The sequence below is a fragment of the Nocardia altamirensis NBRC 108246 genome (genome assembly GCF_001612685.1).
GTDB classification, from domain to species: domain Bacteria; phylum Actinomycetota; class Actinomycetes; order Mycobacteriales; family Mycobacteriaceae; genus Nocardia; species Nocardia altamirensis.
In genome coordinates this window covers 56,369-113,068 of the sequence record NZ_BDAY01000016.1, presented here as the reverse complement: position 1 = coordinate 113,068, position 56,700 = coordinate 56,369, and the positions used below count along the sequence as shown (strand labels likewise).

At 67.0% G+C, this 56,700-nt stretch carries 58 protein-coding genes (2 of these 58 only partly in view); 14 read left to right on the top strand and 44 right to left on the bottom strand.

Annotation, left to right across the window (positions count from 1 at the left end):
* The 5 genes from NA11_RS11470 to dxr form a co-directional block, all read right to left on the bottom strand.
* Nucleotides 1–1,479: the 5' portion of a penicillin-binding transpeptidase domain-containing protein gene (locus tag NA11_RS11470; RefSeq protein WP_069161816.1), read on the bottom strand. Its footprint begins 363 nt before the window's first position; the window shows 1,479 of its 1,842 coding nt (coding positions 1–1,479); its start codon is at nt 1,477–1,479; its stop codon lies beyond the left edge, outside the window.
* Between the two features lie 86 nt (nt 1,480–1,565).
* The gene (locus NA11_RS11465) at nt 1,566–2,432 is read right to left on the bottom strand and encodes a GNAT family N-acetyltransferase (RefSeq protein WP_084654532.1); all 867 of its coding nucleotides are present in this window, start codon (nt 2,430–2,432) and stop codon (nt 1,566–1,568) included.
* Between the two features lie 118 nt (nt 2,433–2,550).
* Complete coding sequence (gene ispG / locus NA11_RS11460) at nt 2,551–3,708, bottom strand: flavodoxin-dependent (E)-4-hydroxy-3-methylbut-2-enyl-diphosphate synthase (protein WP_069161815.1); 1,158 nt, start codon at nt 3,706–3,708, stop codon at nt 2,551–2,553.
* A gap of 172 nt (nt 3,709–3,880) precedes the next feature.
* A complete protein-coding gene (locus tag NA11_RS11455; RefSeq protein WP_069161814.1) occupies nt 3,881–5,077 on the bottom strand; it encodes a M50 family metallopeptidase in 1,197 nt (398 codons plus the stop codon).
* A gap of 242 nt (nt 5,078–5,319) precedes the next feature.
* Complete coding sequence (gene dxr, locus NA11_RS11450; RefSeq protein ID WP_439957060.1) at nt 5,320–6,477, bottom strand: 1-deoxy-D-xylulose-5-phosphate reductoisomerase; 1,158 nt, start codon at nt 6,475–6,477, stop codon at nt 5,320–5,322.
* Between the two features lie 167 nt (nt 6,478–6,644).
* Here dxr and NA11_RS11445 point away from each other — a divergent pair, with 167 nt between their 5' ends.
* The gene (locus NA11_RS11445; protein ID WP_069161813.1) at nt 6,645–6,914 is read left to right on the top strand and encodes a DUF2631 domain-containing protein; all 270 of its coding nucleotides are present in this window, start codon (nt 6,645–6,647) and stop codon (nt 6,912–6,914) included.
* A gap of 105 nt (nt 6,915–7,019) precedes the next feature.
* On the top strand, nt 7,020–7,331 hold the full coding sequence (locus NA11_RS11440) for a hypothetical protein (protein ID WP_069161812.1): 312 nt from the start codon (nt 7,020–7,022) through the stop codon (nt 7,329–7,331).
* A gap of 43 nt (nt 7,332–7,374) precedes the next feature.
* Here NA11_RS11440 and NA11_RS11435 read toward each other — a convergent pair whose 3' ends face one another.
* Nucleotides 7,375–8,292: a LysR family transcriptional regulator gene (locus NA11_RS11435; RefSeq protein ID WP_069161811.1), complete on the bottom strand. Its 918-nt coding sequence runs from the start codon at nt 8,290–8,292 to the stop codon at nt 7,375–7,377.
* 85 nt (nt 8,293–8,377) lie between these two features.
* Here NA11_RS11435 and NA11_RS11430 point away from each other — a divergent pair, with 85 nt between their 5' ends.
* Nucleotides 8,378–8,791: a DUF5997 family protein gene (locus tag NA11_RS11430; protein WP_069161810.1), complete on the top strand. Its 414-nt coding sequence runs from the start codon at nt 8,378–8,380 to the stop codon at nt 8,789–8,791.
* 43 nt (nt 8,792–8,834) lie between these two features.
* Here the strand turns inward: NA11_RS11430 and NA11_RS11425 are convergent, their stop codons facing one another.
* On the bottom strand, nt 8,835–9,590 hold the full coding sequence (locus tag NA11_RS11425) for an MBL fold metallo-hydrolase (protein ID WP_069161809.1): 756 nt from the start codon (nt 9,588–9,590) through the stop codon (nt 8,835–8,837).
* Nucleotides 9,591–9,835: 245 nt separating this feature from the next.
* Complete coding sequence (locus NA11_RS11420) at nt 9,836–11,092, bottom strand: NADH:flavin oxidoreductase/NADH oxidase family protein (RefSeq protein WP_069161808.1); 1,257 nt, start codon at nt 11,090–11,092, stop codon at nt 9,836–9,838.
* A 207-nt stretch (nt 11,093–11,299) separates the two neighbouring features.
* Between NA11_RS11420 and NA11_RS11415 the strand changes: the two genes are divergently transcribed.
* Complete coding sequence (locus NA11_RS11415) at nt 11,300–11,884, top strand: TetR/AcrR family transcriptional regulator (protein ID WP_069161807.1); 585 nt, start codon at nt 11,300–11,302, stop codon at nt 11,882–11,884.
* Nucleotide 11,885: 1 nt separating this feature from the next.
* On the opposite strand, the gene NA11_RS11410 is transcribed toward NA11_RS11415, so the two are convergent.
* Nucleotides 11,886–12,251 carry a hypothetical protein gene (locus NA11_RS11410; protein WP_069161806.1) on the bottom strand — a complete coding sequence of 122 codons (366 nt, stop codon included), beginning with the start codon at nt 12,249–12,251 and terminating at the stop codon, nt 11,886–11,888.
* 375 nt (nt 12,252–12,626) lie between these two features.
* On the opposite strand from NA11_RS11410, the gene NA11_RS11405 reads away from it, so the two are divergent.
* Nucleotides 12,627–13,628: a poly(ethylene terephthalate) hydrolase family protein gene (locus NA11_RS11405; RefSeq protein ID WP_069161805.1), complete on the top strand. Its 1,002-nt coding sequence runs from the start codon at nt 12,627–12,629 to the stop codon at nt 13,626–13,628.
* A 4-nt stretch (nt 13,629–13,632) separates the two neighbouring features.
* Here the strand turns inward: NA11_RS11405 and NA11_RS11400 are convergent, their stop codons facing one another.
* The 3 genes from NA11_RS11400 to NA11_RS11390 form a co-directional block, all read right to left on the bottom strand.
* Nucleotides 13,633–15,366, bottom strand: coding sequence for an ABC transporter ATP-binding protein (locus NA11_RS11400; RefSeq protein WP_069161804.1), 1,734 nt, complete (start codon nt 15,364–15,366; stop codon nt 13,633–13,635).
* Nucleotides 15,363–17,156 (bottom strand): ABC transporter ATP-binding protein, encoded by a 1,794-nt coding sequence (locus NA11_RS11395; protein WP_245745829.1) that lies wholly within the window; start codon nt 17,154–17,156, stop codon nt 15,363–15,365. Before NA11_RS11395 ends, NA11_RS11400 begins: the two co-directional genes overlap by 4 nt.
* A 203-nt stretch (nt 17,157–17,359) precedes the next feature.
* A complete protein-coding gene (locus NA11_RS11390; RefSeq protein ID WP_069161802.1) occupies nt 17,360–18,064 on the bottom strand; it encodes a TetR/AcrR family transcriptional regulator in 705 nt (234 codons plus the stop codon).
* Nucleotides 18,065–18,105: 41 nt separating this feature from the next.
* Between NA11_RS11390 and NA11_RS11385 the strand changes: the two genes are divergently transcribed.
* Both NA11_RS11385 and NA11_RS11380 read left to right on the top strand, forming a co-directional pair.
* Nucleotides 18,106–18,564 (top strand): type IV toxin-antitoxin system AbiEi family antitoxin, encoded by a 459-nt coding sequence (locus tag NA11_RS11385; protein ID WP_069161801.1) that lies wholly within the window; start codon nt 18,106–18,108, stop codon nt 18,562–18,564.
* A 502-nt stretch (nt 18,565–19,066) separates the two neighbouring features.
* Nucleotides 19,067–20,389 (top strand): reverse transcriptase family protein, encoded by a 1,323-nt coding sequence (locus NA11_RS11380; RefSeq protein ID WP_084654531.1) that lies wholly within the window; start codon nt 19,067–19,069, stop codon nt 20,387–20,389.
* 41 nt (nt 20,390–20,430) lie between these two features.
* On the opposite strand, the gene NA11_RS11375 is transcribed toward NA11_RS11380, so the two are convergent.
* On the bottom strand, nt 20,431–20,817 hold the full coding sequence (locus tag NA11_RS11375) for an Rv3235 family protein (RefSeq protein ID WP_281196853.1): 387 nt from the start codon (nt 20,815–20,817) through the stop codon (nt 20,431–20,433).
* A 387-nt stretch (nt 20,818–21,204) separates the two neighbouring features.
* On the opposite strand from NA11_RS11375, the gene NA11_RS11370 reads away from it, so the two are divergent.
* Nucleotides 21,205–21,663: a hypothetical protein gene (locus tag NA11_RS11370; protein ID WP_141717526.1), complete on the top strand. Its 459-nt coding sequence runs from the start codon at nt 21,205–21,207 to the stop codon at nt 21,661–21,663.
* 123 nt (nt 21,664–21,786) lie between these two features.
* Nucleotides 21,787–21,990: a type II toxin-antitoxin system PemK/MazF family toxin gene (locus NA11_RS11365; protein WP_281196852.1), complete on the top strand. Its 204-nt coding sequence runs from the start codon at nt 21,787–21,789 to the stop codon at nt 21,988–21,990.
* A gap of 93 nt (nt 21,991–22,083) precedes the next feature.
* On the opposite strand, the gene NA11_RS11360 is transcribed toward NA11_RS11365, so the two are convergent.
* Both NA11_RS11360 and rlmN read right to left on the bottom strand, forming a co-directional pair.
* A complete protein-coding gene (locus tag NA11_RS11360) occupies nt 22,084–23,118 on the bottom strand; it encodes an SEC-C domain-containing protein (RefSeq protein ID WP_069161797.1) in 1,035 nt (344 codons plus the stop codon).
* 91 nt (nt 23,119–23,209) lie between these two features.
* Entirely contained in the window at nt 23,210–24,319 is a 1,110-nt protein-coding gene (rlmN, locus tag NA11_RS11355; RefSeq protein ID WP_069161796.1) for a dual-specificity RNA methyltransferase RlmN, read from the bottom strand.
* Nucleotides 24,320–24,444: 125 nt separating this feature from the next.
* On the opposite strand from rlmN, the gene NA11_RS11350 reads away from it, so the two are divergent.
* On the top strand, nt 24,445–24,825 hold the full coding sequence (locus tag NA11_RS11350; protein WP_069161795.1) for a LapA family protein: 381 nt from the start codon (nt 24,445–24,447) through the stop codon (nt 24,823–24,825).
* Between the two features lie 20 nt (nt 24,826–24,845).
* On the opposite strand, the gene NA11_RS11345 is transcribed toward NA11_RS11350, so the two are convergent.
* From NA11_RS11345 to rpsB, 7 genes are all read right to left on the bottom strand, one after another.
* Nucleotides 24,846–25,577 (bottom strand): hypothetical protein, encoded by a 732-nt coding sequence (locus tag NA11_RS11345; protein ID WP_069161794.1) that lies wholly within the window; start codon nt 25,575–25,577, stop codon nt 24,846–24,848.
* Nucleotides 25,574–26,260, bottom strand: a complete 687-nt coding sequence (locus NA11_RS11340) for a MarR family transcriptional regulator (RefSeq protein WP_069161793.1) — start codon at nt 26,258–26,260, stop codon at nt 25,574–25,576. Before NA11_RS11340 ends, NA11_RS11345 begins: the two co-directional genes overlap by 4 nt.
* Before the next feature lie 52 nt (nt 26,261–26,312).
* Nucleotides 26,313–27,188, bottom strand: coding sequence for a phosphatidate cytidylyltransferase (locus NA11_RS11335; protein ID WP_069161863.1), 876 nt, complete (start codon nt 27,186–27,188; stop codon nt 26,313–26,315).
* 341 nt (nt 27,189–27,529) lie between these two features.
* Nucleotides 27,530–28,087 (bottom strand): ribosome recycling factor, encoded by a 558-nt coding sequence (frr, locus tag NA11_RS11330; RefSeq protein WP_069161862.1) that lies wholly within the window; start codon nt 28,085–28,087, stop codon nt 27,530–27,532.
* A 50-nt stretch (nt 28,088–28,137) separates the two neighbouring features.
* Nucleotides 28,138–28,866 (bottom strand): UMP kinase, encoded by a 729-nt coding sequence (gene pyrH, locus NA11_RS11325; protein ID WP_069161792.1) that lies wholly within the window; start codon nt 28,864–28,866, stop codon nt 28,138–28,140.
* 216 nt (nt 28,867–29,082) lie between these two features.
* Nucleotides 29,083–29,907: a translation elongation factor Ts gene (gene tsf, locus NA11_RS11320; RefSeq protein ID WP_069161791.1), complete on the bottom strand. Its 825-nt coding sequence runs from the start codon at nt 29,905–29,907 to the stop codon at nt 29,083–29,085.
* A 101-nt stretch (nt 29,908–30,008) separates the two neighbouring features.
* Nucleotides 30,009–30,863: a 30S ribosomal protein S2 gene (gene rpsB, locus NA11_RS11315; RefSeq protein ID WP_069161790.1), complete on the bottom strand. Its 855-nt coding sequence runs from the start codon at nt 30,861–30,863 to the stop codon at nt 30,009–30,011.
* Between the two features lie 395 nt (nt 30,864–31,258).
* Here rpsB and NA11_RS11310 point away from each other — a divergent pair, with 395 nt between their 5' ends.
* Nucleotides 31,259–31,804, top strand: a complete 546-nt coding sequence (locus NA11_RS11310; RefSeq protein WP_084654518.1) for a M23 family metallopeptidase — start codon at nt 31,259–31,261, stop codon at nt 31,802–31,804.
* 129 nt (nt 31,805–31,933) lie between these two features.
* The gene (locus NA11_RS11305; protein WP_069161788.1) at nt 31,934–32,452 is read left to right on the top strand and encodes a DUF1990 domain-containing protein; all 519 of its coding nucleotides are present in this window, start codon (nt 31,934–31,936) and stop codon (nt 32,450–32,452) included.
* 7 nt (nt 32,453–32,459) lie between these two features.
* Here the strand turns inward: NA11_RS11305 and NA11_RS11300 are convergent, their stop codons facing one another.
* The 6 genes from NA11_RS11300 to NA11_RS11275 all read right to left on the bottom strand — a co-directional run bounded on the left by NA11_RS11300 (nt 32,460) and on the right by NA11_RS11275 (nt 37,475).
* A complete protein-coding gene (locus NA11_RS11300; RefSeq protein ID WP_069161861.1) occupies nt 32,460–32,825 on the bottom strand; it encodes a GatB/YqeY domain-containing protein in 366 nt (121 codons plus the stop codon).
* Between the two features lie 68 nt (nt 32,826–32,893).
* Complete coding sequence (locus tag NA11_RS11295; RefSeq protein WP_069161787.1) at nt 32,894–34,810, bottom strand: alkyl/aryl-sulfatase; 1,917 nt, start codon at nt 34,808–34,810, stop codon at nt 32,894–32,896.
* Nucleotides 34,811–34,934: 124 nt separating this feature from the next.
* The gene (locus NA11_RS11290) at nt 34,935–35,270 is read right to left on the bottom strand and encodes a DUF202 domain-containing protein (RefSeq protein ID WP_069161786.1); all 336 of its coding nucleotides are present in this window, start codon (nt 35,268–35,270) and stop codon (nt 34,935–34,937) included.
* Nucleotides 35,267–35,632: a YidH family protein gene (locus NA11_RS11285; protein WP_069161860.1), complete on the bottom strand. Its 366-nt coding sequence runs from the start codon at nt 35,630–35,632 to the stop codon at nt 35,267–35,269. Before NA11_RS11285 ends, NA11_RS11290 begins: the two co-directional genes overlap by 4 nt.
* Before the next feature lie 276 nt (nt 35,633–35,908).
* Nucleotides 35,909–36,631 carry an acetoacetate decarboxylase family protein gene (locus NA11_RS11280; protein ID WP_069161785.1) on the bottom strand — a complete coding sequence of 241 codons (723 nt, stop codon included), beginning with the start codon at nt 36,629–36,631 and terminating at the stop codon, nt 35,909–35,911.
* Between the two features lie 133 nt (nt 36,632–36,764).
* Nucleotides 36,765–37,475 (bottom strand): TetR/AcrR family transcriptional regulator, encoded by a 711-nt coding sequence (locus NA11_RS11275; protein ID WP_069161784.1) that lies wholly within the window; start codon nt 37,473–37,475, stop codon nt 36,765–36,767.
* 54 nt (nt 37,476–37,529) lie between these two features.
* On the opposite strand from NA11_RS11275, the gene NA11_RS11270 reads away from it, so the two are divergent.
* Complete coding sequence (locus tag NA11_RS11270) at nt 37,530–38,987, top strand: MFS transporter (protein WP_069161783.1); 1,458 nt, start codon at nt 37,530–37,532, stop codon at nt 38,985–38,987.
* A gap of 77 nt (nt 38,988–39,064) precedes the next feature.
* Here NA11_RS11270 and NA11_RS11265 read toward each other — a convergent pair whose 3' ends face one another.
* From NA11_RS11265 to NA11_RS11190, 16 genes are all read right to left on the bottom strand, one after another.
* Complete coding sequence (locus NA11_RS11265; RefSeq protein WP_069161782.1) at nt 39,065–39,988, bottom strand: tyrosine recombinase XerC; 924 nt, start codon at nt 39,986–39,988, stop codon at nt 39,065–39,067.
* A gap of 116 nt (nt 39,989–40,104) precedes the next feature.
* The gene (gene dprA, locus NA11_RS11260) at nt 40,105–41,241 is read right to left on the bottom strand and encodes a DNA-processing protein DprA (protein WP_069161781.1); all 1,137 of its coding nucleotides are present in this window, start codon (nt 41,239–41,241) and stop codon (nt 40,105–40,107) included.
* 53 nt (nt 41,242–41,294) lie between these two features.
* Entirely contained in the window at nt 41,295–42,803 is a 1,509-nt protein-coding gene (locus tag NA11_RS11255) for a YifB family Mg chelatase-like AAA ATPase (RefSeq protein WP_069161780.1), read from the bottom strand.
* Complete coding sequence (locus tag NA11_RS11250) at nt 42,803–43,159, bottom strand: YraN family protein (protein ID WP_069161779.1); 357 nt, start codon at nt 43,157–43,159, stop codon at nt 42,803–42,805. Before NA11_RS11250 ends, NA11_RS11255 begins: the two co-directional genes overlap by 1 nt.
* A 138-nt stretch (nt 43,160–43,297) precedes the next feature.
* Nucleotides 43,298–43,603 carry a DUF2469 domain-containing protein gene (locus NA11_RS11245; protein ID WP_011210678.1) on the bottom strand — a complete coding sequence of 102 codons (306 nt, stop codon included), beginning with the start codon at nt 43,601–43,603 and terminating at the stop codon, nt 43,298–43,300.
* A gap of 46 nt (nt 43,604–43,649) precedes the next feature.
* Nucleotides 43,650–44,405, bottom strand: a complete 756-nt coding sequence (locus tag NA11_RS11240; protein ID WP_069161859.1) for a ribonuclease HII — start codon at nt 44,403–44,405, stop codon at nt 43,650–43,652.
* Between the two features lie 79 nt (nt 44,406–44,484).
* Nucleotides 44,485–45,267 (bottom strand): signal peptidase I, encoded by a 783-nt coding sequence (gene lepB, locus NA11_RS11235; protein WP_439957059.1) that lies wholly within the window; start codon nt 45,265–45,267, stop codon nt 44,485–44,487.
* 88 nt (nt 45,268–45,355) lie between these two features.
* On the bottom strand, nt 45,356–46,105 hold the full coding sequence (gene lepB, locus NA11_RS11230) for a signal peptidase I (RefSeq protein WP_069161778.1): 750 nt from the start codon (nt 46,103–46,105) through the stop codon (nt 45,356–45,358).
* A gap of 74 nt (nt 46,106–46,179) precedes the next feature.
* Nucleotides 46,180–46,521, bottom strand: coding sequence for a 50S ribosomal protein L19 (gene rplS, locus NA11_RS11225; protein WP_029893064.1), 342 nt, complete (start codon nt 46,519–46,521; stop codon nt 46,180–46,182).
* A gap of 163 nt (nt 46,522–46,684) precedes the next feature.
* The gene (locus NA11_RS11220; RefSeq protein ID WP_069161777.1) at nt 46,685–47,845 is read right to left on the bottom strand and encodes a serine hydrolase domain-containing protein; all 1,161 of its coding nucleotides are present in this window, start codon (nt 47,843–47,845) and stop codon (nt 46,685–46,687) included.
* A gap of 21 nt (nt 47,846–47,866) precedes the next feature.
* Nucleotides 47,867–48,286: a DoxX family protein gene (locus NA11_RS11215; protein WP_069161776.1), complete on the bottom strand. Its 420-nt coding sequence runs from the start codon at nt 48,284–48,286 to the stop codon at nt 47,867–47,869.
* A gap of 137 nt (nt 48,287–48,423) precedes the next feature.
* Nucleotides 48,424–49,329 carry a hypothetical protein gene (locus NA11_RS11210; RefSeq protein WP_069161775.1) on the bottom strand — a complete coding sequence of 302 codons (906 nt, stop codon included), beginning with the start codon at nt 49,327–49,329 and terminating at the stop codon, nt 48,424–48,426.
* A gap of 33 nt (nt 49,330–49,362) precedes the next feature.
* Nucleotides 49,363–51,810: a Tex family protein gene (locus tag NA11_RS11205; RefSeq protein WP_069161774.1), complete on the bottom strand. Its 2,448-nt coding sequence runs from the start codon at nt 51,808–51,810 to the stop codon at nt 49,363–49,365.
* A 142-nt stretch (nt 51,811–51,952) separates the two neighbouring features.
* Complete coding sequence (locus tag NA11_RS11200) at nt 51,953–52,387, bottom strand: hypothetical protein (protein WP_069161773.1); 435 nt, start codon at nt 52,385–52,387, stop codon at nt 51,953–51,955.
* A 219-nt stretch (nt 52,388–52,606) separates the two neighbouring features.
* Nucleotides 52,607–54,232, bottom strand: a complete 1,626-nt coding sequence (locus tag NA11_RS11195; RefSeq protein WP_069161772.1) for an AMP-binding protein — start codon at nt 54,230–54,232, stop codon at nt 52,607–52,609.
* A complete protein-coding gene (locus tag NA11_RS11190) occupies nt 54,232–55,869 on the bottom strand; it encodes an AMP-binding protein (protein WP_069161771.1) in 1,638 nt (545 codons plus the stop codon). Before NA11_RS11190 ends, NA11_RS11195 begins: the two co-directional genes overlap by 1 nt.
* An 86-nt stretch (nt 55,870–55,955) precedes the next feature.
* Between NA11_RS11190 and NA11_RS11185 the strand changes: the two genes are divergently transcribed.
* Nucleotides 55,956–56,700 carry the 5' portion of a helix-turn-helix transcriptional regulator gene (locus tag NA11_RS11185; RefSeq protein ID WP_069161770.1) on the top strand. Its footprint extends 107 nt past the window's final position, so the window shows 745 of its 852 coding nt (coding positions 1–745); its start codon is at nt 55,956–55,958; its stop codon lies beyond the right edge, outside the window.

Here is a 56,700-nt window from a genome sequence, read left to right as displayed (position 1 = left end):
GCTGACCACCACCTTGCCCTGACCGATGCCGTCCTCGGTGCGCTGGATCAGCTCGTCAGACGGCGGCACCGACCCGGTGAACGTCGGTAGCCCGGCGACGGTAAAGCTCGGGCCGACACCGAGTTTCGCGGCGGCCGCGGACAGCGCGCCGCCGGACAGCCTGCTGGCCACCGTGGCGAACGCGGTATTGCACGACCGCTCATAGGCGGTGATCATCGGTGCGTCACCGATGGTGAACAGGTTGTAGTTGGGAATCACGCGTTCCCCGATGGTGATTCGGCTCGGGCACGGCAGCACCGTGTCCGGCGTGGCCAGCCCGGTCGACATCGCGGCGGCCGCGGTCACCGTCTTGAACACCGAACCCGGCGGATACTGGCCGATCGTCGCGACCGGACCGTCCTGGTCGGCGGCCCTGTTCTGCGCGATCGCCAGGATCGCGCCGGTGGACGGCCGGATCGCCACCAGCATCGCCTGCTCGGTCCGTGCGTCGACCGCCCGTTGCGCGGCATTCTGCACGTTGCGATCCACGCTGAGCGAGAACGAGGGCGCGGGCTGCGACGGCACCTCGTTCAGCACATCGGTGTCGACGCCGTTGGCGTTCATGGTGACCACGCTCCAGCCCGCCTTGCCGTCCACCTCGGCGATCACCGTCTTGCGCACCTGGGCAAGCAGGTCGGGCGCGAAATTGCGGTCGGTGGGCACCAGGTCCCACTGCGCGGTGATCGTGACGCCGGGCAGACCGATGAGATCGGTGTTCACCTCGTCGGATTCGGCCTCGCTGAGCAACGCGACGGTGTAGGCCCCCTTCGCGGCCACGGCGGCGTCGCGGATCGATTCCGGGGTGAGCCGCTGATCGAACCGGCTCAGCACCGCGGCCAGCGCGGTCGCGACCTGGCCCGGGTCCGCGGCGTCGGCCGCGGTGAAGGCCACCCGGGAAACCCGGCCGGGAACCAGCACATCGCTGCCCGCCTGCTCGTTCACCCGCGCGCGTGGCGCCGGATTGGCGCGCAGCGACAGTGTCTGGGTGTCACCGAGTTTGGGGTGGATGTTCGACGACGTCCAGCGCACGGCCCAGCGACCGTCGCTGCGCCCCATCTGCAATTGCCCGGTGTAGCGCCAGGTTCGGTCCTTGGGCAGCCGCCACTCGTAGGTGTAGTCGACCGTCGCGGTGTCGCCGGTGACCCTGGCCGAACCTGTACGGGCGGTGAGCGTGTCGGCCTGCAGCTTGTCCCACGCGGAACGCAATGCGGCACTGGCCTTTTCCGGCTGATTGGTCAGCTTGGCCGCGGCCGCGAGGTCGCGGCGCCCGAACGCATCGACGAACGCGTCCGCCGCGGGAGTCGGACCTTGCGGCGCCCGCGCGCAGCCGAGAGCCGGTAGCGCGACGAGCGCGACGGCCAGCGCGATGAGCAGCGGTTTTCTCAGCGGATCAATCCTGGGTGCGGCCACCCCGCGAGGTGGGTACGAACTGGTCGGCATCGGCACAAATGGTAGTAGTCACCGTTGGGCAAACGCGGCCGCCGCTCCGTGTTGCTTTCTACTGAACCGGTTTTCAGCCGAGCGGGTCAATCGAGCAGGATCGTGGAGAACGTCGCAATCTGCCGAAAACCGACACGGCTGTACGCCCGGCGCGCCACCTCGTTGTAGTCGTTCACATAGAGGCTCGCGGTGCGCCCGGACGCCACCACCGCGTTCGCGATGGCCGCCGTGCCCGTGGTGCCGAGCCCGGTCCCGCGATGTTCCGGATGCACCCACACGCCCTGAATCTGCCCGGTGCGCCGCGACAGCGATCCGACCTCCGCCTTGAACACCACCTCACCGTCCTCGAAACGTGCCCAGGCACGGCCGGATTCGATCAGGCTCTGAATGCGCCGCCGATACCCACGACCACCGTCACCGGCCCGGGGATCGACCCCGACCTCCTCGATGAACATGGCGATCGCCGCACACAGATAGCGGTCGAGCTCGTCGGGACGCACCCGGCGGACGTTCGAGTCGGGCGTGACCAGCGGCGGCTGCGCGAGCGCGAGCAGCGGCTGCTCGCCGCGCAGTTCGCGCTCGGGACCCCAGTGATCGGCCAGCATCTCCCAGAGCGGCAGCGCCAGTTCCCGACGCCCGACCACCGACGACGCGATCCGCGGCCACCGGATTGCCCGATCCGCGAACGCGCGCAACGCATCATGGTCGCCGCGCAGCGGAACCAGATTCGCGCCCGAGAAACACAGCGACTCCGCAGGGCCGCCGCGACTCCACAGCTCACCCTGCCCACAGCGCGAGGCATCCAAGCCGAACTCTTGAAGCCGGGCCGCGACCATACAAGAGGCCACCGGATCGGCATCCAGAATTCGAAGGACCTGCCCCAGGTCCCGGTTCGCGAGCTGCCGCGCGGGGACGTACTTCGCCCTTCGCGTCGGCTCCAGCAGACTCCGCACGTTGACAGCCTGCCACGAAAATCTGCGATGTGGTACGGCTATGCCGAACGCAACACCGAACTCAGCCACGCGGCTGGCTGCCGACTCCCGCTCGGCTGGCTGCCGTCCCCCTGCGGAACTACCCGACGGTGACCACCGGGTCGCCGGCGCCGGCTTCCTCGCCGAGCTCTTCGGCGATCCGCATGGCCTCTTCGATGAGGGTTTCGACGATCTGCGCCTCGGGCACCGTCTTGATGACCTCGCCCTTCACGAAGATCTGCCCCTTGCCGTTGCCCGAGGCGACACCGAGGTCCGCCTCGCGCGCCTCGCCAGGCCCGTTCACCACGCAGCCCATCACGGCGACGCGCAGCGGCACCTCCATTCCTTCGAGCCCCGCGCTCACCGCGTTGGCCAAGGTGTACACGTCGACCTGGGCGCGACCGCAGGACGGGCAGGACACGATCTCGAGCTTGCGCGGGCGCAGGTTCAGCGACTGCAGGATCTGCCCGCCGACCTTCACCTCTTCGGCAGGCGGCGCGGACAACGACACCCGAATGGTGTCGCCGATGCCCTCGGACAGCAGCGCGCCGAACGCCACCGCGGACTTGATGGTGCCCTGGAACGCCGGGCCTGCCTCGGTCACACCGAGGTGCAGCGGGTAGTCGCTCTGCGCGGCCAGCTGGCGGTACGCCTCGACCATGATCACCGGATCGTTGTGCTTGACCGAGATCTTGATGTCGCCGAAGCCGTGATCCTCGAACAGGCTCGCCTCCCACAGCGCGGACTCCACCAGCGCCTCCGGGGTGGCCTTGCCGTACTTCTCCATCATTCGCTTGTCCAGCGAACCGGCGTTGACGCCGATGCGGATCGGGATGCCGGCGGCGCCTGCGGCCTTGGCCACCTCGCCGACTCGTCCGTCGAATTCCTTGATGTTGCCCGGGTTCACGCGCACCGCGGCGCAGCCTGCGTCGATGGCCGCGAAGATGTAGCGGGGCTGGAAGTGGATGTCGGCGATGACCGGGATCTGGCTCTTGCGCGCGATCGTGGCCAGCGCGTCCGCGTCCTCTTGACGCGGACAGGCCACCCGGACGATGTCGCAGCCCGACGCGGTGAGCTCCGCGATCTGCTGCAGGGTGGCGTTGATGTCGTGGGTCTTGGTGGTGGTCATCGACTGCACGGAGACGGGGTGATCACTACCGACCCCGACATTGCCCACGCGCAGCTGGCGGGTCTTGCGTCGAGGAGCGAGAACGGCCGCTGGTGCGGCGGGCATCCCCAATCCGATTGTGCTGGTCACCTTCGGTGCCTACTTTCCGTTCAATGCGGGCCGTTCGCTTTCCGAGCTTAGTCGCGCACGCCGAACGACCACCCTGTGACGCCTACGACAACGTGCTGTCCCCCAAGTGCCGGCGACAGGGTACCGCGTCGGGAAAGACACCGGAAACGAGAGTGCGCGGCGTAGGAAAAACTCACGGGAACAGGCGAATCGGGTTGACGATGTCGGCGGCAAGGGTCAGCACCATGTACGCGCCACCGATCACCACCGCGACGTAGGTGATGGGTAACAGTTTCATGTAGTCGACGGGCCCGCCGGGCGCCAATCCCCGCCACCCGCGCAACGTGTTGCGGAACTTCTCGTAGATCACCACGGCGATGTGGCCACCGTCCAGCGGCAGCAGCGGCAGCACGTTGAACGCGCCGAGGAAGAAGTTCAAGCTCGCCAGCATCAGCACGAACACCTGCCAGAGGCCCTCGCGCGCGCTCTCACCGCCGATCCGGCTGGCGCCGTAGACGCTGACCGGTGTCTCCGGGTCGCGCTCGCCGCCGGTCACCGCGGTCCACAGCGCCGAAACCTTCGCAGGCATCTGGGCAAGCGATTGCACGGTGCGCACGGTCAGCTCGCCGGTGAACTCGGCCGACGCCGGAATCGCGGTCAGCAGGTTGTACTCCGGCGGCACCGGACGCATCAGCACGATGCCGACCTTGGACTCCTCGGTCTTGGTCCCGTCCTTGGCGTAGCGCACCACCCGTTGCGGCTGCACCTGGACCTGAACCTGCTGTCCGGCCCGGTCGACGTTGTAGGTGATCGTGCCCTGCGCCTTCTTGGTCTCGGTGGTGAACTGCTCCCAGTTGCCAACCTTGACGCCGTTCACCGAGGTGACGGTGTCGCCAGGCTGCACGCCACCGAGTGCCGCCGGACCGATGCCGTCGCAGGGCTGCATGGACTGGTCGGGATTCGCGTCGGCGACACACTGCAACTCGCCGACCGTCGCGCTCGGCTCGTTCAGGTCGGGCAGACCCCAGCCGACGGCGAGCACCACGATCAACAGGAAGCCGAGCACGAAGTTCATCGCGATGCCGCCGGACATGACCACGAGTCGCTTCCAGGTGGCCTGGCGGTACATGGCCCGTTCGATCTCTTCCGGGCGCAGCTCCTCGAGCGCGGTCATGCCCGCGATATCGCAGAAGCCGCCGAGCGGGAGCGCCTTGAGTCCGTACTCCGTCTCACCGCGCCGGAACGAGAACACCTTCGGGCCGAAACCGATGAAGTACCGCCGGACCTTCATGCCGGTGGCCTGGGCGGCCCACATATGCCCGCATTCGTGCAACGCGATCGAAATCGTGATGCCTAGGGCGAACAGCACGAACCCCAACGCGAACACCATGTGATTTACAGCCCTCCTGCAGTACGCAGCTCGCCTCGATGAAGTGCGGCCACCGGATCGCACCGCCACCAACCTGGACCCGCACGGCCGCGAGCACCCGGACCACAGTAACCGGACACGATCCGGCCCTGCGTCTTCAGTGTGCCAGGCAGTGGTCGGGCCGCGAGTCCTGATCGGTCGATCAGCACACGACTACGCCTCGGCTCCGTCGTAGGCAATGGCTGCGGCGTTGCCTCGTTCGCTCAGGCCTGCACGCGGGCTCGCGCGAATTCGCGGGCCCAGGTGTCGGCGGCCAGCACCTCGTCGAGCGAATCCGGCTCGGCACGCCATTGATCGGCGGCGTCGACCGCGGCGGCCACGGTGCGCACGATGTCGGGGAAGCGGATGGCGCCGTCCAGGAAGGCCTGCACCGCAACCTCATTGGCGGCGTTGTAGACGGCGGTGACGCTGCCGCCCGCCTCCCCGGCCCGCCTGGCCAGGTCGATCGCGGGGAAGACCACGCTGTCGACCGGCTCGAAGGTCCAGGTCGCCGCTGTGCCGAAATCGCAGGCCGCGGCGGCGCCGGGGACCCGGTCCGGCCAGCCGAGGGCCAGCGCGATCGGCAGCTTCATGTCCGGCGGGCTGGCCTGGGCCAGCGTCGAACCGTCGGTGAAGGTGACCATCGAGTGCACGATCGACTGGGGGTGCACAGTGACGTCGATGCGGTCGTAGGGAATGCCGAACAGCAGGTGCGTCTCGATCAGCTCCAGGCCCTTGTTGACCAGCGAGGCCGAGTTCAGCGTGTTCATCGGGCCCATCGACCACGTCGGATGCGTCTTGGCCTCAGCCGGATTCACCGATTCCAGCATCTCCGCGGTCCAGCCGCGGAACGGGCCGCCGGACGCGGTGAGCACCAGCCGGTCCACCTCCTCGGCGCGCCCGCCACGCAGGCATTGGGCGAGGGCGGAATGCTCCGAATCGACCGGAACGATCTGGCCGGGTGCGGCGGCACGGGTGACCAGCGAGCCACCCGCGACCAGCGACTCCTTGTTGGCCAGCGCAAGCCGGGTGCCGGACTGCAGCGTTGCCAGGGTCGGTTCCAGGCCGAGCGAACCGACCAGCGCGTTGAGCACGACATCGGCCTCGGTGCGGCGCACCAGCTCGGTCACCGCGCCGGGCCCACCGAGCGGGACGTCGAGCCGTTGCGCGGCAGCCGGATCGGCGACCGCGACATTGCGCGTCCCGGTGGCGGCCATCTGCGCCGCGAGCAATTCGGTGTTGCCGCCGCGCGCGGCTAGCCCGACCACCTCGAATCGGTCGGGGTTGGCGGCGATCACCTCGAGCGCTTGGGTACCAATGGATCCGGTACTGCCGAGGAGCAGGACTCTCACGATGTCGGACACCGGTTCATTGTGGCGCACACAAAAGTACGCACCGTGCTTACCCGCCTCGCCGATGCCGCCCGCTGCCGTGCACCAACCGGCGTGGCCGACTTACAACGACGCACCGTCGTATGTCACGATTACGGGCAGTAGTCCCTCGTGTGCGTACCGGAACCCGCGGTACCCGAACCAGCTAAGGAGCGATCGTGGCCGCCACGGAACTCGAACCCGCCAGCACCGAGCGCGGCATCGTCACTCACGTGGACACCGCCGAGGTTCCCTCCGCCGCGTGGGGTTGGAGCGGTGAATCGCCGCGCACGTTCCGTGCGTCCGGCTGGATCGTCGCGCTGATTCTGGTGCTGATGGTCATCGGTAACCACAAGGGCCATGTCGAGGACATCTTCCTGATCGGCTTCGCCCTCGCCATCGTCGGCATCCTGGTGCGGGACTCGTTCCTGCGTCGCAAGCCGCGCTAGTCGCGGGCCGTCGGTTTGGCGGCGTTCGTCCGGTTTGGTTATGGTGTTCGGTTCGGGTCTGCGACTTGTGGTCGCGGGCCTTCCTGCTGACACCGTGAGGGACCGTTGTACAAGATCTTTTCTGCCGCTCTGCTGACCGCTGCCGCTGTCGGTTCGCTGGTCTTCGTGCCCGTGGGCACCGCGCAGGCCAAGTCCCCGGCATGTGACACCGCCATCGACTGGATCAACGCGGCCATCGACACGTCGCCCGACGGGATGAGCGCGGACACGCTGCACTCGCTGTCGTCTCGGCTGTCGGGGCTCCCTGCCGTCGGCGCCGAAAAGGCGGCCATCGACGCGTACGCGCAGGCGCTGATCGACGACAATGCCGACATGACCGCCGCCACCGACGCGTTCAACGCCGTCTGCGGCAGCTGACCGACCGCCGCCGAGCGGGACTCGATCGGGTCCCGCTCGTCGGCTAACGCCCGCGACGCTTCGCGGGCTTCTTGGCCGGAGCCGGGCGGCGAGGAGTGCGCTTGGGCGGGGTCTTCTGTTGCGGCTGAGGGGTTTTCGCGCGCGGCGAGCGGGAGCTTTGCGCGGAACGACCGCGGACGACGCCGACGAACTCCTCCACCAGATCGGTGGTGTTGGCCACCAGCCAGGCCAAGGCGATCTCGGTGTCGGCCGTGTCGGTGACGGTGCGGTAGACCAGGTCGCGGCGGGCGTGCAAGCGCGCGATCGAATGCGGGACAACCGCGACCCCTACCCCGGCGGCCACCAATTCGATCGCACCCGCGACCGTGTCGATGTCGCTGGCGTCCTGCATCCGTTCCTCGGCCAGGTCCGCCATGCTCACCTGCTCGAACACCGAAATCGGATGATCCTTGGGCACCACGACGACTGGCAGTTCGCGATAGAGCGGGATCGCGCTCATGCCGTCCCGATCGACCGGCAGGCGGACGAAGCACAGATCGACCAGGCCCGCGCGGACCGCGGTTTCCTGCTCCGCCATCGGCACGCCGACCACCTCTAGCGGGATATCGGGGAACCGTTCAGCCCAGATCCTGGTCCACTTCGACACCGTGACGCCTGGTACGAAACCCACCCGCAGTCCCGGCTCGGCCGAGGGCTCCGGCCGCGCCTCGACCGCCGCCGCGCGTGCGATGAGTTCCCGTGCCTCGTCCAGCAATTCGCGGCCGTCGTCGGTCAACTGGGTCGGTTGCGCACCGGGCACGAACAGCTTCGTGCCGAGTTCGTTCTCCAATTCGATCACCGTCTGGCTCAACCGCTGCCTGGCGATGTTCAAACCCTTCGCGGCCCTGGCGAAATGCAGTTCCTCGGCCACTGCGACGAACCAGCGCAGCCGCACGACGTCGATGGACTCCAACCGGCTCATGCCAGAAAGACTAATCGGCACCCGATCGGCGGCGACCCGCAGCCAGCGGCGAAATCGGTCGGCCAGCGTCCGATAAGCTACCTCGGTGAGCCCGGACCAGAACCCGCAGATGATGAAGCCGTTGACCGCAGCCAACAAGCTCGGCATCTATCTTCCCGCTGCCCCCGAGACCTTCCGGAACTCCCCGCTTTCCCGCGCCGACCTCGAGGCATTGCGCGCCGACCCGCCGGAATGGCTGACCGAACTCCGCCGCACCGGCCCGTTCCCGCGCGACGTCACCGCCCGCAAACTCGGCGTCTCCCACAGCGGCCTGGCCCGCGCCGAAGTCTCCGACGCCCTCACCGCCGACGAAATCACCGCCCTCCTCGCCGACCCCCCGGAATGGCTCATCCGCGAACGCGCCAACTACGCCGAGGTCCGCAAGGAAACCGAACGCATCCAAACCAAAGAAGCCGAACGCCGCGCCGCCACCAACCGCCCCGCCAAAAACCGCGGCTAGTCCCGCACCTGGCCTCTGGTGGCCTGGGCCTCGCGTGGTTTGGTCAGTGGATTATCGAGAGGTCTGGGGCTGGGTGGTGGGAGCAGAGGATGCGGACGTCCGGGTTGGTGGAGAGGTCGCGCAGGAGTTGGTGGGTGGTGCGCGATTGGGCGCGGGAAGCTGTTGAGAGCCATTGGTATTGGCGTAGGAGCAAGGCGAGGGACGAGGACTGGTCGGCGGGGTCGAGGTAGGTGGCGTCGCCCGCGTGCAGGATCCAGGTATCCGAAACTCGGACGGCGACACCGCAATGGCCGAGCGTGTGGCCGGGGAGCGGGACCAGGTAGATGTCGTGGTCGATGGCGCTGACGCCGGGGATGTCTTTCCAGATGTCGGTGCCGGCGTGCAGACGCCAATTCGGGTGGTGCGCCCAGATAGTCGGCCGGTAGGCCATGCGGGAGCGCAGCGAGCCGTTCATCGCGACGTCGTGTTCGGTGCGGGAGACGTGCACCGTGGCGTGCGGGAAATCCATGATGCCGCTGGCATGTTCGCTGTGCAGGTGAGTCAGGACGATGTCGGTGAGATCCTCGGGGCGGTAGCCGAGTGCACGAATCTGGTTGACCAGAGCCAAGCTTGGATCGTGCGGGCGGCGGATGAAGAACTGCTCGAAGCTGAGGGCGCTCGGATCGCGCAGGTGTGCACGGCTGAGTCCGGCATCGACGGCGAGCAGTCCGGTGTCGCGTTCGACGAGGAGGCATTGGGTGGGTGCCGCGGAGACGACGTGCGGGCGCAGGGTCGCGGTGTTCAAGGCGTAGACGGTCATCAGTTCTCTCGGTAATTCTTCGTAGCCCCCGCAGCTTCGATCGGTATGGAGTTGTTGTGCGATACGCCGACGTCCGCAGACGAAAATCCGGCATCCCCGCGACATCGACACGGTAAGCGATGCCAGTTGTTACTACAACTCTTTCGGAAGATTGTCGAAACAACCGTCATATTGTTTGTAAATAGAACCGGTCATCCAAGACATTCCAGCCAAACGACTTCAGCTGTACTTAAAGCGGATTAACGTCAGCTCCGTTTGCTCCGAAACGCGTCGAGCCCGTTACGCTGCAGCATCGTCACCATCGTCTTCCACCACGGCCGCTGCGGATCGGGATCGAGGCCCGCCCCGAGCCGATGCAGCTGATCGGTGTGCCATTGCAGATCCAGCGCCCCGTCGAAGGACCGGGCGAAGGACATCTTCGCCAGCGGTCCACGCAGGCCTGCGGTGATGGACACCGCGGCAAGCCGATCGGTCTCGGTGCCGAGCACCGATGCGGCGGCATCGGGAATGGTGCAGGTCGGCCTGCCGATGCCGACCAGATCGCAGGCGCCGGAGCCGACCGCATCGGCCATCGCGGTGACAGTGCGGAAGCCGCCGGTCACCGCCAACGGCACCGCACCGGCGACCGCCCGCACCGTCTGCGCATAGTCGAGAAAGTACGCCTCGCGCGCGCGAGTACTGGCCGAGCGGCCGTCGCGCCCCATCATCGCCGGGGATTCATAACTGCCGCCGCTGATTTCGATCAGGTCGATGGCTTCGTCGGCGAGTTGCCCGACCACATTCCGTGATTCGTCCTCGCTGAAACCGCCGCGCTGGAAATCGGCCGAGTTGAGTTTGATGCCGAGCGCGAAACTCGGTGCGACCGTTGCCCGAATGCGGCGCACGATCTCGAGCACGAAACGCATGCGCCGTTGCGGATCACCACCCCACCGGTCGGTGCGTTGATTCGCCGACGGCGAGAGGAACTGCGACACCAAATAGCCGTGCGCGCCGTGAATCTGCACGCCGTCGAAACCGGCGGCTTCGGCGACGCCCGCGGTCGCGGCGAACCGATCGATGATCGCTTCGATCTCGGCGTCGGTGAGCGCACGCGGGGTCGGCATGCCGGGAATCTTCGGGGCCACCGCCGACGGCGCCACCGGCCGGTGCCGGGTCGCCAGCGGATTGGCTTGGCGGCCTGGATGATTGATCTGCATCCAGATCGGCACCCCACCGTCCTTGGTGGCCTTGGCCCAGCGGGTCACCGCATCCATGTCGCGATCGTCGTCGATCACCACGTTGCCCGGCTCGCCGAGGTGGTCCCGATCGACCATCACGTTGCCGGTGACCACCAGGCCGTATCCGCCTGCGCCCCACCGGGTGTAGAGCCGCTCGAGCCGCACGTCCGGGCCGTGACCGGCATCGGCGAGGCCTTCGCTGAGCGCGGATTTCATCATCCGGTTGGGCAGCACCAGGCCGCACCGCAGGGGCAGTCGGTCGGAGAGCGTCACAGTGGCGGTCATCAGGGAATCCTTCGGTGCTTGTTCAGGATCGGTGGGCGCGCGCCAAGGTACTGGTGACAGCCCGTAACGTTAAGGCGAGCGTAGTAGCACGATCGTTCTACCGCAAGGGCCGGGTCCCGCCGCCACGAGGCGAACAGCGACTAGCATCGAGACATCGACGCGATAGCACGATCGTTCTATCGCGGGCCGTGAAGGAGTTGTGAGCAGATGAGATCCAGCACTCCCCCACGCGATCGGCTCATCGCGGGCACCATCGACCTGGTGCGCCGCCGCGGCGTCGCGGGCACCGGCATCACCGAACTGGTGACCTACAGCAACACCGCGCGCCGCTCGATCTACCAGAACTTCCCGCGCGGCAAACAACAACTGATCGAGGAATCCACCCGCGTCGCAGGCCAGGCCATGACCGCGATCATCGCCGCGACCGCACCGGCGGGCGGACCGAGCGCCCGCCTCGCCGCCTTCGTGCGCATGTGGCGCAAAACTCTCATCGCCAGCGACTTCACCGCGGGCTGCCCGATTGTCGCCGCAGCACTGGCAGGCGCGGACGTGCCCGCCGCGCCTGGCATCGCGGCGGAGTCCTTCGCCGAGTGGGAAACCCTTATCGCAGAACTACTCTCGGACGCGGGCGTCGACCGGGCCGCCGCCGAGACGCTGGCCACTGTGACGGTCGCCGCCGTCGAAGGCGCGGTGGTCATGTCCATCGCCGCCCGCTCGGTGAGCCCACTCGACCGCGTCGCCGCCCACCTCGACGCCCTGCTCGCCCCGCACTTGCCGGGCGAGGCCCGCTAGCTCAGTTACCGGAACCCGAGCCTGCCTGCGGCGCCACGTCGATCTGTCGATCGAGGGCCGTGTAGGCCGGATTCCCATTGATCGCGATATAGACGACGAGGTGATGGCGGCCGGGCGCGACCCCCTCGATTGTCGCCCGAGGGCCGACCGAACCTTCGCCGCCCGGCGAGAGCACAAAGTTCTGGCCATTGCCATCGAGATAAACGAGGCCGATCCAGAACTTTTCGTCCGACTGCACCGACACGTCGATTTTCCCGCGTCCGCCGACCGCGTCCACATCGGTGGCGGCCGTTGCGGTGCCTGGCACTGCAAGGACCATGAGCAGCGCGGTAAACAGAGCGGCAGCAGCAACTTTGAGCAGTTTCATTGTTTCCGTCCATTCTCATTCCGGAGCGCTGAGTCGCTCCCGGCGGCCACAGTACGGATCCGGAACGGCGGCGTCGTCATCCCAAAGGACTACCACTTCCGTTGACCCGAATGACTTTTCCGGCGAGGTGAGAGGATTATTGCTGCCGCGGAAATTAATAACAAAGGAGCCCATTTATCCGAGCCCTGCGTGTGCGGGAATTGTCCGGTCCGAAACCCCTTCCTCGGCACGGAATAGGACAGCGCGCGTTAAGCCTGGCTTGACCGGACTTAAGGAGACGAGCGCAGTAGTAGCAGCTGGACATACGTCCTAGTAGCGTGCAGTCCGATCGATCGACCATCGATCACCGAGAGCGCCTGCCGGGAAGGTTGAACCATGCTTCGATTCAGCGTCAGACGTGGCATCGTCGCGGTGCTCGCCGCAGCAGCGACGCTTGCCGGAACAGGCATCTCCGCGTCCGCCGAGCCATACAACCCCGGCACGGTCCCGGTCAGCCAGTACGCGCCCACCGGGCCGCACGAGACGGCGAGCACCGCCGCGACCTACCCGTGCGATTCGCTGTATGCCGTCTACAACGCCTTCACTCCCCTGTTCGGCAACCATTCGGCGATGCCGTGCACCCGCGCGTTTCCTGCGGGCCTGGAGTCACCGGTCGGCGTGAACTTCTACTACCCCAAAGACATCGCGTCGATGAGCAAGGTGCCCGCGGTCGTCTGGATCCCCGGCTTCAGTAACAACCCGGGCAACTACGACGCCAGCGCTCGCCTGTGGGCGAGCCACGGCTTCGTGGTTGCGATCCCCTACGACTTCGTCAATTCGCTCTACGAGATGCCGATCGCCGCCGCAACGGCGTTGTCGCGGGCCAACCACGATCCGGGAAATGTGTTGCACGACAAGCTCGATCTGAGCCGCACCGTCATCGGCGGTCATTCCGGTGGTGGCGGTGCCGCGATCGACGGCGCGAGTATCCCGCCGAACGTCTACCAGCAGATCGATCCGGAGTACCGGATCATCGGCGCGGTTCCCACCGAATCGTCGCCGTACTCCACCAGCTTCCTGGTCAACGTGCCCACGCTCTACCTCACCGGTTCCGCCGACTTCATCGTCCCGGACTTCCTCCCGAGGTGGACCGAATTCGAACTGAATCGCAACGCCCCCGCCTTCATCGCATGCGTCAGGGGCGCAAGCCATTTCACACCGTGGGATGACGTCGCCCACAACCCGATGGCTGGCATCACGCTCGCCTGGCTGCGCTATCTGGTGGACGGCGACAAGACCGCGGCGAGCTACTTCACCGGTGCGGGCTGGAAGCTGCGCGGCGACCCCGTCGTCCAGTACGCCCTCCGCAACGAGGCCGCCGACAAGCTTCCCGCCTAGGCTGCTAACGCATTCCGGCGGTCACCCGCCAGCCCTTCGCCCGCTCTCGTTCCCGCCAGAAGTCACGGTAGCGACCGGGTTGGTCGATCAGCTCGGCATGCGTGCCGCGCTGCACGATCCCACCCTCGTCGAGCACCAGGATCTGGTCGGCCGACGCGACGGTGTGCAGCCGATGCGCGACGACAAGCACAGTGCACTGCTCGGCCAGCGCGCGCAGCGCGGCGGCCACCGCCGCCTCGTTGTCCGGGTCGAGTGCCGCCGTCGCCTCGTCGAGCAGCACGACCGGGGCCTGCTTGATCAACGCTCGTGCGATCGAAACCCGTTGGCGCTCACCACCGGACAAGCTGACGCCGCCCTCACCAACCCGCGTGTTCCAACCGTCGGGCAAACGGTCGATGATCTCGTCGACCCGCGCCAGCCTTGCCGCCGCGCGGATCTCGTCGACGGTGGCGTCCGGCCTGCCGAGACGGATATTGGCCTCGATGGTGTCGTCGAACAGGTACACGTCTTGAAACACCATGGCCAGCTGGCTCATCAGCGCTTCCGTGGTCAGGTCACGCACATCGGTGCCGCCGACCCACACGGTGCCCGCGTCGACATCCCAGAAGCGCGCGACCAGCCGCAGCATGGTTGTCTTCCCGGCCCCGGAGGGTCCGACGATCGCCGTCAGCGTGCCGGGGCGTGCCTCGAAACCGATGTCGCGCAACACCGTCCGGTCGCCGTATCCGAAGCTGACGTTCTCGAAGCGCACCGACCCACGCGAGCTCGGCCGCTCCACGGCGCCTTCCGGCAACGGACGGACGGCGAGCACCTCGTCGATGCGATCGATGTCCTCGGCCGCCATCCGCAGTGCGGCACCGTGATCCACGATCTCCAGCAGCGGACCGACGAAGCGGGTGACGAGCACGAGCAACGCGATCAGCTCGGCGGCATCCAGCGAACCACCCAGCGCCAGCACCACACCCACCGCGGTCAGCGCGACGAACGCGGCCTGCACGGCAACAGAGAACGCCAGCAGCGCGGACACCGCGCGGCGATTCAGTTCGCCGTACGCGCGGCGCTGTCCGACGATGGCGTCGTCGAGCAGCTTGTTGTCCGCGCCCGTACGGCCGAATGCCCTGAGCACCTGCTGATTTCGAGCGAACTCCACCACTCGGCTCGCCGCTTCGACCGAGGCGTGATCGATGGCGCCGAAACTGCGTGCCATAGCGGACTGTGCCCAGTTGTGGGTGACAAGCAGCAGCAAGCCCGCGACAAGCAGCGCCGCCCCCAACCGCAGGTCGAAAACGACCATGCCGACGGCAACTACCGCCGGTGTCAGCGCACCGCTGATCACCGGCTGCATCAGATGGGCAGGCACGGCGATGATGTTCGTCGTCCCCTGCGACATGGAGTGCGTCAGCCTGCCCATGCGGTTGGCGCCGAACCAGCCGAGCGGCAGCCGCGCCAGGTGATCACCGACCCGGTGATGCATGCCGAGCAGCAGCGCGTCGGCGATCACCTGACCTTGCACCGCCTGCACATAGAACACCGCGCCGGTCGCGGCCGTGCCGAGGGCGAGCGCGGCGAGCCACGGCATCGCGGCGGCCCGGTCGCCCGCCAACAGTGGGCGGAGCACGGGGACCACGAGCAGCACGCAGCTGCCCTGGAGGACCGAGAAGAGCACGATCAACCCGATCCAGCGCAGGAACCGCGGCCGGTCGGCGGGGTCGACGATGCGAAACAGCTTGCGAATCATGCCAATTCCTCCGAGTGTGCCGACTGGGCTGCCCACATCCGCGCGTACGCACCACGGGCCGCGATCAGTTCGTCGTGGCGGCCCGTCTCGACCACCCGACCGTGCGCGAGCACCACGATGCGGTCCGCGCCGCGGATCGTGTGCAGGCGGTGCGCGATCACAAGTAGGGTTCGCTCGATGCCTGCGCCATCGGATGCGACGCCCGCCGCAGGGCCGTCGGCACCGAGCAGCCGCGACAGCGCATCCTGTACCGCCGCTTCCGATTCCGGATCCGCGAACGCGGTCGCCTCGTCGAGCACCAGGACCGGCGTGTCAGCGAGGATGGCTCGCGCGATCGAAATCCGTTGCGCTTCACCACCGGACAGGTGCGCATCCACGCCGGCCTCGCTGTCATAGCCCCGCGCCAGCTCGGTGATGCGATCGTGGATCTGCGCCGCCCGCGCCGCGGCCTCGATCTCGGCGTGATCCGCGTCGGGACGGCCGAGCGCGATGTTGTCGCGAATGCTGGTGCGCAGCAACATCGTTTCCTGGAAGACGAACCCCACCTGGCGGTAGAGCTCACGCTCCGGCATCTCCCGCACATCGACGCCACCGATCCGCACCGCACCGTCGTCGACGTCCCAGAAGCGCGGCAGCAATCGCGCCAGCGTCGTCTTGCCCGAGCCGGACGCACCGACGAGCGCCGTCACCGTGCCGGGCTCCAGCACGAGATCGATACCGTCGAGCGCGGAGGACCGTCCGTCGTAGGAGAACCGCACCGCATCGAATTCGACACGGCCGCCGCGTGGTAACCGTGGCTCGGCGACCCGACTCAGCTCCGGTGTCGCGAGCAGATCGGCCACCCGGCCTGCGGCATCGGTTGCCACGCGCAACGCCAGCGCACCGAAGCCGAGCGCGAGCACCGGCGCGCCGAGACCCACCGCGAGCATGACGAACGCGATGAGTTCGACGGGATCGACACCGACCCACACCCCGCCCGCGAGCGCGACGAGCAGCAGCACCGGCGGCGAAATGATCAGGGAGGCAAGCGCATCCAACCGACGCATCGGGCCGACCCACTCGCTCAGGAACCGCCCGAGATCATCGCTGGCGCGCCGATATCTGTCCTGCGCGCGCCCCGCCTGGCCGAAGGCCTTCACCACCGCGATGCCGTCCACGAATTCGACGACCGCGGCGCTGACCTTGTCCAATTCCGCACTCCACCGCGCCATCCTGGCCTGCTCGTCGCGCGACATCACCGCCACCAAGCCGCCCCACACCACCAGCGGGGCGAGGCAGAGCAATGCCAGCCGCCAGTCCAGCCAGAACAAATAGCCCAGTGCGACACCGGGAGTGACGACGGCGGCGACCAGATCATTGATCGCGTGCGCGACCACATGATGGACCGAGGCGACATCGTCGGTCAGCACCCGCTTCACCCGTCCGGAGCTGCGCTCGGTGAACCAGCCGAGCGGCACCCGGCCCAGGTGCTCGGTCATCCGACGTCGGACAGTCAGCCCGACGTCGGCATCCGCGATATGGCTGATCGTGTATGCGCTTGCCGCACAGACTGTTCGAACGGCGAAGCCGACCGCGCCCAGCGCGACCCACGCCCATATCGCGCCGCGATCCGCCGTGGCACTACTCAGAAACTCGCGGGCGATCTCGACCACCGCGATGTACGGCGCGAGACCGGCCAACGCGCCGACTAGCTGCAACACGGCCGCCACCGCGAGCGGGACGCGGACCGGCGTGAGCACCACGCGCACGCCGCTCGGCCCCTCGTCTACCTGCGCAACCTCGGTTGTCACCGGGTCAATCACCGCTGTGCTCATTCGATCCCCAGAGTCAGATTAGATCACTGTTCTAATTTGGAGCGTAAACGCATACGCCCGACAATCGCAAGGGGCACCGACCGACGCGCAGTAGCCGGAGGGTGACCGGACAGCGCTCACACAACCGCGTCGGCCGACAGCACAGCCAATCGGCAGCACCGAATCGGTAAGGCAAAGCCTCACCGCGACAAGGATTCTCCGCTCTGGAGCTGCTTCAGCCGCGCCTCGAGTCCATCGAGAACCAAGCCGAGCGCGTACCGGCAGTACTCGCGGCGGGTTGCCGCACGCTCGGCGGCATCACCGGTGAACGGCACGACCATCCGCCGCATCTGCTCGGCGCCGCGACCGGCCGCCGGGTGCGACTCGAGCATGCCGAGCAGTCCGACCAGCCCGGGCGCGACGCCGTCACGCTCCTCCTCGTCGCCGAGGGCGATCAGACCGAGCGACGTATTGAACGCCACCGAATAGGCGGCGGCCGCTTCGTCACCCCACCCCGCGTCGAGCATCCGCGCAATGCCGGTCTCGAGCACCGGCACCAGCTGTTCGGTCTGCGGACCATTGCGCAGCAGCCACGCCGCGACGCCCGGGTAGTTCGCCAGCTGATCAATCATCGACGACAGCACGCGGTAAAGCAGTTGCCGCCAATCGGTTTCGTCGTGCGTCAGATCCATATCGGCGTACACCCGGTCCACCACGGCCGCGCACACCCGGTCCCGATCGCCGACATGGTGATAGATCACCGACAGCGAGGTATCGAGCCGCGCCGTGAGATCACGCATGCTCCACCGGTCAAGCCCACGCTCGGCGGTCAGCGCCAGCGCCGCCTCAACGATCGCGGCACGCGACAACCCGGTCCGATACGCCCGCCGGGAACCTCCTGGCATCGGATCCCCTCACTCGATCGAACAGTTGGAACAGCGATCCAATGATAGGCCCGCCACTCGAGGCTGTCGCCGCAGGCATCGCCACCGCCGACTTCGGCGCCGACAACGCCGTCCTCATGGGTGTCAGCGCCGCCCGTTTGCTCGGTGCCATCCCGCGGGCACTTGCGGTCGCGATCGTCGCGGTTCCCAAACAACGTGCGGCAAGGCAACTCACCGACCGTGACGCTCTCGTTCGCTTCGTCGCTCGGGACACCGATCGCCTCGACGCCGAACTCCTGCGCACCGAACTCGGCCGCACCCTCGTCACCACGCCAGAGCAGACCGTGCTCGACCTGGCACACCGTCCCGGACTCGGCGACGCGGAAACCGAGGTGCCCGCAGCCATCCGCACCCTCTACCGCCGCTGCGACCCCAACCGACTCGCAGACCTCGCCGCCCAGCAACGCCTACGAGCAGCCCTCAGACGAGCTGCCGCGATAGCGGGGCAACCATGCCCATGAACCCCGGCGAACGCGCCAGCACAGCAACGCAGTTCGGCGTCGCGGATGCCCAAGTCGAACGCGACTATCTGAAGCACTCCGCATCGTCCGCGACACGTGGAATACGGCTGCACAAGTAATCGGCTGACGCCTGCACAGTGCAGGGTTAGCGTTGCGATCACAACGAATAGATTCGACCTGCACTGCAACGACATAGAGAAGCGGCTACTAACGTTGCGATTGCAGCGATAACGAGTGGCATTGCCAGCCGCAATCCAGAGGTGACCGAGCGCCGCACGGTGCTGGCGCAACGGAACAGTGGACAGGTTCGACCAGCTGACTGCATGATGGGCAGGATGCGGCGGTGGTGGGGCGAGAGTGGGTCGATCGGGCCCGTCTCAGGGGTAACCCCTGGGGGCATTTCAGCAGTTGGGTTCAGCGTCCGAAGCCGCTCCGCACGCTCCGCGTGCCGGCCGGCGCCGAGGACGAGAGATTGTGGTCGCCCCACCACGCCGTGTCCGAGATGAACAGACCTGCGCTGCCCGCCCTCGTCGCTGCCCGCCTGGCAGACGAGTTCGGGCGATGCGGTGGTCGGTGGCATCGGGATGATCTCGCCGAAGCGTTCGCCGCGGTGCTCGATCGGGAACGCGCCGAGGTGTTCGCGGTGCGCGTGATCGGGCTGATGCCGACCGAACCGATCGACAGTGTGGTCACCTTGCGGGCACTGCTCACCGAATTGCCTGCTCTCCCAATCGTGATCGCACAACTGGAGCCTGTTCCGGACGAATTGCGTTTCGGCGCACCGGAACTCCCGGACACGAGCGCTGTCGCGCGGATGCTGAATCTCACGCCCGACGAGCTGGATTGGTTCGCCGACCACGGCGGCTGGCTGCGCCGCACCCGAGAACCGCTCGCGCACTACCGGTATCGGCGGATACCGAAAAAGGACGGCGTGCGCTTGGTCGAGGCGCCGAAACCGCGTCTTAGAGAGATGCAGCGCACAATCGCCCGGCGAATCCTAGCCGGGATACCTGCGCATCCGGCTTGTCACGGATTCGAAAAGGGTGCCAGCGCAGCAACATTCGCCGCGCCGCACGCGCGAGCGGCCGTCGTTGTCCGGTTGGATCTGCGGCACTTCTTTCCCAGCATCGGTGTCGCCCGCGTCCGCGGGGTGTTTCGCGCCTGCGGGTACCGCGAGAACGTCGCCACTGTGCTCGCCGACCTGTGCACCACCGCGACGGCGATCCGCGCACTGACCGGCCTCGATCACGAGCAGGCGAGCCTGCTGCGAACCCCACACTTGGCGCAAGGCGCGCCGACATCGCCGAGACTGGCCAATCTGATCGCCCGCAACCTCGATCGCCGAGTGTCCGGATACGCACGCAGACATGGCCTCACCTACACCCGATACGCCGACGACCTCGCCCTGTCCGATCCCGCCGACACCGATGTCGACGCCATGATCTGGGCGCTGACCCGGATCATCGAAGACGAAGGCTTCGAGGTGCACCGCGACAAGACCTCCGTGCGGCGGCCGCACCAACGCCAAGTCCTGGCCGGCTTGGTCGTCAACGATCGTCCCGCGGTCGCCCGCGCACAGTACGACGCGGTGCGCGCCCTCCTGCACAACTGCCTGCGCACCGGCGCCGCGGCCCAAAACCACAACGCCCACCCCAACTTTCGCGCCCACGTCTATGGTTCGATCGCTTGGATCGGCGCGACCAGCCCAACCCGTCGCCAGAAACTCTTGGACATGGCAAAGCGCGTCGACTGGACTCAGAGCGACGCTGCCGGTTCAGGGCTTGCGGCAGATGCAGTCGAGGATTTCCACGAGGGTGGTGGGTGAACCCGTCGTCGAGCCAGCGTTGGATCGCACCGCAAGCTCGGTCACCGCACTCGGACGGCAGTCAGACGCCAGCCTTTACGACGAGTGCGGGAAATACGTGCGGCCAGTGCGAAATGCCGCGATCCACGGTCGTACGCAGCAACCAGCTCCGCCGCGGCATCGCTGACCATCACGACGTCGACTCGCGGCGATACCGCCACACCCAAGGCGCGCCCAGGCACGAGATCATCCCTGACCAACGTGCGCACCGCCGCCACCACCGAAGTATTGGCGATGCTGTCGAGGTGCGCGACCGGCCGACGACGATCAAGCACCTCCAGTACGACCCGCACCGCCCGCTGCGCGAATTGTCTTGCCTCACTATCCGATTCGTCGATAAAACGCGACCTGACATGCCCCACGTACAAGGAGCGACACTGATCAGGCATGCTCGGCCGCTGCGACCGGTCGCCATGCCCTGATGGTCGAAGGTGACACGACGACCCACTTCCGCGCACCACACCCGCAGATCGCCGAAACTCCCCCACCGGCGGCTCAGCCACCGGCGCAGGCAACGGTGCAACAAACCCATCCACGTCGATTCCCCCTCGGCTCACGTCGCGTCCCCCGCGATCGGATCGCGAAAGCATCCCACGCTCACCGACCCCCGTCCACCAACCAAGCGACCACTCGCGCCCGCCGAGCACCACGACAGGCGAATTTCCAGCGTCGCAGGTGCCGAACAACGTGACAACTCCACCGCGCACTGGTCTCGATTGGTAGCCTCGGCACTCACACGGTCCGTATCGGCTTGCCGTCTCGCCTCAGGAGGTGACGTGGTATCCGTTCGAAGAATGCTGATGGCGGCGGCGCTGTGCGCAGGCCCGATGCTCGGCGCGGCTTCAGGCCACGCACAAACCACCCCCGACCTGGGAGCCTGTCACGAGGGCAGCGTGATGACCGGCCGAGTCGTTCCTGGCACCGGAAGCGTAGGAACCAACATCCGGCGCGAAGCCACACTGAGACAGTGCGCGAGCCCACTGCTCCCAGGAATCGACGCCGGAACGTTCATCGCCAGCATCCCGTGGAGCGCTCCAGGCGCAATGAGCACCGCCCAGTTCGCCTGGTCGGATGGGAGCATCAGCACAGCAACCGGTTACGGCAACGGCCTGTGGTTGATCACCGCAGGCCCAGCAACCGGCCACGGAATCCATGTAGACGTAGCAGACACCTGGAACGGCTGGTACTACACGTCGAACGACGTCGTCGTCACCTCAGCAACATTCCTGTCCTAGCCCGACCTGCTACCCTCCGCCCGCCAAACTCACGGCTGCACCAACCTGTGCCAGCGGCATGCGCGTCACAGAGCTGACCGGCAAAGTGGATTTGCAGAGCCAGCAGCTCTCCGACCGAGCACGGTGATCGTCGCGATGATCTCGACCAGCGCGGGCGCCGCCGTCTACCGACCCCAGATCGAGTTCGACGGCACCTCTACCCGCATTCTCGTTGATCAGATCTACACGGTGTCCCCTGATCGGCTCGGCGCGTTCAAAGGCAGCCTCGACGGCACCGAACTCGCCGACCTCGATCGGGCGCTCATGCTCAAACTCGGCCTGCTCTGAAGGAATCGGTTCCCCGAGCTCGTGTGACGCAGTCGGCTGGTCTCGGCCTAGGGCGTCCAATGGAACCACGCGACCGCAAGCTGGCGAAAACTGTTATGCGGGAACGCCACAACACTTCTTGTATTTCCGGCCGGACCCACACCAACAGGTTTCGTTCCGCCCTGGCGGCCATGGGCGATCCATTCCGATGCTGCTCAGCTCGGCGGCATACGCGGCGCGGGTAGACGCTTGGACGGGATCCTCGCCGATCAGACTGGCGTACTCTGCCAGGCCTGCGGTCGTCGCAACGGATATCCGCACCGAGTGTTCGCCAGCCAATCCCCGCAGCCAGTGCTCGACCTCTTCTCGGTGCTCACGATGGCTACCGTATTGCTCCCCCAACTCCGGCCACAATTCGACGGCGCGGACGAACTCAGCCTCCGGCAGATACAGCACCGATACGACGTCATCTCGCCATGCCGGCTCCCGGTCGAACGCGGCCTGCTCGAACATGGCTGACGCACGTTCCGCAATATGCCGGGTATCAACATCTTCCGGCATTCCTAACTGACGCCGCACTCTCCCCCGACCTGCACCGAGCCGAGCCAGAGCCAGCTGGGTGACCGGGTCCGTATCCGACGCATAGAGGCGAAGCCGGGCTATACCGGCCTCGAACCAACGCAATGCCTGCGCCGATTCGCCGCGCTGTTCGAAGAGCTCTCCCACCACCTCATAGGCAGCCCAATCGTGTACCCCCTCATCGAAAACGGTGTCGAGCAGCCGCAGTCCTACGGTCTCTTTACCGTGTTCGAGCAGAAAGGACGCGTACCAGACACGGGCATCCCCGGCGACATCGCCTCCGTCGGCGATCGCTTCCCGATACAACCGTCCGGCCCTGGCCGCATCACCAGCCATCACCCAGTGGTCGGCTGCCTCGGTCAGCAACTGGGCGCGCTCTTGCGGATCAGCGGCCGCGTCCAGCTCGCACCGACGGGCAATATCCTCGGGCGGATCTACGAGGTGCCCCAAATCATCTGCGGTGTTGGATAATTCGGCACGCAACCGATCGTTCTCAGCCAATAGCTGATCATGCTCACGTTGCAAGGCGCGATACTTCTCGTGCTCGGACCGGTACGGGCCGACGGACATTGCGCTCTCCTCTCCTGGACCCGCTTACCGCGACACAGTGGGCGCATACGATACGCCAACCCGGCATCACCGATTCGACGGCGCTGGAACGCTACCCTTCCGCGGCAAGCTGCCCACAGGCCGCAGCGATCTCCTGACCCCGCGTATCACGCACAGTGCACGGCACACCCTGCGCGTTCACGCGCCGAACGAACTCGGTCTCAACAGGTTTCGGCGACGCATCCCACTTGCTGCCCGGAGTGGGGTTCAACGGGATCACGTTCACATGCACCCGCGAACCCAAGGCCTTGTGCAGCTTCTGGCCCAACATGTCCGCGCGCCACGGCTGGTCGTTGATGTCGCGGATCAACGCGTACTCGATGGAGACGCGGCGGCCGGACTTGTCGGCGTAGTAGCGGGCGGCATCCAACACCTCGGCGACTGCCCAGCGGTTGTTCACCGGGACCAGGGTGTCGCGCAGTTCGTCGTCGGGGGTGTGCAAGGAGACAGCGAGGGTGACCGACAGATCCTCGTCGGCCAGCTTGCGGATCGCCGGAGCCAAGCCGACAGTCGACACAACAACGTTGCGCTGCGAGATACCGAACCCGTCCGGCGACGGCGACGTAATCCGCCGAACCGCGGCAACCACGCGCTTGTAGTTCGCGAGAGGTTCGCCCATCCCCATGAAGACGATGTTGGACAGCCGGCCCGGCCCGCCGGCGACCTCACCGTCGCGCATGGCTGCAGCGGCCGCGCGCACCTGATCGACGATTTCGGCGGTGGACAGGTTGCGGTTCAACCCGCCCTGGCCGGTCGCACAGAACGGGCAGGCCATGCCGCAGCCCGCTTGGCTGGAGATGCACAGCGTCGCGCGGTCCGGGTAGCGCATGAGCACGCTCTCCAGCAGCGTCCCATCGCCCGCGCGCCACAACGTCTTTCGCGTCTCGCCGCCGTCACAGGCGACGTGTTTGACGACCGACATCAACGGCGGGAACAGCGCCTCGCCGATCTTTTCGCGTACCGGGGCAGGCAGGTCCGTCATCTGCTCCGGGTCGGCCTGCAGCCTGCCGTAGTACTGGCGGGCGATCTGGTCGGCCCGGAACTTCGGCAGACCGAGCTCCTCGACCGCCGCCCGCCTGCCCTCGGCGTCGAGGTCGGCGAGGTGCCGTGGCGGCATGCCACGGCGTGGGGCATCGAAAACGAGGGGCAGGGAGACGGTCATAGTGCTCTCATTCTCCCATCTGGGCGAATGCGCCGCACACTCGCCTGCGTGAAGCAGGCCCGACATGCCAGGTTCGTTGCAAGGAAATGCGTGTGTCCGTGATAGCGGTCAGCAATGATCGACTCATGTCCACCAACGCTGAGCACCTGCCGGATCGCGACCCGGCCCTGCCGGACGACCGCGTAGCCCTGCCGGACGAACGCACGACGCCGCCGCAGACACCACCGGCCACGACCGCGCCGACCACGGTGACCAAGCCCCGAAAGTCACTGTCGTCGCGCACGGGCAACACCTGGGTGGGGTTGATCGCGGGCGCTCTGATCCTCATAGTCCTGCTGGTCTTCATCCTGCAGAACCTCGACCAGGTCTACGTCAGCCTGTTCTTCTGGCACTTCTCCCTGCCACTCGGCGTAGCAGTGCTGCTGTCAGTCATCGGCGGCGCCCTCGTCATGGCCTTGGTCGGCGGCGTCCGCATCCTGCAACTCCGCCGCGCCGCCAAAAAGTAGCGCCCCGAAGAATCAGTGCGTCAGCGGGACAACGCACGAACAAGAGCGCGGACGCGAGCCGGATTTCCGGTCCACTTCCGCAGCGCATGTCCCGGCTGATCGAAGTGCTCTCGCAACAAGCCGAGCGCCTCGGTGAATGTGGTTCCGCCAGGCCACTGTGCCCGAGCCGCATAGCCGCATTCCAACAACCGCCCGATGTCTTCGGCATCACGCGGGGCATACCGGTGTGCGTAAGCGAAGACCTTGATGCAGATCGCGGTCGAGACATCCGGAATCGCGAGGCAACCGGCCAGACACGTGCCGTCGGTCAGCCTGGCTTCGAGCGCAATCCACAGCGGCTCCCCCGCCAGCGCGACATGTAACGCCGGGATCCCGTCGACGGCTATCGGTCCCGCATCGAGATCGGGGATGTGCCGGTTGGTGAACGATGGCGCGAGCAGGTCGATCGTCGCGGCGGTGCCGTTGACCGAACGCTCGAACCGATTCCCGGATCGCGGATTGTCGTAGCCCATCCGGCGCAGACGGTCCAACAGCACCCCGTCGCGGATGGTGACCAGCTCGACGGCGAGGTCGGCATCTCGGGTCGCGCGTAGCGGGATCGGCACCTTGCTGCACAGCGCATGAAGATTGACCATGTGCCCGCCGACCACCGCCCACGACGGCAACCCATTCGCGGCAATCGCAGTGTCGGCCAAGGCAAGATACGCGCCATCCTCGGCTCGCGATCCGCTCTCGACCTGCAACTCGATCACGCGGCACCCTCGAGCGCGCTACGCGCCGAGAGGAATCGCTGCTCGAGTTCGGCAATGGCATCGGCGGCGTCTGGCCCGCCACTGGCCAGCAGGTGTCGAGCGACCTCGGTGATAGGTGCGAGCGGCCACGCCAGCGCCTGCGCTCCGCCCATCGCCGCAGCGACAGCAGGATCGAGGTGCAAGCCCCGCGGGATCGGGCCGACAGTCACGACCAAGGTCGCATCGGAGGGATCCGTGTCGACCGGAACGAAGCCCACCGACTCCAAGTCCAGGCGCATGTCGGTATGCAGGAACACGATATCCGGGATACGCCACGGCGCGACCCTGTCCGCCGCCCAGTCGCCGCAGACCTGAGCTGAAACTTGCTGTGCCGACGCCTGTTCCAGCGCCAGCTCGATCTGTCGCGGCATCTCGTCCAAGCTGTACCAGGAATCGATGGCGTCAGCCTTGGGCGGGCGGGCGGCGACAAGGCGTTCGAACACGTCGCGCGACTGTCGAATACACCACCCGTCGGTACGCCGTTCGGTCCAGCCACGCCTATCGGCGGCGGAGAGAATCTGCGACACCCGAGCCTGCGTCACACCGGTGGCGTCCGCGATGGTGACCTGCCGTTGTGGCGCGGGATTGCCGAGCAAGTACGACAGCACAGTTACCTCGGCACGCGACAGCCGTTGCTCGGACATGGTGTGAGTATAAATTTTCCCCGTGGCCCGCGCAATAATTTATAGTCCCCGCTCAGAGCAGGGTTGATAGCACCAACCAGGAGACGAAGGCTGACGGGAGCATCGAGTCGAGGCGGTCCATGATGCCGCCGTGGCCGGGGAGTAGCGTCCCCATGTCCTTGATGCCGAGCTCGCGTTTGATCTGGGATTCGATCAGGTCGCCGCAGGTTGCGACGAGGACGAGGCCGACGCCGAGCACGACACCGATCATCGAGTTGGCGTCGAGCAGCAGGGTGACGGTGAGCAGGCCGCCGATGACGCTGAAGACCAGCGAGCCTGCGAACCCTTCCCAGGATTTCTTCGGGCTGATCGACGGCACCATCGGATGCTTGCCGAACAGCACCCCGGCGACGTAGCCGCCGACGTCGGAGCACACCACCAGGATCATGAAGGTCAGCACCCGCAGGTTGCCGTCCTCCTCCAGAAGCAGCAGCGTCGCGAACGACGCGAGCAGCGGGATCCACGCGAGGGTGAAGATGGCGATGGCGGTGTCGCGCAGGAAGTTTCGTGGCGCGGTTTGCAGGCCGTGGTCGAACAGCCGCCACACCATGCAGGTCAACGCGGTCGCTGCGAAGGCACCGGCGACGCCGCTCGCGCCGTACGGCCAGCCGAGCCAGAACACCGCTTGCCCACCGGCGATGAGCGGGATCCGCGGCACAAGCACGTCGGCTTCGCGAAGCCGCTTGGCCACCTCCCAGGTCGCCACGCCGACGGCGATGCCGACGACGCCGATGAACACCAGATGCGCCCACAGCAGGATCGCGATGAGCGACAACCCGAGCCCGAATCCGACGGCGAGCGCGGCGGGCAGGTTCCGGCCCGCGCGCGACCCGGACGCGGGCGCGGCCGTCACCACCTCAGGACCGGTGACAGGATCCTCATCGGGCATCGGAACAGCCTCGCCACCGGAGCCACCGAACGCCCAGGCGGCACCGTCACCCGCGGCACCATCGCGACTCGCGGCCGGGGCGTGCTGACCGGACGCCACAGCGGAGGCTAACGGCTCGTGACCCGATGCGTCCGCATCGGGCACGGGCTGCTGCCTCGCGTGTGCTGTGCCGTTCACCGGCCTCGGCTCCTCTGCCGCACCGGTCGCGGCGGCGTTCTCGGCCACGATTGTCCCGTCGCTCAACTCGTCGTTCCGTTCGTCCCCCGCCCGCGCGGGCCTTCGGCTGTGTTCGCTCAACGACATCCCGCCTCCCGGCCCCAGTACTCACGCCGCCGTCGGCGTCAGACCTCGAGCAGTTCGGCTTCTTTGTGCTTGACCAGTTCGTCGATCTGGCCGACATATTTGGCGGTGGTCTTGTCGAGGTCCTTCTCGGCACGCCCGACCTCGTCCTCACCTGCCTCGCCATCCTTCTGGATGCGCGACAGTTCGTCCATGGCCTTGCGGCGGACATTGCGGATCGACACCTTCGCGTCCTCCCCCTTGCCCTTGGCCTGCTTGACCAGTTCGCGGCGGCGTTCCTCGGTGAGCTGCGGCACCGAAATGCGAATGATGTCACCGTTGTTGGTGGGGTTCACGCCGAGATCCGAGTTGCGGATGGCGGTTTCGATCGGACCGAGCTGCGCCTGCTCGTACGGCTTGATCACGACCATCCGCGGCTCCGGCACCGTGATGCTGGACATCTGGGTGATCGGGGTCGGCGACCCGTAGTAGTCGACGACGATCCTGGAGAACATGCCAGGGTTGGCGCGTCCGGTGCGGATGCCCGCGAGATCGTCCTTCGCCACCGTGACAGCCTTTTCCATCTTCTCCTCGGCGTCGAAGAGCGCTTCTTCAATCACGACCGTTTCCTCCACAGCGTCGTCATCGTCATGATCCGCGGGTCGCGGGGTCAGGACCGAACCAATGTGCCGATCTTCTCACCGGCGACCGCTCGGGCGATATTGCCCTTGGTCAACAAATTGAACACCAGCATCGGCATCTGGTTGTCCATACAGAGGCTGAAGGCGGTCGCGTCGGCAACCTTCAGTCCTCGTTCGATCACCTCTTTGTGGGTGATCTCGGAGTACATGGTCGCGTCCTCGTCCACCTTCGGATCGGCGGTGAAGACCCCGTCGACGGCCTTGGCCATCAGCACCACTTCGGCGCCGATCTCCAGCGCACGCTGGGCGGCAGTGGTGTCGGTGGAGAAGTACGGCATGCCCATGCCCGCGCCGAAAATCACCACGCGGCCCTTTTCCAGGTGCCGCTTGGCGCGCAGTGGCAGGTAGGGCTCGGCCACCTGTCCCATCGTAATCGCGGTCTGCACGCGTGTCTCGATGCCCTGTTTCTGCAAAAAGTCTTGCAGCGCAAGACTGTTCATCACGGTGCCGAGCATGCCCATGTAGTCGGAGCGGGCGCGTTCCATCCCGCGCTCTTCCAGCTCGGCGCCGCGGAAGAAGTTGCCGCCGCCGATCACCACGGCCACCTGCACGCCGGTGGCGACCACCTCGGCGATCTGCTCGGCGACCGTCTCCACCACGTCGGGGTCGAGTCCGACGCGGCCGCCGCCGAACATCTCGCCACCCAATTTCAGAAGCACCCGGCGATATCCTGGGCGGTCGTTCCCCGGGTCCGTCATGGGTGTTCTTCTCCTTCGGCGGTCAACGTGTTCTCGGCAGGCAAGTGCGTCAAAGAATTGGGCAGCTCGGAAAGGCTCCTCAACACGGAGCGGCCCCTATCCTGCCTCATGTGTGTTCGGCGGCATAAGAAGACCCCCCGTCAACCCGAGAATCGGTTCGACGGGGGGCCTGCTCACTGTGCTATGTGGCGGCATTCAAACCCGCACGGGGCGAGCTCAGTTGGAGCCGACCTCGAAGCGCGCGAAGCGGGTCACGGTGACCCCGGCCTCGTCGAGCAGCGCCTTCACGGTCTTCTTGGAGTCCGTGACCGACGCCTGCTCCAGCAGGACGACGTCCTTGAAGAAGCCGTTGACGCGACCCTCGGTGATCTTCGGCAGCGCGGCTTCGGGCTTGCCCTCTTCGCGCGCGGTCTGCTCGGCGATGCGGCGCTCGTTCTCCACGACATCGGCCGGAACCTCGTCGCGGGTCACGTACTTCGCCTTGAGCGCGGCAACCTGCATGGCGGCGGCACGGGCGGCCTCGACCGCCGCGTCGCCCTCACCGGTGTATTCGATGAGCACGCCGACGGCGGGCGGCAGGTCCGACGCACGCTTGTGCAGGTAGGTGGCGACCGGTCCGTCGAGCGAGATCACGCGACGCAGCTCGAGCTTCTCGCCGATCTTGGCGGCGAGCGCCTGCACGGCCTCGTCGGCGGTCTGGCCACCGAGGTCGACGGCCTTCAGCGCATCCAGGTCGGCAGGCTTCGAGGCCGCGGCAGCGGTCACGATCTTGTCGGCAAGCTCCTGGAACTCCGCGTTCTTGGCGACGAAGTCGGTCTCGGAGTTGATCTCGACCATGACGCCGCCCTTGGCGATGACCAGGCCTTCGGCGGTGGTGCGCTCGGCACGCTTGCCGACATCCTTGGCACCCTTGATGCGCAGCAGCTCGACGGCCTTGTCGAAATCGCCTTCGGTCTCGACCAGCGCGTTCTTACAGTCCATCATTCCGGAGCCGGTGAGCTCCCGGAGCCGCTTCACATCGGCAGCGGTGTAGTTCGCCATCGGTGGCGAGCCTCCTTCGGAGAAGTTCTCTTGAGTACTGGGCAGCGGTGATCACCATCGCACGCGTTGGTGATCACCGCTGGAACAGCGAGTTACGAGACTCAGGCCTCGGCCGGGGTCTCCACAGGAGCGGCGGCAGCAGCAGCCTCGGCCGGAGCTTCGGCAGGCGCCTCGGCGGCCGGTGCGGCCGACGCGAGCAATTCCTGCTCCCACTCGGCGAGCGGCTCGCCTGCGCCGGACTCCGGCTTGTCGTCGCCCGAGGACAAGCCGGCCCGCGCCTGCACGCCCTCGGCCACCGCGGAGGCGACGACCTTGGTCAGCAGTGCGGCGGAACGGATCGCGTCGTCGTTACCCGGGATCGGGTAGTCGACCAGGTCGGGGTCGCAGTTGGTGTCCAGGATCGCGATGACCGGGATGTTCAGCTTGCGCGCCTCGCCGACGGCGATGTGCTCCTTGTTGGTGTCGACAACCCAGATGGCCGAAGGCACCTTGGCCATGTCGCGGATACCGCCGAGGGTGCGCTCGAGCTTGTTCATCTCACGCGTGAGCATGAGGATTTCCTTCTTGGTGCGACCCTCGAAACCACCGGTCTGCTCCATCGCCTCGAGCTCCTTGAGGCGCTGCAGACGCTTGTGCACGGTGGAGAAGTTGGTGAGCATGCCACCCAGCCAACGCTGGTTGACGTAGGGCATCCCGACCCGAGTGGCCTCGGCCGCGATCGACTCCTGGGCCTGCTTCTTGGTGCCGACGAAGAGCACGGTGCCGCCGTGGGCGACAGTCTCCTTGACGAACTCGTAGGCCTTGTCGATGTAGGTCAGCGTCTGCTGCAGGTCGATGATGTAGATGCCGTTGCGGTCGGTGAAGATGAACCGCTTCATCTTCGGGTTCCAGCGCCGAGTCTGGTGTCCGAAGTGTGCGCCGCTGTCGAGCAGCTGCTTCATTGTTACGACAGCCATGGTGCCGTATCTCTCTTTCGTTGCCGGTTGACGCAGCGAATCGGTGATCCGTTGCCCTGGCGCCGCCGAATCGTCGGACCCCGACCACGGCAGGTGGGGACCAGCCGACGATTCCCTGTTTCGTTGAGCACTGCCGTGAACCCCTCGATGCTGGGCTCGATTCGAACAGCGCTGTTACGAACAAGTACTGGATGGCGCGCGAAGTCGGTCCGTGCAGGCACAGACCGCTCGATCAGTCTACGGGGTAGGTGCCCCAGCTTCTAAATCGCCCTGTCAGCGGGTGTTCAGATGCTGGTCACGGTAGTGGAACGGAAGATGTCCACAGTTCGGATAGTTGTCCCCATTCGGGGTGGTGGGGGTATCGGGATCGTCGGGCCCGGATCAGGCTTTCCGGCATGCCTATCCATCCGATCTCATCGGTGACGACACTGGTCATACCGCTCTTCTTTGCTCTTGCCGTAGTGCTGGCGCCACCGGTTGCCGGCGCATCGCCGGGCGCAGCGGCCGCGCCCGGCGGTCCGTTCGGCTGGCCGCTGCACCCTCGACCGCCCGTCGTGCACCGGTTCGACAAGCCCGCACAGGACTGGCTGCCCGGCCATCGCGGAGTCGATCTGGCCGGTACACCCGGACAGCCGGTAGTCGCCGCCGGAGCAGGGATCGTGGTGTTCGCGGGGACGGTGGCCGACAAGCCGGTGGTGTCGATCGATCATCCGGGTGGACTACGGACGACGTATGAGCCGGTGCTTGCCGAGGTTGCGGTGGGTAGCCGCGTCCAGCGCGGCACCCGAATCGGCACCTTGGTCGCGGGCCACGAGGGATGCGAGACCTGCCTGCACTGGGGCTTGCGGAGCGAGGGCAACGGTCGCCGCCGCGAATACCTCGACCCGCTGCGACTACTCCACGTGACGCCCCTACGCCTGAAACCGGTAGCACCACAGTGAAATGCGACAACCGGACGCCGCTCATGGACTGGCAGCCCTGCTCAGCGTGGCGGCGGCCGACGAACGGCGTGTCGAAGGAGACGTCCCGGTTTTCTTCCCAATGCCGCTGCCGCGGGTGAAGATCAGACCATGGAGCACCTCGCCGGCGAGCCGCCGTTCACCTATTCCGAAGTCGGTGCCACGAGCGGCGAACTGCCCGAGGGATATCACCCGTTCCGGTTGCGGCGGCGGATCGGTCACGGTCGTGCGCTGTTCGAGCATGCGGCCGCGGAGATTCTCGCCTACCGAATGCAGAAGGGCACGGGCATCTTTCACGAGGCGTCCACCCCGCAGGCCGAGCCGGGCACCCGGTTGACGGTGCGGATCGGCGTCGGCCCGCTGAGTATCACCGCGCCGTGCCGGGTGGTGTACGTGTTGGCCGCACCGAACGAGCGCGGCTTCGCGTACGGAACGCTGCCGGGACACCCGGAGATCGGCGAAGAACTGTTCGCGGTCGAGTACGACCCGACCGACGAAGCCGTCTACGGCCTGGTGGTGGCGTTCTCCCGCCCCGGCACCTGGTACACCCGCCTCGGCGGTCCGCTGGTCCGCGGCATCCAGCGTCTGGTCGGGGTGTGGTACATCAAGACCTTGCCGACGTCGGTCTGACTCCCGACTACAAGAGGTCGCTGAGCGTCTGCGCTTGCACGCGGAGATTCTCGGCGTGTTCCTGACGACCGAGGCGGTCGTATTCGTCGGCGGCGGTGTGCCGTTCGGCGATCTCGGCGCGCACGATCTGTTCGATGTCGGCTTCGGTGAGCTCGCGGCGCGCGACTTCGGTGACGCCGAGGCCGACAGCGCTGGTTTCTATTCCGCCTGCCCGATGCTCGCCGACATCGACCGCTTCCGCATTGTCGACGGCGCCCAGGGTCGCCCGCAGGGCAGTGATCGCCTGACGGTCGCGGGCCTTCATCGCCACAGACAGTGCGGCGCGCATGCGATCACGCACCGGGGGGCGATCGGTCGACGGTTCGGTTGACATGATCACCACGGTAAACAGCAGGCCAGCCGGAGTCGAGCCGGTTTCGCGGCCAAGGCGTTCCCGGCAGCTCAGCCGATCATGCCGCGCGGGGTGACGATGGCGAAGTCGGGGTCCGGCGCATCGAAGACGCCGACGAGCTCCGCAAGTTTGGTCACATCGCCCTCGATCTGGATATCGCCCGCGGCCGCCGCGACACCGAAGTCGTCGCCTACCAGCAGAACTCGGGTCAACGTCGCCTTCGTCAGGGTGAACACCGCGTCGGCCTCAGGCAGCCGAACCCCCTCCGGCTGCCGGTAGTGCGTCAACCGCCCGTTGCGGAGTTCGAGGCGGTGCACCCGGTTCTCGTCGGTGATGTGCCAGTCCGCGACGACGCGCTGATTCCATGCCTTCGGCCCGTCGACGCGCAACGCCATGGCGTCGAAGATCTGATCGACGGTCAGCGCGGAGAGCATCGTCGGTGCGTTGGCCTTGGTCGGTGTGCCGAAGGAGCCGTAGCGCAGTTCGTAGGCGCCACTGAGGTAGAAGTTGCGCCAGGTGGCGTTCTCCGCGCCGTAGCCGAGTTGCTCGAAGGTGCTGGCCTGCAACGCTTTAGCGGCATCGTTGTTGGGGTCGGCGAAGATCACGTAGTTGACCACCTGGGCCACCCACCGATAGTCGCCCGCGGCGTAGGAGGCCTGCGCCTTGCGCAGCACCTCATCGACGCCACCCATGAATTCCACGTGCCGGATCGCCGATTCCACCGGCGGGTGTTCCCACAGATGCGCCGGGTTGCCGTCGAACCAGCCCATGTACCGCTGGTAGATGGCTTTGACGTTGTGGCTGACCGAACCGTAGTACCCGCGCGTGTGCCAGACGCCCTCGACCGCCGGTGGCAGCGTGAGCATTTCGGCGATCTCCGCGCCGACGTACCCCTGGTTCAACAGCCGCAGCGTTTGGTCGTTCAGGTATCCGTATAGATCTCGTTGCAGCGCAAGGAATTCCACCAGGCGATCGGTGCCCCACGTCGGCCAGTGGTGCGAGGCGAACACCACATTGGACTCGCGGGCGAACAGCGTGACCGCCTCGGTCAGATACTTGGCCCAGACATGCGGGTCGCGTACCAGGGCACCGCGCAGGGTGAGCAGGTTATGCAGTGTGTGCGTGGCGTTTTCGGCCATGCACAGGGCCCGGTGGTCCGGGAAGTAGAAGTTCATCTCGGCGGGCGCTTCGGTGCCGGGAGTGATCTGGAAGACGATGCGGATTCCGTCGACCGTCTCCTGCTGACCGGTGGCTGTGATGTCGACGGTCGGCGGAATCAGCGTGACCGTGCCGACCGAGGTGGTCTGGCCGAGCCCGGCACCGACCGCGCCGAGCGGCCCACGCGGCAGCACGGCGCCGTACATGTATCCGGCCCGACGCGCCATCGCGGTGCCCGCGTACACGTTCTCGGCCACCGCGTGTTCCAGGAACCCGGCCGGAGCCAGCACCGGACAGCGGCCCGCCGCGACATCGTCGGCGGTCGTAACACCCAGCGCGCCACCGAAATGGTCTACATGCGAATGGGTGTAGACCAGCCCCGTCACCGGCCGATCGCCGCGATGCGCCCGATACAGCGCAAGCCCGGCGGCCGCGGTCTCCACGGAGATCAGCGGATCAATCACCACCACACCGGTTTTGCCCTCGACGAGTGTCATGTTGGACAGGTCGAGCCCGCGAATCTGATAGATCCCCTCGGTCACCTCGAACAGGCCCTGCTTGATGACCAGCCCGGCTTGCCGCCACAGGCTCGGATTGACCGAGGCGGGACAGGATTCACGCAGGAAGTCGTAGGAGTCGTTGTCCCACACCACGGTTCCGTCGGCGGCGGTCACCACGCCCGGCTCCAGCGCGGCGATGAACCCGCGCTCGGCATCCGCGAGATCGGCAGTATCGGCGAACGGCAGCGCGGCGGCCGCCCGCTGCTGCTCCGCGGCGATGAAGTCACTCGGCTCGGTCGCTGTGCTCATGACTGCGCCTCGCTGGCGCTCGGCTTCGTCATACGCACAGCGCGCCGGCACATGATTCGCTCACTGCGTTCGCTCATGTCATCCTCCTGAAGAGTCGGGGCGGGCTGCCGGGCCGGTGTCCGAACTAAGGCCATGGATCGACGATTCCGATGACTGCCGCCGTACCGGTGACCGCCACCACCACCGCGGTCGTTGCGGCAACCACACGTCGGCCGTGCGCGTAATGCCCTTCGTGCAGGCTGCGATTGCGCAGATAAGCCATGGCCGACAGCGCGGCCATCGCGATCGCCGCCGCAATGGGCGCAAGCAACGCTGGCCGCCACCCGCTCGTCACGGCGTGATGCAAAAACAGTGCGGCGGTGAGCATCGCGGCCACCGCCAGCCGCCGCCACGCCAACGCGGTCCGCTCCGCGGCAAGCCCAGGCTCGACCTCGGCCGCACCCGCAGTCCCCGAGCTCATCGCAGCAACACCGCAACGCCCGCGAGCACCGAAACGACGGCGATGCCCGCGGAGAGAATCGGCACGAGCACGGTGTCGGGCAGCGGGCGGCCTGCGCGCATCGCGGTGCCGACGCGCCGCCAATGCGCGTAGGCACCGATCGCGATGATCACCGCCAACACCAGGCAGCTCAGCGCGAGAGCGCGTCGCACGCCGCCCATTCGGAACGGTTGCACCAGGGTATGCACCGCGACGCCGCCGGCGAGCAGGCCGAGCGCGGTGCGCATCCACGCCAAGAACGTTCGCTCGTTCGCGAGGGTGAATCGGTAGTCGAGCTCCGCTTCCCCGTCCGCCGACTCGGCGTCGGGGCTCGGGAGGGTCATGCCGTCCACATCCCGCGCGATTCCGCCGGGCCGGCACCCGGTTCCAGCACTGTGCGCTGGTCGTCGGAAGTCACGGGCACCTCTCCCACACCGGTCGGTTTCGTACTGCGAGCAAATGATCCGCTACGTCAGCCTAACCGGCCGCCCGGGGGCAGTCCACGAACCGCGCGACGCCGTGATCATGCGGTTATTCGGTGGCGCAGAAACCGTTCCCGCTGGTCAAGACCTTTTCCTTGTCGCGATGTCGGCGGGATTTCGATCGGCGACACACCGGGCTCACACCACGGCGGCGTCGTCGAATGTCATCGCCAATCGGGCGATGGTTGAGGTCATCAACGCGCGATGGGGCAGCCGCAGCGACCGCAGTTCGTCGGCGATGGGGTGATCGCCGAGGGCGAGGGTGGCGCCGCCCGGCCTGGCACGCATGCCCGACGGCGTCATGCGCCACGGCGTGCAGCGGGTGACGCCGTCGATGTGGGCGTACGCGTCGAACGACGAAGCAGCGGCGCGCCGGCGCGGCGTAGGAATGCCGTGGCGGACAGTCAGATCGACGACGAGCTTGCCGTCCTGATGCAAGGCGCCGTGCCGGGTCCCCGTGTCGTGGCGGACGTGGAAGTCCGCGAGCTCCTTCGGGAATCCCCAGATGCCACGGCCTGCCGCGAGGGTGAAGTCGCCGTCGACCGGCAGCCGATGAATGAGCACCCCCGCCCGGTTCGTCGCCAACGCGCGAAGATCACCGAGTCCACCCGCAGTGTGGTGCCGGACCATGAACGAAACACCGAACTCGTTGTAGGGACCCAGATCTCCGTCCACATACTCGACGAACACCAGCGAACACATCGCTCGACCACCGGGCAGCCGCAGCACGCGCAGCCCGGAGTAGTCGATCACCTGTTGCGCGGCGTCGGCGGGCACCAGATAGGTCGCCATGAACGCGTGGGCCAGCCGGATCTGCACCGGCATGCGCACTTCCTGACCGAGGACGGTATGGGTGCTCACTCCGAACGCCTTCCCACCGGTGCACCGAATCGCCGGATTCACCAATCCGGCGAACTAGAACGTGTGCCAGATTACCAACGTAAAGGCGTGTTCCAGACCATTACTCAGAAATGAACGTGTACCGATTCGAACGTTAGGACCCCGGCACGCCACGCAACCGCGCCTCCAGGCCGTCCAAAACGCACAGCAGCCCGAAGTCGAACGCCATCGCCCGAGCCGTCGCCGCATCCGTCGGCGTCGTCGCGCGGTAGTCAGCCCGTATCTCGGGATAGTCCTCGGCCACCCGATCCATCATCTCCAGCGCGCCTTCGGTATCGAACTCGGCATCGCCGTACGCCTTGGTCCAGGCGATCTCCGGTGTTACCTGCCCGAGCACGAAGCAGAGCACGGTGCCGCTGGCCATGTAGATGTCGATGCCACGGAATCCAGCGCTGTAATAGGCGCGACGCAGTCGGTCGGTGACGCGCAACGCCTTCGGACCCATGCTCGGCAACCGCCCGACCAGGCCGGCCGACCACGGATGGGCCCGCATCGTTGCACGGAAGTTGTAGGCGAATGTCGTGAGCACCTCACGCCACGGCGCGTCGTCGGACTCCGGCGTTTCCACCATGCCCCAGAACTCGTCGAGCGCCAGCTCCAGCAGCTCTTCCTTGTTCGCGACGTACCAGTACAGGCTGGTCGCACCCGCGCCGAGCTTGGCGCCGATCTTGCGCATGCTCAACGCCTCGAGCCCCTCGGCGTCCAGGAGCGCCACCGCGGCTTCGACGATCTGATCACGGTGGAGTCCCGACGCCTTCGGTTGACGGGGTTCGCGGAGCCATACCGAAGAGAACTGCTTGGTCACGGGCCAATCTTATATTCACTCGCACACTGTTCGAGACTATCGTACGCTGTGCGAGTGGAATCGAACGTTGTACGAGACCCTCGCCGCTGGTGGATTCTGGGGGTCCTTTGCCTGTCCTTGCTGGTGCTGATGATCGACGGCACTGTGCTCAATCTCGCTATCCCGTCACTGATTCGGGAACTAGGCGCAACGCCGTCGGATATCCAATGGATCCTGGACGCCTACATCCTGGTCTTCGCCGGACTCCTGCTCACCGCGGGCAGCCTGTCCGACAGATTCGGCAGGCGACGGATGCTGATCATCGGTCTCGCCGCGTTCGGGGTGGCCTCGCTCGGCGCGGTGCTCGCCACCGAACCCTGGCAGGTCGTCGCCGCCAGGGTGGCGATGGGCGTCGGCGGCTCGCTGGTGATGCCGTCGACGTTGTCCATCCTGATGACCACCTTCGCCGAGGACGAGCGCCGCAAGGCGATGGCGGGCTGGAGCACCGTGTCGATGGTCGGCATCGTCGCCGGACCGACCCTCGGTGGCTTTCTGCTGCAGCACTTTTGGTGGGGTTCGGTGTTCCTGCTGAACATTCCGGTGGCCATCCTTGCCATCGTCGCCGCGCTGGTGCTGATGCCGGAAACCACCGGTGAACAGCGGCCGGTCGACCTGATCGGTGTGCTGCTCTCCATCGTCGCGCTGGTCTCGACGGTCTACGTGATCATCGAGCGGGAGTGGAACATCGGCATGATCGCGCTCGCCGTGCTGGCCGCGGTCGCGTTCGTGGTGTGGGAGAGCCGATCGGCGCACCCGATGCTGCCGCTCGCGGTGTTCCGCAATCGCGACTTCAGCGGAACCTGCTTCACCCTGTTGCTCATGGTGTTCGGCATGGGTGCGGTGATGCTGATGCTCACCCAGTACCTGCAGTTCGTGCTCGGATACGGCCCGATGAAGGCCGGGTTGGCGTTGCTGCCCTATGCGGTGGCGGCCGCCGTGTGCAACGGGCTCGGCGCGACGCTCGGCAAGAAGCTCACCAACAAGACGCTGATCGTGTCCGGACTGCTGGTCATGGGCCTGGCCTTCGTGATCCTCGCGATGGGCGAGGGGTACCTGTGGGTCCTGGTCAGCATGCTGGTCATGGGTGTCGGCGGTGGTCTGGCAGGCCCGGCCGCCTACGCCGCCATCATGAGCGCCATCCCGCTCGAGCACGCCGGTGTCGGCTCGGCCATGAACGACACACTCCAGCAGGTCGGCATGGCGATCAGCATCGCGATCCTCGGCAGCGTACTGGCCGGCGTGTTCACCGAACACATGCCGGCCGACGCACCGGCCGCGGCTCGCGAATCCATCGGCGCCGCCTTCCAACTCGGCTTCGACGAGCCTGCCAAGGCCGCCTTCACCGCGGCCATGTCCACCGGCTCCTGGATCAGTGCGGGCTTCAGCGTCGCCGCCGCCCTGCTCGGCGCAACCCTGCTCCGTGCCCGCAAGCCTGCCGAACAGCCGCAAGCCGACACGGTGGAAGTCGGCTGACTGCCCGGCCGTCCCTGTCACCACAGGGGCGGCCGCCGCAGGCCGAATCCACTGTGCCGTCGACGGATTGCGGTGCGTCAGGCGCGGGGATGGGCTTGGTCGTGCACCTTCTTGAGACGTTCGATCGAGACATGGGTGTAGAGCTGGGTGGTGGCCATGCTCGCGTGGCCGAGGAGTTCTTGCACGATGCGGAGGTCGGCGCCGCCCTCGAGGAGATGGGTGGCCGCGGTGTGACGCAGGCCGTGCGGGCCCATGTCGGGCGCGCCGGGAATGGCCGAAACCACCTCGTGCACCACGGTTCTGGCTTGGCGCTGGTCGAGCCGCTTGCCGCGACGGCCGAGCAGGAGCGCGCGGCCGGACTCCCCGGTCGCGAAGGCGGCGCGACCATGCTGGAGCCACGAGCCGATCGCCTCGTCGGCGGGGACGCCGAAGGGCACCGAGCGTTCCTTGTTGCCTTTGCCGAGCACCCGGACCACTCGGCGTTCCCGGTCGACGTCCTCGATGTCGAGTCCGCAGAGCTCGCTGACCCGAATGCCGGTGGAGTACAACAGTTCCACGATGAGCCGGTCCCGCAGCGCCATCGGATCGTGCTGCGCGGCACCGGATTCGGCCGCTTCCATGACACCGATGGCTTGCGGTTGGCCGAGCACGGCGGGCAGCACCCGGTGCGCCTTCGGCGAGCCGAGCCGAAGGCCTGGGTCGACGGCCAGCCGTCCGGTGCTGGTCAGCCACGCGGTGAAGGTACGCGCGGACGACGCGCGGCGCGCCATGGTGGTCCTGGCCACCCCCATGGCCGCCTGCTGCGCGAGCCAGGACCGCAACAGCAGCAGATCCAGTTCGCGCACTGCCGAATCCGCGGACCGCTCATACAGATGCGCCAGCAGCGAGCGCGCATCCCCGAGATAGGCACGCACGGTGTGCGCCGATCGATTCCGCCCGAGCCGCAGATGCCTGCTGTACTCGGTCAGCAGTGCTTCCAGATCCTCGGGTAGCTCGTCCATCTCACCACCGTCGCGACCGTTGTCGTTCTTGGCAAGCCACCGCGCCGATCAACCGCTGGCGGCTCACACCAGTGCCATACATGTGGTGACTTTCTTTCGGGGATGGTTGGCATGGGTCAGGTGTCCTTCGGGGTGCGGTGCGTGGTCGCCTTGCGGAACCAGCCGCTGTCGTCCGAGCCGACAAGTCCGGCGAGGTCGAGGGCGGGTAGGGCCGCACGCACCGCGGCCAGCGGCAGTCCGGTCTGGTCGGACAGTTCGCGTGGCAGCCGGGAACCGATTGCGGGGAGAGCGGCGAACACCAACGCCTCGTCGCCGTCGAGCGTGTCCGCCGGGCTCGTGGCCGAACCCGCGGTGCCGGGCAGCGACAGCCGCAGCGGGCCCGCTTCGTCGATGACCTCCTCGGCGCGGGTGACGAGGACGGCTTCGCCCTCACGGATCATCCGGTGACAGCCGACCGAGGCGGCCGAGGTGACCGGACCGGGGACGGCCAGCGCCGGACGACCAAGGCGCCGTGCCCATTTCACCGTGTTGCGCGCACCACTACGCAGACCAGCTTCGATGACGAGGACTCCGTCGGCCAAGGCTGCGACGAGCCGATTGCGCGCGAGGAACTGGTGTTTGTGCGCGGTGGTCCCCGGCGGATATTCACTGACCACCAAGCCCGTTTCGGCGATCTCCGCCAGCAACCGATCGTGCTGCGCCGGATACGGCCGGTCGACACCGCAGGCCAGCACCGCGATGGTGGCGCCGTCCACAGCCAACGCCGCACGATGCGCCATCGCGTCGATGCCGAAGGCCGCGCCGGACACGATCGTCCAGCCCTGGGCCGCAAGGTCGCCCGCGATCTCGCCGGTGATGTGATTGCCGTACCCGCTACTGCACCGCGAGCCGACCACGGCGAGCGCTCGCTCGCTCGACTCGAGCAGCGACCGTTGGCCGCGCACCCACAGCACCAGCGGCACCGCACCGTCGCGGTCGCGGCCGACCTCCAGTTGGGTCAGGCCGAGCAGGCGCCAGGCGGGCCACTCGGGATCGTCGGGCGTCACGACTCGCCCGCCGATCCGCGCCATCAGTTCCAGATCCCGTTCCGCCGTGTCCGTTCCGCGCCGCTGCTCGGTCGGCGCCCTGAGCACCGCGGGCAGTGCGCAGTCGCGGACGGCACGCGCCGCCTCCTCCACACCCACCGAGTCGATCAACGCCGAGAGCGCCGGGCAAGGTCCGGAGATCACGCGCGACAGGTACACCCAGGCCAACCTCCGCGCGTCCGCATCGCCGTGCCGTTGTCGACCAGCCGACGACCCCGCGCTCACTGCGCGCTCCGCTGCCGGAAGTTCAACGCCGCCAGCACATCCTGCACCGACGGAAGTTCCGCGCCACGCAAGTCTCCGATAGTCCAGGCCACTCGGATGGCACGGTCGGCACCACGCGCGGACATCCGACCGAGCCGCAATGCCGTCTCGACCGGAGCGATCGCCTCGGCGGGCAGCCGGAACCGCTGGCGCAGAACATGGCCTGGCACTTCGGAATTCGTCAGCCAGCCATGGTCCCGCCAACGGTGCACGGCCGCCTGCCTGGCCATGGCGACCCGCTCACGCACCACCGCACTGCTCTCGGCCGCGTCGGTACTGAACGCCGCGCCGGACTGACCGCGCATCTGCACCCAGATGTCGATCCGATCCATCAACGGCCCGGACAATTTCCCCAGATACCGCCGACGAGCGAGCGGCGCGCAGATGCAATCGACGTCGCGTGCAGGCGCACACGGGCACGGATTGGCGGCCAGCACGAGCTGAAAGCGCGCCGGATAGCGCGCGACACCGTCGCGGCGGGCGATGCGAACTTCGCCCTCTTCCAACGGAGTCCGCATCGCCTCCAGCACTTTAGTCGCGACCTCGGCGCATTCGTCGAGGAAGAGCACACCGCGATGGGCCCTGCTCACCGCGCCCGGCCGCGCGGTTCCCGAACCGCCGCCGACCATCGCGGTGACCGAGGTCGAATGGTGCGGTGCGACGAAAGGCGGCACCGCGATCAGCGGATGGTCGTCGGACAGCACCCCCGCCATCGAATGGATGGCGGTGACCTCGAGCGACTCGGACTCCGACAACGGCGGAAGCAGACCTGGAAGACGTTGAGCCAGCATTGTTTTCCCGATGCCGGGCGGACCGGTCAGCAGCAGATGGTGACCACCGGCCGCCGCCACCTCCAGCGCCCACCGTGCCTCGTCCTGACCGACCACCTCGCTCAGGTCGCCACCCGAACGGACCGGGTCTGGCACGTGCCCGCTCGGTTCGAGCAGCGCGCCTTCCCCACGCAACCAGGCGATCACCGTGCGCAGGCTCGCCGCCCCGAAAACCGTTATCCCGTCGACCAATCCGGCCTCGGCCAGCGCCGACTCGGGCACCACGACCGCGGCCCAGCCCGCATTGCGCGCCGCGATCACCGCGGGCAGGATGCCGCGCACCCGCCGCACCCGGCCGTCGAGGGCGAGCTCGCCGAGCAGCACCGTCTTCGCGAGCCGTTCGGCGGGGATGGTGCCCGCCGCGTCGAGCACCGCGATCGCGAGGGCGAGATCGTAGACACTGCCGATCTTGGGCAGCATCGCCGGCGAGAGCGCAAGGATCACCCGCCCGTCGGGCCACTTCTCCCCCGAGTTCGCGACGGCCGAGCGCACTCGATCCCGTGACTCCTGCAACGCGGTGTCCGGCAGCCCGACCAGGTGCACGGTCGGCAGCCCCTGCCCGATATCGGCTTCGATCTCGACGAGCAGACCATCGACGCCGGTGACCGCAACCGAGTGGGCTCGGCCGAGCGCCATCAGAACACCGCCGGGAGGTGGTCGATCACCGGTTCGTGGCCGCGGGTCAGCAGCACCGAGACGACATCGAACCGGATCTGCCGCCACGGTCCTTCCTGCTCGGCCAGCCACAGCAGGGCCAGCCTGCGGATGCGCTGGCATTTGGCGAAGGTGACCGACTCGGCCGGTATCCCGTAGCCGAGCCCGGATCGGGTCTTCACCTCGACGAAGGCGGTGATGTCGCCGTCCCTGGCGATCAGGTCGAGCTCACCGTATCTGCATCGCCAGTTCCTACTGACGATCTCCATCCCCGCGGCCTGCAGGAATCGTGCCGCCAACTCTTCCCCGTGCGCACCGAGCGCCTGTTTGCTTGTCACCCGGCCAGCGTGCCCGGCAGCGCGCCGCCAATCCGGACGCTGACCTGGGCAAATACCAGGGCTGTTGATAACGGGCACCCTGTGCACAACTCACCGTGCGCAGGGCCGGAAAGGGCACCGAATCGTCGGTGCCCCGTGCTACTCGGGCAGCCGCAGGTCCGGCTTCTCCAGCTCTTCGATGTTGACGTCCTTGAAGGTGATCACCCGGACGTGTTTGACGAAGCGGGCCGGGCGGTACATGTCCCACACCCAGGCATCGCTCATCCGAACCTCGAAATACACCTCGCCGTCGGCGTTCTGCGGGCGCAATTCCACGGAGTTGGCCAGGTAGAAGCGGCGCTCGGTCTCCACCACGTACGAGAACTGACCGACGATGTCCTTGTACTCGCGATACAGCGAGAGCTCCATCTCGGTTTCGTACTTCTCGAGGTCCTCGGCACTCATCGGGTGGGACGTCCTCCTTCTCGCCGCGCTGCGTCGTGTGCTGACATCATCGCGCATGGGTAGCGCCGGTAGCCACTCGGCTGTCCGGACGCAGGTCGGTGAACTCGGCGGGCAGCATCTCGTCCACCTCGCCGGCCAGCATGGCGTCGGCCTGCTCGGCCACGCCCGCGACCGGCCGCAAGCCCGCCACCTCGCGCACATTGCGCCACGAGCGCCGGTGCTCGTCGCTGGCGCCGAGGCGCTGCAGCGCCGCGAGATGATCGGGCGTGTTGTAGCCCTTGTGGGTGGCAAAACCGTAGCCGGGATAGCGCCGGTCCAGATCCACCATCATCCGGTCCCTGGTGACCTTCGCCAGGATGCTGGCGGCGGCGATGCAGGCCGCGGCCGCGTCACCGCCGATCACCGGCAGCGACGGCGCCGGGATGCCAGGCACCCGGAATCCATCGGTCAGCACGTACCCCGGCGAATGACCGAGCCCGGCCACCGCCCGCCGCATGCCTTCGATATTGGCGACGTGGATACCGATCGAATCGATCTCCCAGGACGGGATGACCACCACGTGATAGGCCAGCGACAGCCGCTGGATCACCGGGAACAGTTCTTCGCGCACCGGCTCGGTGAGCTTCTTCGAATCGTCGAGCCCGGCCAGCTTGTCGTAGGCCTTCGGCGCGAGCAGGCACGCCGCGACGACCAGCGGCCCCGCGCACGGTCCACGACCCGCTTCGTCGACGCCGGCCACCGGGCCGAGTCCGCTGCGGATCAACGCCGCTTCGAGCGTGCGCAGACCACCGGCCTTGCGCATCACCACACGCGGCGGCCACCCATTGCTGTGTCCCACTCGGCTCTGCCCCACCGTCCAATTATGCTGCGGCCGCTGACGATCAGTTCTGTTGGGCGTTCTGTGACCGCACCGGTCCGATCCGATTCGGCGGCCAGATCTTGAACACCGCCTTGCCGCGGACGTTGTCCACCGGCACCGTGCCCTGCAGCTCGTCGGTGATGTGAGCGCGCGAATCGGCGGACTCGTTGCGGTTGTCGCCCATCACCCACAGATGCCCCTCCGGCACCTTCACCTGCTTGAATTCGCGGCCGCCGCCCGGACCGTAGGGCTGGCCGGGCACATAGGGGAAGATGTAGCGCGCGTACGACTCGTCCAATGGCTTGCCGTCCACCAGGACTCGGCCCTGCGCGTCGCAACATTCCACGGTCTGACCGCCGACGGCGATCACTCGCTTGACCAGATCGTTCTCGTCCGGGGGCACCAGACCGAAGAACGAGAAGAAGTTCTGCACGCCGCGGATGGCCGCGTTGTCCGAGCGGATCGACTGGTAGTGGGTGTTCCAGGACGGCGGGCCGACGAAGACGACCACGTCGCCCGGCTTCGGATCGCCCCAGTAGTAGCTCAGCTTCTGCACATAGATGCGGTCGCCGACGCAACCGGCGCACCCGTGCAGGGTGGTCTCCATCGACTGCGACGGGATCACGTACGGCCGCCCGACGAAGGTGACCATCAGCGCCGCGATCACCGCGGCAATGACGACAAGAATAGGCAGCTCCTGCCAGAACGGCCGCTGCTTCTTCGCCCGCCGTCGCTTGCCCCGACGCCGCTCGACCCCCTCGTCGTCCGAATCGGACACCGACACCGACCCACTCTCGTCTGCCACGCCGAACAGATTAGCCCGCATGGGTGACTAACGCCCTAGGCCGGGCCGTCCCTGGGGCCAGTCTCGAGCAACTCCCAGCCTCGCGCTCCTACGGCTGCGGGTTCTCCGACCGCACCGGCCCGATCCGGCCCGGTGGCCAGATCTTGAACACCGCCTTGCCTCGGATGTTGTCCACCGGGACCGTGCCCTGCAGCGGGTCACCGACATGGGCGCGCGAGTCGCGTGAGTTGCGGCGGTTGTCCCCCATCACGAACACGTGCCCTTGCGGCACGTGCACGGGACCGAAGATCCGGCCCCTGGGGTATGTCTCGTTCTGCTGGCCGCTCACCCACAGGTAGTCGGTGTGCACGTATGGCTCGTAGAGCGGCTCGCCGTCGACGGTGACTCGGCCTTGCTCGTCGCAGCACTGCACGACTTGGCCGCCGACCGCGACCACCCGCTTCACCAGATCGTTCTCGTCCGGCGGCACCAGGCCGAAGAACGAGAAGAAGTTCTGCACCCCACGCACGGCCGTGTTGCGCGAGCGCGTCGAACGGAAGGTGTCGTTCCAGGAGGGCGGTCCGACGAAGACGACCACGTCGCCCGGCTTCGGGTCACCCCAGTAGTAGCTCAGCTTCTGCACATAGATGCGGTCGCCGACGCAGTCGGCGCACCCGTGCAGCGTCGGCTCCATCGACTCCGACGGAATCACGTACGGCCTGCCGACAAAGTTCACCAGCAACGCGGCGACCACCGCCGCGATCACGATCAGGATCGGCAGTTCCTGCCAGAACGGCCGCCGCTTCCTGCCTCGGCGCCTCGGCGCGTTGTCCGCCGGGTTCCCCCTGTGCTTTGCCACGCCTAAAACAGTAGCCCGGCACCGGATTTGCGGTCCGGTGCCGGGCTACTGGATGTTTCGGGAGCGCTACGAGCTCAGCGCTTTTCCTTGATCTTGGCGGCCTTGCCGCGCAGATCGCGCAGGTAGTAGAGCTTGGCGCGGCGGACGTCACCGCGGGTGACGACCTCGATGTGGTCGATGTTGGGGGTGTGCACCGGGAAGGTGCGCTCCACGCCGACACCGAACGACACCTTGCGGACCGTGAAGGTCTCGCGGATGCCACCGCCCTGGCGTCGGATGACGACGCCCTTGAAGACCTGGATGCGCTCCTTCGAGCCTTCGATGACCTTCACGTGCACATTGAGAGTGTCGCCCGGCCGGAAGTCGGGGACGTCGCTGCGCAGCGACTTCTCGTCGACGAAGTCAAGGGTGTTCATGTCCATCCTTCTGGGTTGCGCGAACAGAGGACCCTGGCGGCACCGCACGTGCTCGGCCGGTTCATGCTCCGATTTAGGGGGATGCGCCTGGTCCACAACTCACCCAGGGCAACCTGAGCATTGTGCCAGATCGGCAGGTCGCGAGAAAAATCGGCCCCCCGGATCAGGCGAGGATCGCTCGCTGTGCCGCCCGGGACAGTGCCGCCGCAAGCCTCTCGTTCTCGGGCGCATCGAAGCCGAACGCGGCGCGACGGCGAGTGTAGCCGTACGAGAGGGCGCTGTGCGGGTCGGCGAAGGCGTCGGAGCCGCCTGCACCGGAATGGCCGAAGGCGTTGGCGGCGAGGAACGGGTACTGGAGGCCCTTGGCTTCGAAGCCGACGAGGTAGGGGGCGCCTGCGCCGCGGACGAGGTCGGGTGCCGTCGATTGGATGGTGGTGAACTCGGCGAGGGTGTCGGGTTTCAGGAGTGGTGGCCTGCCGTTGACGGTGGAGATGGTGGCCGCGTACATGGTTGCCAGGCCGCGAGCGCTGCCGACGGCGCCCATCGAGGCCGGACCATTGGCGCGCAGTGCGGGGTTGTTGGAGAGGGCCAGCACGTCGCCGGGGGTGAAATCGGGGGCGTTGATGTTGTAGGAGATGGCCGCAATGCTGTGTGGGCCAGGCGAATTGGCCTCGAAGGCGGCCTCTTGCTCCGGTGTCGCGAGCCATGGAAGCACGGGGAGATAGCGCTTGTCCACGGCTGCGGGCAGGCCGAGGAAGACGTCTATGTCGTAGGGGTCGCCGATGCGTTCCTCGAACAGGTCCTGGATCGAGCTGTCCATGACGCGACGGATCACCGCGTCCAGGATGGCGAAAGTCACGAAACCGCCGTAGCCCTTGGCTGCTCCCGGCCGGAAGAAGGGGCGCTGTCCGGCGACCCGCTGGGCGATCACCCGATCGTCGCAGAGTTCGGCGATGGTGAATCCGCCGTCGACGCCGATGACTCCGGACTGGTTCGTGAGCACCTGCCGAAGGGTGATCGCGGCCTTTCCCGCGGCGGCGAACTCCGGCCAGTACACCGCGACTGGGCGGTCCAGGTCGATCATTCCGTCCTGAACCAGCAGGGCGACAACCACTGTCGCCGCCCCTTTGGTCGAGGAAAGCAGCCCGGTCAGCGTGTCACCGGTCACCTGCGCGCCGGCCCAGAGGTCGACAACCAGTCGGCCGTCCACGAAAGCCGCCAGTTGCGCGCCGGATTCGCCGTTCTCCTCGGCCACCACGGCACTGAATTCGGTGTGCACCTCGTCGAATCCCGTTGCGACCGTGCCTTGTACGTCGTTGCTCATCGATACCTCCTCGGCCCGATGTCAGGCGTGTGCCGGACGACGCAGCACGGCAAGCGGATTGCGCCGGCCTGCGGGTGGACGGAGGCCCCAGGACGCCAGGGTGAGACCGGTGGCAATCATCGGACCGATCCACGCTTTGGGCGAGTCGCCGACCGCGAGGTGTGAGGCCGCCGCGCCGCCGTAGACGAAAGTCAGTCCGGCATAGGCCCATTCCTCGAGGCGCGGCGGACCGGGCAACACGACCGCGGCCACGGCGGCAATCTTCGCGGTGCCCATAATGGTTGCGAAATACATCGGATACCCGAGGTGATCGAAAACCTCACGGACATAAGCAATTCGGGCGAGGTCCCAGTAGGAGCCGACCACCGTTTCGGTGAGAATGAGCCCGGTGGCGGCCAGGTACCCCAGTCGTACCGCACGGTCCTTGGTTGTGGTGTTCATGGTTCGTTCCCTTCCGTCGGTCGTATCTCTTTGACGGATGGGAGCGGACGAAGGTAACACTCAATTCCGGCACCCTGATGATCGGCCGTGCGCCCCGACTCGGACCTTCTCGCGATTCGCTGTCCGCAGAGCAGGTTTCAGAGACCGTCGCCGCGGTCCGGCGTCTGCGATACCGGCTCCGGGCCGGGTTCCGACGCGAACAGCGACAGGTGGTGCCGGTGCGGCGCGGGCGGCGCGGGCACGACCGTGCGGGTGAGCTCGGCCTCGGCGGCGGTGCGGACATGCTCGACATCCGGTTTACCCGCCACCAGATCCTGCACGAAGATCTTGGCGCGGATCACCGGCCTGCGATACCGGCGCTCACGCACGATGGCGCGATACATCAGCCGCCGACGGTCGGCGTAGCGCCAGCGCGCCCACGGCGCGCCTGGCCTGCTCAAACGGAACGCGCCGACGACGAGCAGCGGCAGGAAGAACATGCCGAACAGCCCGGTCCAGATCTTGCCCTTGGCAATGACAATCGCCGCGAGCGCCAGGTTCACCACCGCGAAGACGACGACCAAGATCCGCACCTCGAGGCTCGGGTCACTGCGAAAGTCGTTGATATCCAACAACCACAGCGGATGAAACCCGAGCAAGAGCAGCCCGGTCACCGCGAGCGCGACGAACACCGCGTCCACCGAGGTGCGTCCCTGTTCCTCCCAGTACACGTCGCGCAGATAGAAGATCAGCGCGAATTCGTCGAGGGTCAGCGCGGCGCCGACACCGAAGGCGGCGGCGAGCACGCTGGCCGTCGTGACGGAGGCGTTCTGATACAGGGCGACCATGCCGAGGCCGGACGACAGCACCAGGATCACCCCGAACACCATGTGGTGAATGTGCACCCCGCCGGAGCGCAGGTTGCCCGGCCACCACCGCACCTGTTTCCGGATCAGCCGGACGCTGAGCCGGATCAACAGGAAGCCGACGATGAACCCCAGAAGGAAGCACAGCAGTGGAAGCCTGCCCTGCGCGATCACATCCTCATTGAGCCACCGTCGCATGGCGACCTGAATCCTCCGTCCGGTGCGTCCGTCCTACTGCCCGAAACCCGCGCGGCGCAACGCGTCCGCCATGGAACCGGTCGGCGCGGGCGCGTTGCGGCGCTGGTTGCCTTGGTTGCGGCCCTGGCTCTGTGGCTTGCCTTGTCCCTGGCCCTTGCCCTGTCCATTCTGCCGTTGCCCGCCGCGGTCCGGCCCGCCACGACCGCGTTCGCCCTGACCACCGCCCTGCTTGCGACCGCCGTCGCCCTTCCCTGCGGTACCGGGTTCGTCGTCGAGACGCAGCGACAGCCCGATACGCTGGCGGGCGACGTCGACCTCGAGCACCTTCACCTTCACCACGTCGCCGGACTTCACGACCTCGCGCGGGTCCTTGACGAAGTTGTGCGACATGGCCGACACGTGCACCAACCCGTCCTGGTGCACGCCGATGTCGACGAACGCGCCGAAGGCCGCGACATTCGTGACGACCCCTTCGAGCACCATGCCCGGCGTGAGGTCGGCGACCTTCTCCACGCCGGCGGCGAATTCGGCGGTCTTGAATTCCGGACGCGGGTCGCGGCCCGGCTTCTCGAGTTCGGTGATGATGTCGGTCACCGTCGGCACACCGAAGCGTTCGTCGGTGAAGTCGTCGGCACGCAGCGCGCGCAGCACGGTGGTGTTGCCGATGACCTCGGTGATGTCGCGTCCGGTCGATTCCATGATCCGGCGCACCACCGGGTAGGCCTCGGGGTGCACCGACGAGGTGTCGAGCGGGTCGTCTCCGCCGCGGATCCGCAGGAAGCCCGCGCACTGCTCGAACGCCTTCGGACCGAGTCGCGGCACGGCGAGCAGCGCCGTCCGGCTGCGGAACGGCCCGTTCTGATCCCGGTGCGCCACAATGCTTTCGGCCACCGACCCGGCGATGCCGGACACGCGCGACAGCAGCGGCACCGAGGCCGTGTTGACGTCGACGCCGACCGCGTTCACCGCGTCTTCGACCACCGCGCCGAGCGAACGCGCGAGCAGCGTCTCGGAGACGTCGTGCTGGTACTGCCCGACACCGATCGACTTCGGGTCGATCTTCACCAGCTCGGCCAGCGGGTCCTGCAGGCGACGCGCGATCGAGACCGCGCCGCGCAGCGAAACGTCCATGTCCGGCAGTTCCTGGGTGGCGTACGCCGAGGCCGAGTACACCGAGGCGCCCGCCTCGGACACCACGATCTTGGTCGGCTTGTTCTCCGGGATCCGCGAGATCAGCTCGGTGGCAAGGGCATCGGTCTCGCGCGAGGCGGTGCCGTTGCCGATCGCGATGAGCTCGACACCGAACCGGGCGACCAGCGCGCCGAGCACGGCAATCGACTTCTCGGTCTGTCCCTGCGGCTTGTGCGGGTAGATGACCTCGGTGGCGACGGCCTTGCCGGTGGCGTCGACGACCGCGACCTTCACGCCGGTCCGGTAGCCGGGGTCGAGACCCATCGTCGTGCGGGTGCCCGCGGGCGCGGCGAGCAGCAGGTCGCGCAGGTTGGCCGCGAACACGTCGACGGCGTCTTTCTCGGCCGCCTGCCGCAGCCGCATCCTGGTGTCGATGCCGAGGCTCACCTGCAGCTTCGTCCGCCAAGCCCAGCGCACGGTGTCCAGCAGCCAGCTGTCGGCCGCGCGGCCCTTGTCGGAGATGTTGAACTTCACCGCGATCCGGCCCTCGTAGATGGTGCGAGTGCCTGGCTCGCCAGGAGCGGAGCCTGCGGAGCGACCAGACGAGTCAGTTTCGGTATCCGGCTCGAGCTGGATCGAGAGCACCTCTTCCTTCTCGCCGCGCAGCAGCGCGAGGATCCGGTGCGAGGGCAGCTTGGTGAACGGCTCGCTGAACTCGAAGTAGTCGGCGAACTTGGCGCCTGCCTCCTCCTTGCCTGGCCGCACCGTCGAGCTCACCTGGCCGCGGTTCCACATCAGCTCACGCAGTTCGCCGACCAGGTCGGCGTCCTCGGCGAACCGCTCGACCAGGATCGACCGCGCGCCGTCGAGCTGCTCGGCGGTGTACTGCGCGGGATCGGTGGTCGGCTCGTTGATCAGTGCGTCGGCGACCGGCTCGTGGCCTGCCTCGCGCGCGATCTGCGCCTTGGTGCGCCGCTTCGGCTTGTACGGCAGGTAGATGTCCTCGAGCCTGGCCTTGGTCTCGGCGAGCATGATCTGCTGGTGCAGTGCGTCATCGAGTTTGCCCTGGCCACGGATGGATTCGAGGATGGCGCCGCGCCGCTCGTCGAGTTCGCGGAGATAGTGCAGACGTTCGTCCAGTTGACGCAGCTGCGCGTCATCGAGACCGCCGGTGATCTCCTTGCGGTATCGCGCGATGAACGGCACGGTCGAGCCTGCGTCGAGCAGCTCGACGGCGGCACGCACCTGGGTCTCGCGCACCGCGAGCTCGTCGGCGATGCGCCGGTTCACGCTGGCCTGAGGCGCGACGCCTGCGGATGTCGCGGGCGGCGCTGCCGTGGGCGGAAGCACGGGGTCGGACTCTGCACTTGCGGTCTCGGGCGCTGTCGTCACGTCCGGAGACACTACCTTCGTCACCCGACAAGACGCACCGGACCAGGCCGAGCGTGCCTGGCCCGGTCCGGTGGTTTTCACGTGCGTGCCGATTCGCGTACTACAGGACCACGCGCGGACTGTAGATACGCGCGACCCCGTCGTTGTACCTGGTGATTTCGGTGTAGCTGCCGTAACTGTGCCCTGGCTTGGCCTTCGCGCTGTCCACGGTCATCGGCGGCGAGGGATACCTGCCGTTCGTGCACGGCAGTTTGCCGCTGTCTGCGACTTCTTCGTTGTCCCCGGTCTTGTACGCGTCGAAGTCGATCACTTTGACGACCATGGTGCAGTTGTAGGGCGTGAGCGAGTCGTCTTTGATGACGAGTCCGCCGAATGCCCGGGGTACCCCGTTCTCGACGTAAATGCACGACTCCACATCCGAGGAGCCATCTTTCGACGGAACCGACTCCGAGCAGCTGTACGGACTACCGGGATTCGCCTCGGCCGCCGGTGCCAGCACCAGCAGCGGTGCCGCAGTGGCGAAAACACAAGACATAACACGTGACATCGAACCGATGAACATGCAAGACCTTTCGAGACGCATTGAACAACCCCCAGATCGAATGATCAAGTGCCACCCTATGTGCGCAATCCACTGATGACATGACCGTAATAATCGGGGCACCGACCACGAAAAGTCCCGGCATGTAACATATTTCCATCGACAAGCGATAATGTCGGTTACGAAATCACTCGACCGGTCGAGTGTCCAATGTCAGTCGTCGGCAGGCAATCCCAAAAGTTCGCGCGACAATTCACGCATTTCGGCCTTGCGGATTTTTCCGGTGACCGTCATCGGAAACTCTTCCACCACATGCACATAACGCGGAATCTTGAAGTGCGCCAGCTTCCCCGCACAGAACTCACGGATCGCGTCGGCATCCAAAGGTGTTGCGCCCTCACGCATCCGGACCCAGACCATCAGCTCCTCGCCGTACTTCGAGTCGGGCACGCCGATCACCTGAGCGTCGAGGATGTCGGGATGGGTGTAGAGGAACTCTTCGATCTCGCGCGGGTAGACGTTCTCACCGCCGCGAATGACCATGTCCTTGATCCGGCCGGTGATCGCCAGGTACCCGTCGTCGTCCATCACGCCGATGTCGCCGGTGTGCATCCAGCGGGCGGTGTCGATGGCCTCGCTGGTCTTCGCCTGGTCGTTCCAGTAGCCGAGCATCACCGAGTAGCCGCGGGTACACAGCTCGCCTGGCGCACCGCGCGGCACCGTGAGACCCGTTGCCGGATCGACGATCTTGACCTCGAGGTGCGGGCCGACCCGGCCGACGGTCGCGGTGCGCCGATCGATGCCGTCGTCGCGGCGCGTCTGAGTGGACACCGGCGAGGTCTCGGTCATGCCGTAACAGATGCAGACCTCGTGCATGCCCATCCGGTCGATCACCCGCTTCATCACCTCGACCGGGCACGGTGAACCCGCCATGATGCCGGTGCGCAGGCTCGACAGATCCGGTGTCGCGGAATCCAATTCGGTGAGCATCGCGATGAACATGGTCGGCACGCCGTAGAGCGAGGTGCAGCGCTCCGACTCGACGGCGGCCAGCGTCGCCGCCGGATCGAACGCGGGCGCCGGAATGATCACCGCCGCACCGTGACTCGTGCTCGCCAGGTTGCCCATCACCATGCCGAAGCAGTGATAGAACGGCACCGGAACGCAGATCCGGTCCTGCTCGGTGTAGCCGCACAGCTCACCGACGAAGAAGCCGTTGTTCAGGATGTTGTGGTGACTCAGCGTGGCACCCTTGGGGAACCCCGTTGTGCCCGAGGTGTACTGGATGTTGATCGGGTCGTCGATGGACAGTTCCGCCGCGACCCCGGCCAGCCGGTCCGCATCGATCGCGGTCCGCGCCACCTCGTCCCATTCCGGGGAGCCGAGCACCAGCACCTGCGCCAGGTCCGCCAGGTTGGGCCGGACCTCCTCGATCATCGCGACATAGTCCGACGTCTTGAACTCGGCCGCCGACACCAGCATCCGCACGCCGGCCTGACGCAGCACGTACTCGAGCTCGCTGGTGCGGTACGCCGGGTTGATGTTGACCAGGATCGCGCCGATCTTCGCCGTCGCGTACTGCACGAGGAACCATTCGGCACAGTTCGGCGCCCAGATACCGACCCGGTCACCCTTGCCGATGCCGCGCGCGGCCAGCCCGGTGGCCAATGCGTCGACTGCCGCACCGAGCTCTCGGTAGGTCCAGCGGCGGCCGGACGGCTTGTCCACCAATGCTTCCCGGTCCGGGTAGGCGGCGACCGTACGGTCCAGATTGCCGCCGATGGTGTCGCCGAGCAGCGGAGTTTCGGCGGTGCCCGAGGCATAACTGGGAGCGGACATCACTTGTTTCCCTTCTGCCGCAACACGAACCGCTGCACCTTGCCGCTCGGCGTTTTCGGCAGCTCCGTCACGAAGTGCACGGTACGCGGGTAGGCGTGTGCGGCGAACTTCTTCTTCACCAGTTGCTGCAGCTCGGTCGCCAGTTCATCGCTGGCCGCAGACCCGTTGCGCAACACCACGAATGCCTCGAGCACCTCGCCGCGCAGGTCGTCGGGCATGCCGACGACGGCCGCCTCGGCGACCTGCTCGTGCAGCACCAGCACGCTCTCCACCTCGAAGGGGCCGATGCGGTAGCCGGCCATGATGATCACGTCGTCGTCGCGGGCGGAGAAGTGGAAGAAGCCGTCCGCGTCCCGCGATCCGGCATCACCGGTGAGATACCACCGGCCGTCGGCCGTGTAGCGCTGCGCGGTGCGTTCCGGCGCGTCGAGATAGCCGAGGAACCACAGCAGCGGACTGTGCGCGGTGTCGATCGCGACCCGGCCCAGTTGGCCAACGGGCGCTTCGACATCGGCGTTGTCCTCGAGCACCGCACAGGTCCAGCCCGGCATCGCCTTGCCCATCGAACCGGCGGGCGCGTCCACCCGCAGCGCGTCGTGCCAGTGGTTGCAGATGAGCATGCCGTGCTCGGTCTGCCCGTAGTGATCACGCACCGCGACACCGAGCGCGTCCACCGACCAGGACACCACGTCCGGGGTCAGCGGTTCACCGGCCGACGAGGCCCGGCGCAGGCGCAAACCCGGTGGGACAGTGGCGGTGTCGGCGCGCAACGCGCGGTAGACGGTCGGCGCCGCGGTGAAGTTGGTGACACCGAAGTTCTCCAGCACCGCCCAGGTCAGCGGTGGCGAGAACCCGGCGTGCAGCAGCAGGCTCCTGATGCCGGAGGCCAACGGGCTCAGGATCGCCCAGTACAGGCCGTAGGCCCACCCGGGATCGGCAGCATTCCAGTACACATCGTCGGCGCGCACGTCCAGCGAGAACTCCTGGTACGCAACGAAAGCCGCGAGCGCGCGGACCGGGATCGGCACGCCCTTCGGCGTACCGGTGGTGCCACTGGTGAACAGCTGCACCATGATTCCGTCGCCGCCCACCGCGACGGCTTCGGCCCCGGTCGGCTGCGCGACGATCAACTCGTCCAACCGCAACGCCTCGTGCGGCGTCTCTGCAGACCCGGCGTCGCCTGCGACAATCAGCCGCCACGGCGCCTCGGTGGGCATGTCCTCACCCGGCGCCAGCTTGGGCGCCTGGTCTGCATCGGCGATGACCACGGTCGTGCCGCTCGCCTGCAGCCGGAACGCGATGGCAGGCGGGGCGAACGCGGTGAACAGCGGCACGTGCACGCCACCACACCGCCAGATCCCGAGCAGCGCCACCACCAGATCCACCGACTTGGCCATCAGGGTCGCGACCCGATCCCCCGGCTCGACTCCGAGCGCCACCAGCGCCGCCGCGAACCGAGCCGACCGTTCCCGCAGTTCGCCGTAGGTGAGGTCGGTCGAGGACAGGTCGCTCTCGACGATGGTGAACGCGATGCCGTTGGCCGGATGCCGATCGCACAGCAGGGCGGCGGCCGACGCCGCAGGCCCGTCATACGTCTCCAACAGTTCGCGCACGCGCAGGTTCAGGTCGGTGCCCATCTCGCCACTCCTCATAGTGATCCAGCTCACCCCATAGGATGTAGATCACACCATTTCGCCACTACCCCCGAAAAGGGTTGAGTTCGATGACCGACACCGCATTGCTGCGTCCACGGGACGGCGATGCGTTACGCGCCGAGATCCGCTGGGTGGCAAGCATGGCCGGGGTGCCGGTGACGTTCGGCGGCGAGGTGCACGGGAACGCGCTGCTGCTGTCGGAATTCGTCGGCACCCGCACCAATGGCCTGCGCGGACTGTCGGTGCTGCGGGCCTCGGGACTCGGCGGCCGGGTGATGGATTCGGGGCGGCCCGCGTCGGTCACCGACTACGTGAACACCTCGGCGATCACCCATCACTACGACGGCCCGGTGTCCGGCGAGGGACTCCGCTCGATCGTCGCCGTCCCGGTGCTCGTCGACCAGTGCTCCCGCGCGGTGCTCTATGCCGCCACTCGCGGTGGCAGTCCGCTCGGCGACCGCACCGCCGACCTCGTCGTGCAGGCGGCCCGCCGTCTCGCCACCGAGATCACCATCCGCGACGAGGTCGACCGCAGGCTGCGGCTGCTCGAAATCACCACGCCCACTGCGCATACCGCGCCCGCCGTCGCCGAGGAGTTGCGTGACATCCATGCCGAATTGCGCGGCATGGCGCGCTCGGCCGACGACGAGATCCTCCGCAGCCGCCTGCACACCGTCTGCGAGCGCCTCACCCGCGTCGTGGTCGGCGAGCCCGTCCCCGGCGCACCGCGCCTGTCCCGCCGCGAACTGGACGTCCTCGCGCAGATCGCCCTCGGCTGCACCAATCAGGAAGCAGCGCAACGCCTCTCACTCG

Excerpts from the sequence above, each read along its gene's own strand:
- NA11_RS11405 (WP_069161805.1), top strand. The coding sequence starts at position 12,627 with ATGCTTCGATTCAGCGTCAGACGTGGCATCGTCGCGGTGCTCGCCGCA.
- NA11_RS11415 (WP_069161807.1), top strand. The coding sequence starts at position 11,300 with ATGAGATCCAGCACTCCCCCACGCGATCGGCTCATCGCGGGCACCATC.
- NA11_RS11375 (WP_281196853.1), bottom strand. The coding sequence starts at position 20,817 with ATGCCTGATCAGTGTCGCTCCTTGTACGTGGGGCATGTCAGGTCGCGT.
- NA11_RS11190 (WP_069161771.1), bottom strand. The coding sequence starts at position 55,869 with ATGGGCACCGACCTGAACCTGCGCGTGCGCGAACTGTTGGAGACGTAT.
- NA11_RS11380 (WP_084654531.1), top strand. The coding sequence starts at position 19,067 with ATGAACAGACCTGCGCTGCCCGCCCTCGTCGCTGCCCGCCTGGCAGAC.
- NA11_RS11400 (WP_069161804.1), bottom strand. The coding sequence starts at position 15,366 with ATGATTCGCAAGCTGTTTCGCATCGTCGACCCCGCCGACCGGCCGCGG.
- NA11_RS11455 (WP_069161814.1), bottom strand. The coding sequence starts at position 5,077 with ATGGTGTTCGCGTTGGGGTTCGTGCTGTTCGCCCTAGGCATCACGATT.
- NA11_RS11240 (WP_069161859.1), bottom strand. The coding sequence starts at position 44,405 with ATGCGCAAGGCCGGTGGTCTGCGCACGCTCGAAGCGGCGTTGATCCGC.
- NA11_RS11305 (WP_069161788.1), top strand. The coding sequence starts at position 31,934 with ATGGAGCACCTCGCCGGCGAGCCGCCGTTCACCTATTCCGAAGTCGGT.
- NA11_RS11360 (WP_069161797.1), bottom strand. The coding sequence starts at position 23,118 with ATGTCCGTCGGCCCGTACCGGTCCGAGCACGAGAAGTATCGCGCCTTG.
- NA11_RS11195 (WP_069161772.1), bottom strand. The coding sequence starts at position 54,232 with ATGTCCGCTCCCAGTTATGCCTCGGGCACCGCCGAAACTCCGCTGCTC.
- tsf (WP_069161791.1), bottom strand. The coding sequence starts at position 29,907 with ATGGCGAACTACACCGCTGCCGATGTGAAGCGGCTCCGGGAGCTCACC.
- NA11_RS11300 (WP_069161861.1), bottom strand. The coding sequence starts at position 32,825 with ATGTCAACCGAACCGTCGACCGATCGCCCCCCGGTGCGTGATCGCATG.
- NA11_RS11420 (WP_069161808.1), bottom strand. The coding sequence starts at position 11,092 with ATGACCGCCACTGTGACGCTCTCCGACCGACTGCCCCTGCGGTGCGGC.
- NA11_RS11350 (WP_069161795.1), top strand. The coding sequence starts at position 24,445 with ATGTCCACCAACGCTGAGCACCTGCCGGATCGCGACCCGGCCCTGCCG.
- NA11_RS11335 (WP_069161863.1), bottom strand. The coding sequence starts at position 27,188 with ATGCCCGATGAGGATCCTGTCACCGGTCCTGAGGTGGTGACGGCCGCG.
- NA11_RS11220 (WP_069161777.1), bottom strand. The coding sequence starts at position 47,845 with ATGAGCAACGACGTACAAGGCACGGTCGCAACGGGATTCGACGAGGTG.
- NA11_RS11215 (WP_069161776.1), bottom strand. The coding sequence starts at position 48,286 with ATGAACACCACAACCAAGGACCGTGCGGTACGACTGGGGTACCTGGCC.
- rplS (WP_029893064.1), bottom strand. The coding sequence starts at position 46,521 with ATGAACACCCTTGACTTCGTCGACGAGAAGTCGCTGCGCAGCGACGTC.
- rpsB (WP_069161790.1), bottom strand. The coding sequence starts at position 30,863 with ATGGCTGTCGTAACAATGAAGCAGCTGCTCGACAGCGGCGCACACTTC.
- NA11_RS11425 (WP_069161809.1), bottom strand. The coding sequence starts at position 9,590 with ATGACCGTCTACGCCTTGAACACCGCGACCCTGCGCCCGCACGTCGTC.
- NA11_RS11285 (WP_069161860.1), bottom strand. The coding sequence starts at position 35,632 with ATGACCCTCCCGAGCCCCGACGCCGAGTCGGCGGACGGGGAAGCGGAG.
- NA11_RS11295 (WP_069161787.1), bottom strand. The coding sequence starts at position 34,810 with ATGAGCACAGCGACCGAGCCGAGTGACTTCATCGCCGCGGAGCAGCAG.
- NA11_RS11390 (WP_069161802.1), bottom strand. The coding sequence starts at position 18,064 with ATGCCAGGAGGTTCCCGGCGGGCGTATCGGACCGGGTTGTCGCGTGCC.
- pyrH (WP_069161792.1), bottom strand. The coding sequence starts at position 28,866 with ATGACGGACCCGGGGAACGACCGCCCAGGATATCGCCGGGTGCTTCTG.
- rlmN (WP_069161796.1), bottom strand. The coding sequence starts at position 24,319 with ATGACCGTCTCCCTGCCCCTCGTTTTCGATGCCCCACGCCGTGGCATG.
- NA11_RS11210 (WP_069161775.1), bottom strand. The coding sequence starts at position 49,329 with ATGCGACGGTGGCTCAATGAGGATGTGATCGCGCAGGGCAGGCTTCCA.
- NA11_RS11200 (WP_069161773.1), bottom strand. The coding sequence starts at position 52,387 with ATGTCTTGTGTTTTCGCCACTGCGGCACCGCTGCTGGTGCTGGCACCG.
- NA11_RS11265 (WP_069161782.1), bottom strand. The coding sequence starts at position 39,988 with ATGGACGAGCTACCCGAGGATCTGGAAGCACTGCTGACCGAGTACAGC.
- NA11_RS11290 (WP_069161786.1), bottom strand. The coding sequence starts at position 35,270 with ATGAGCTCGGGGACTGCGGGTGCGGCCGAGGTCGAGCCTGGGCTTGCC.
- NA11_RS11340 (WP_069161793.1), bottom strand. The coding sequence starts at position 26,260 with ATGTCCGAGCAACGGCTGTCGCGTGCCGAGGTAACTGTGCTGTCGTAC.
- NA11_RS11410 (WP_069161806.1), bottom strand. The coding sequence starts at position 12,251 with ATGAAACTGCTCAAAGTTGCTGCTGCCGCTCTGTTTACCGCGCTGCTC.
- NA11_RS11435 (WP_069161811.1), bottom strand. The coding sequence starts at position 8,292 with ATGAGCCGGTTGGAGTCCATCGACGTCGTGCGGCTGCGCTGGTTCGTC.
- NA11_RS11385 (WP_069161801.1), top strand. The coding sequence starts at position 18,106 with ATGATAGGCCCGCCACTCGAGGCTGTCGCCGCAGGCATCGCCACCGCC.
- NA11_RS11255 (WP_069161780.1), bottom strand. The coding sequence starts at position 42,803 with ATGGCGCTCGGCCGAGCCCACTCGGTTGCGGTCACCGGCGTCGATGGT.
- NA11_RS11310 (WP_084654518.1), top strand. The coding sequence starts at position 31,259 with ATGCCTATCCATCCGATCTCATCGGTGACGACACTGGTCATACCGCTC.
- NA11_RS11245 (WP_011210678.1), bottom strand. The coding sequence starts at position 43,603 with ATGAGTGCCGAGGACCTCGAGAAGTACGAAACCGAGATGGAGCTCTCG.